Source organism: Kitasatospora sp. NA04385, from assembly GCF_013364235.1.
In the GTDB taxonomy this organism is placed as follows: domain Bacteria; phylum Actinomycetota; class Actinomycetes; order Streptomycetales; family Streptomycetaceae; genus Kitasatospora.
In genome coordinates this window covers 7771459-7827561 of record NZ_CP054919.1, presented here as the reverse complement: position 1 = coordinate 7827561, position 56103 = coordinate 7771459, and the positions used below count along the sequence as shown (strand labels likewise).

The following is a 56103-nucleotide window of genomic DNA, read 5'->3' as shown; positions in this document are numbered from 1 at the left end:
CCACGCTAATTTGCCTAAGTCATTTAGGCAAACGGATAATGCTTCCTGAAAGCTTCCGGGAAGCGGGAAGTGCGGGAACCAGAGAGGAACGGGTGAACACGGTGGCACGTGCAGGTCTGACCCCCGGGGTGCTGGCCCGGGCGGGCGCGGAACTGGCCGACGAGGTGGGCTTCGAGCAGGTGACGGTCACCGAGCTGGCCCGGCGCTTCGACGTCAAGGTCGCCAGCCTGTACTCGCACGTCCGCAGCTCGCACGACCTCAAGGTCCGGATCGCCCTGCTGGCCCTGGAGGAGCTCGCCGACCGGGCCGCCGACGCGATCGCCGGGCGGTCCGGCCGCGACGCCCTCGCCGCCTTCGCCGAGGCCTACCGCGGCTACGCCCGCGAGCACCCGGGCCGCTACGACGCCGCCCGGCTGCGCCTCGACCCGGAGACCGCCGCCGCCGGCGCCGCCCCCCGGCACTCCCAGCTGACCCGGGCCATCCTGCGCGGCTACCACCTCTCCGAGCCCGGCCAGACCCACGCGGTCCGGCTGCTCGGCAGCGTCTTCCACGGCTACATCGGCCTGGAGGCGGCCGGGGGCTTCGCCCACACCCCGGTGGACCCGCAGGAGTCCTGGGACTGGATCGTCGACTCGCTGGACGCCCTGCTCCGCGCCCGCGCCGACGGCTGAACCAACAGGCCCGGCAGGGTGGCAGCCGCCCCCGGACAGCGCCCGGACGCGGCAACGACAGCCCCCCGGACGCGGCGACGGCGGCCGCCGGAGGAACCGGCGGCCGCCGTCGGGCCGTGCCTACGAAGCCTACGAACCGCTCACGCGCCTTCACGCACCGGGAGCTTCCAGCCCGGGCGCGGGTAGTGGCAGGTGTAGCCGTTGGGGTAGTGCTGCAGGTAGTCCTGGTGCTCGGGCTCGGCCTCCCAGAAGTCGCCCAGCGGGGTGACCTCGGTGACCACCTTGCCGGGCCACAGGCCGCTGGCGTCGACGTCCGCGATGGTGTCGAGGGCGGTGGCGCGCTGGGCCTCGTCCGCGTAGAAGACGGCCGAGCGGTAGCTGCTGCCGATGTCGTTGCCCTGCCGGTCGAGGGTGCTCGGGTCGTGGATCTGGAAGAAGTACTCCAGCAGCGTCCGGTAGCTGATCCGCTCCGGGTCGTAGACGATCTCCAGCGCCTCGGCGTGGCCGGGGTGGTTGCGGTAGGTGGCGTGCGCGTTCTGGCCGCCGGTGTAGCCGGTCCGGGTCGACTGGACGCCGGGGAGCTTGCGGATCAGCTCCTGCATTCCCCAGAAGCACCCGCCGGCCAGGACAGCGCGGTCCGTGGTCATCTCGTACTCACTCCTCGCATGGGACGTCGACTCGTCCGCCCGGGGCACCGCCCCTGGGGGACCATCCGGTCCAACCGCCGGACGGCCCGCGGTGTTCCCCGTCCGGCCGACGGAACCTCGGTGACCTGCGGCCTCAGCCGGCCAGCCCCTCCAGCACCTGCGCGCCGGGCAGCGCGGCGGCCACCGCGCCGGGCAGGATCAGCTTCCCGCGCCGCCGGCCGCTGCCGACCAGCACGTACGGGGCGGCGGCGACGGCCGCGTCGACCAGCAGCGGCCAGTGCGCGGGCAGGCCGACGGGGGTGATGCCGCCGTACTCCATGCCGCTCTCGCCGACGGCGGTGTCCATCGGCGCGAACGAGACCTTGCGCGCCCCCAGGTGGCCGCGGACCGCCTTGTTGACGTCGAGCCGGGTGGTGGCCAGCACCAGGCCGGCGGCCAGCGTGGTCTCCCCGCCGCGCTTGGCCGCGACCACCACGCAGTTCGCGGAGGCCTCGACCGGGACGTCGTAGGCGGCGCAGAACACGGCGGTGTCGGCCAGTTCCGGGTCGGTGTCCACGTACAGCACCTGCCGGGCCGAGTCGGCGTCCCACCGCCCCAGCAGTTCGGCGACCGGGGCCGCCAGTTCCCCGACGACGTCCACCGCGCGCCGCACCTGCGGGAAGTTCCCGAACGGCGCCCGCACCGACTGCTCCACCTGCTCGCTCATGCCCCCGACTCTAGCGGGGCCGGACCACTTCTCCGCTCACTCCGCCCGGGCCGCCCGCCACCTCCAGGACGTACGGCGCGGACGGCCCGGAAGCCCGGCCCGCCCGGTGCACCAGAGCAGGACGGGCGCGGGGTCGCCGGCGGGAGCGTCGGGGAAGAGCCGGGCCAGCACGGCGGCGCAGAGCGCCGATGGGGGCGTCCAGTCCAGGGCGAGGCCGGTGGCGATGTCGTGGGTGTGCAGCAGCGTCTCGGCGGTGCCCATCGCGGCGAAGCCGGCCGGATCGGTCGGCCCCCAGTGCCAGGCCCGCCCGTCCGGGTCGGCCGCGGCCAGGGCGAGGGCCAGCAGTTCGCCGCAGGCCAGCGCGGTGGCCAGCACCTCGGCCGGACGGGCGTCCGGACGCACCGTCAGGTCGAAGGGCAGGTAGCCGTCGTCGGGGCGGGCGGCGACCTGCCCGGCGTAGCCGAGCAGGTCGTGGCCGATGTGGGCCAGCGTCTCCCGGCAGCTCCACTCCAGCGGGCCGGCCGGGACGCTCCAGTCCCGGCCGAGGTGCGGGGTCAGGACGCGCCTCGCCTCGGCCAGCGCGGCCCGCACGTCCCGCTCGCCCATCCCCTCGCCCGCACCCGCACCCGTGTTCATGCGCCTATTGACTCACGCGCCCCGCCCGGCTCACAGGTAGGGACGGGTGATCAGTTCCAGGCCGTGGCCGGACGGGTCGAGCAGGTAGACGCCGCGCCCGCCGTGCTCGGTGTTGGTCTCGCCGGGGCGCCGCATCTGCGGATCGGCCCAGTGGTCGATGCCGCGCTCGCGCAGCAGGGCGTGGGCGCGGTCGAACAGTTCGTCGTCGACCAGGAAGGCGTAGTGCTGCATCTGGATCTCCACCGGCGGTTCGGCGAACTGCAGCAGCACGCCGTCGGCGAGCAGCAGGTTGGTGAACGGGCCCCAGGAGGGCGCCTGTTCGGCCTCCAGCAGCTCGCGGTAGAAGCGGGCGGACGCGGGCGCGTCCTTGGCGGCGACGATGGTGTGGTTGAAGGCGGCTGGCATGGCCGGGTGAACCTCGTTCCGGGTGTGGTCGGTCTGGGGACGTGTGCGCGCACTGCTCCCCGGGCCCGGCGGCCCTCGGACGTGCGGACGCCCCGATGGCACCCGGGGCGCGGTCAGCCGCCCACCGGGTCACCGATCCGTACGTGGCCCATGGCCGTTCCGGTGTTCACCCGGCCACCGTACGCAACGGCCGCACCCCCCAGCAAACCCTTTTCCGCCTCCCCGCGACTCCCCTCCGCCTCCTCGCATCGCCCCCTCCCGCCCCGTGGGAAACCGGGTGCGGACGGCCTCCCGCCGACGCTACCGTCGTGCGGATGGCCGACGAATGCTTCACCCTGCCCCGGCTGGCCGCGGTCTACGACGCGCTCGACCCGGACCGCGACGACCTGCTGCCCTACCTGGCCCTGGTCGACGAGCTGGGCGCGTCCGAGGTGCTCGACCTGGGCTGCGGCACCGGGGTGTTCGCCCTGCTGCTGGCCGGGCGCGGCGTGCGCGTGCTGGGCGTCGACCCGGCCGCCGCCTCCGTCGGGGTGGCCCGCCGCAAACCGGGCGCCGAGCGGGTCCGCTGGCTGGTCGGGGACGCGACGGACCTGCCCCCGTTGCGGGTCGACCTGGTCACCATGACGGCCAACGCCGCCCAGGAGATCACCGACCCGGCCCACTGGTCGGCCACCCTGCGGGGCATCCGCGACGCGCTGCGCCCGGGCGGGCACCTGGTGTTCGAGAGCCGCGTCCCGGCCCGCCGCGCCTGGGAGTCCTGGACCCGGGCGGCCTCCCACCGGGTCGACGACCTGCCGAACGTCGGCGCGGTGGAGAACTGGGTGGAACTGCTGGACGTCACCGGCCCGCTGGTGACGTTCCGCCGGCACTACGTGTTCGCCGCGGACGGACGGCACCTCACCTCGGACTCCACCCTGCGCTTCCGCACACGCGCCGAGGTCGAGGCCGACCTGCGCACCGCCGACCTCGACCCCGTCGAGGTCAGGGACGCGCCGGACCGCCCGGGCCGAGAGCACGTCTTCCTGGCCCGCCGCCCCTGAGCCCCGTCCCGAGGCTCCCGACACCACCGGGGCGCAAGAGACGCCGCACACCTGCCGGACATCCGTTGTGCACTTTCTCACCACCTCCAACACTCCTGGAATCAACCCGGAATTCTCATTGACCCCTCATCCGGCGTTGGTTGTGTGACCGGTGTCGATCGGTACGCAACGGACGAGCGAGGAGGTACGCGACGGCTGCCCGAACTTGCCTCCTCGACCACCTGCCTGCGACGGCTCTCGCGATCATTCTGAAACGATCAGTTACAGCAGATCCAGGACGGACGCGCTCCACCCAAGGGCCTCAGGCGTGTGCCAGCGAGGTCGCTCTCCTGTCCCGGCCATGGTTCGACCAGCCACGAATGCTTGCCGGTGGGCCGGCTGATGTTCCTGGACCCGGTCCCACAGCGCCTGCGCCTGTAGGTGATGGCCGGTGCTGACGAGGAACTCGATCAGATCCTGAGCGAACCCCCACGCGGTGAGAAGCGCATCAGGAGCCGTCCGCGCGAGCTGCGCGGGATCGGCGGTACTGGCGAACCACGGGAGCGCGGTGTCGCGAAGGTGAGCTGCGAACTGCTCCAGCCTCGTCAGGCGTTCCTCGGGACGGGTGAGCACCACGGAGTGCTGACCGGGCATGTCGAGGAAGCTGGAGGCGCAGACGATCGACTCGACGGATTCGGGGCGGCGAACGGTCAGCTCCGAATTGGCTCGACGCCACGCGCCGAGGTCCTCGTCGAAGACGGTCAGGCTCGCCACGGTGAACTCGATGAGGTGTCCCGATCGGTTCCGCTTGCTCTTCTCCAGTTGGAGCACCTCACGGCGGACCGACACCCGTCGCTCGAGCGAATGCCGGGACCTGACCCACCCGAATCCGTCGAGCATCCCCGCCAGGCAAGCGGCCCCGACATAGACGACATCGGTCGGCTTGTCGGCCTCAAGAAGACGGACGATCAGGTCATCAGGCTGCGTCAGGTGCACCCGCACATGATGCCGTACGAAGATCCGCCGGACCGGCCCAGCAGCCACCGAGTCGGCCGATCGGCCACTCCCTCCCCTCCGCGCTTCCCGCCTCCGAGGAGAACCATGGCGCACGCCACGAGCAGGCTGTCGGCCGGTGACACCCGCTACATCCAGGCCCGACGGTACGACACCGCCCCGGACAGCGGGCGGGTCCCCGACCGGCCCCACCCGACCAGCGCGCCCCGACCACGGCCGCCCGATGGACTGGCAGGCTGAGGGGCAGCCGGTTGATGCGGGATGCGGGGTTCCCGTGGGCCGCCCACCGGGACTACCGTTCGGTAACATCACCTCCACGTCCGAATGCCCCAGGAGAGCCGATGACCACCGACCGCTCCGCCCGCCTGCTGGGCGGGCTCCTGCTCGCCGCCGGGGCCGCGCACTTCGCCGTCCCGAAGCCGTTCGACGCGATCGTGCCGCGCGGCCTGCCCGGCGCGCCCCGGACCTGGACCAGGGCGAGCGGGCTGGCCGAGCTGGCCGTGGGCGCGGCGGTCCTGCACCCGCGCGGCCGCCGCGTCGGCGCGCTGGCGGCCGCGGGCCTGTTCACCGCCGTGTTCCCGGCCAACGTGCAGATGGCCTACGACTGGCGCCACCGCCCGGCCCCGCTGCGCGCCGCCGCGTTCGCCCGGCTGCCCCTGCAGGCCCCGCTGATCCTCTGGGCACTGCGGGTCTCCCGACACTGACGCCCCCTCGGCCGAGCCGGGCAGCGGGAACCGGGCAGCGGGAACCGGGCACCGGGAGCCGCCCGCGCGGAACTCCGGGGCCGACCGGTCGGACCGGTCGGCCCCGGAGCCCGTGGTCACTGCGAGACGCGGACGTAGTCGACGATCATCTTCTGCGGCAGGACGGTGGTGGCGTCGGGGTTGCCGGGCCAGTCACCGCCGACCGCGTTGTTGAGGATGATGTAGAAGGGGTGGTCGTACACCCAGGGGCCGCGGGTCTGCTCCAGCGTCGAGCGGTCGACGGTGAAGAAGTTGTGGCCGTCCACCGCGAACGTCATGTGGGTGGAGTCCCAGTCGACGGCGTAGGTGTGGAAGTCGGAGGCGAAGTCCGACCCGGCGAGGGTGTACGGCGAGCCGTAGCCGCCTCCGCCGTTGTAGGCCGGGGCGTGCAGGGTGGAGTACACCGAGTCCGCGACCTTGCCGACGTGCTCCATGATGTCGATCTCACCGCAGTACGGCCACGGCGTGCCGGACTTGAAGTTCGAGCCGAGCATCCAGAACGCGGGCCACAGGCCCTGGGTGCCGCTGACCTTGATGCGGGCCTCGACGTGCCCGTAGGTGAAGTCGAGGTGGCCGTGGGTGTTGATCCGGCCGGAGGTGTACTGGCCGTTGGCCTCCTTGCGGGCCTCGATGACGAGGTTGCCGTTGCCGTCCAGGTTGGTGTTGTCGCCGTTGGTGTAGAGCTCCAGCTCGCCGTTCTGGCCGTTGCCCGGGTCCTGGGTCCACTTGGCGGGGTCCGGCTTGGTGTTGGCGGCGCCGTTGAACTCGTCGCTCCACACCAGGCGCGGCGGGTTGGCCGGGTTCGGCGGCAGCGCGGGCGGCGCGGTGGGGTTGCCGCCGGTGCCGTACACGTCGAAGCTCCACAGCGAGTAGCCGTAGCCGTTGCTGCGCGCGGTGCCGTACATCCGCACGTACCGGCCGGTGCCGTCGACGTTGAGGGTCTCCTTGAAGCCCTTGCCGGTGGTGGTGGAGTAGATGCTGGTCCAGTTGGTGCCGTCCGGCGAGACCTGGATCTGGTAGGCGGTCGCGAACGCCGGGTCCCACTGGAGCACGACCTGGGTGACGTGGGCGGTCGCGCCGAGGTCGACCGCGATCCAGCCCGGGTCGACCCAGCCGTTGACGTCACTGGTCGCCCAGCGCGTCGCCGGGTCCTCGTCGAAGGCCTTGGCCGGCGTGCAGCCCGAGCAGTTGCCGCTGTCCTGGAAGGTCGAGGCGGTGGCGGGCTTGCCGTACGAGAGCAGCGTCTTCCCGCCGCCCGGGTTGCCGGTGCCGCCCCCGCCGCCGGTGAAGACCTGGAACTCCCAGAGCGAGTACCCGTACTGGGTGGCGCGCTGGGTGCCGAGGACGCGGACGTAGCGGCCGGTGCCGGCCAGGGTGATCAGCTCGGTCGCGCCGCGGCCGTCGGCCGTCGAGTAGACGGTGCTCCAGGTGGTGCCGTCGGTGGAGGTCTGGATCTGGTACGCCTTGGCGTACGCCGCCTCCCAGGACAGCTGGACGCCGCAGACGTTCTGCGCGGAGCCCAGGTCGACCTGGAGCCACTGCGGGTCGGCGGCGGCGGAGGACCAGCGGGTGCCGGTGTTGCCGTCGACCGCGGCCGAGGCCGGGGTGCCGCCGTTCTCGGTGGAGGAGGCGGTCGCGGCCCGGTTCAGGGCGGCGTTGGTGGTCGAGCAGGCGCCGGTGCCGGTGCCGGTGCCCGCGGTGCCGTAGACCTGGAACTCCCAGAGCGAGTACCCGTACTGGGTGGCCCGCTGGGTGCCGAGGACGCGGACGTAGCGGCCCGTCCCGTTCACGGTCAGGCTCTCGGAGCCGCCCCGCCCGGTCGTGGTCGTGTAGACGTTCGTCCAGGTGGTGCCGTCGGTGGAGGTCTGGATCTGGTACGCCTTGGCGTACGCCGTCTCCCAGGTGAGGGCGACGGAGGTGATGGTGTCCGTGGCGCCGAGGTCGACCTGGAGCCACTGCGGGTCGGCGGCGGCGGAGGACCAGCGGGTGCCGGTGTTGCCGTCGACCGCGGCCGAGGCCGGCGTTCCGGCGTTCTCGGTGGAGGAGGCGGTCGCGGTCTTCCCCTGCGACAGCAGGGTGCCTTCGGCGCGGGCGGGGGCGGCCTGGTTCACCGCGAGCGCGAGGGTCGCGATCAGGACGGCGACGAACGCGAAGACCAGGGGTCGGGGCGGTGCGGCGAGGGTGCGAGGTGGGGGGCTACCTGTCACGGCATCTCTCCTGGGGTGGTCTTGAACGAGAGAGCGCTCTCTCATGCCGAGATGATTACGCCGCTGTTGCGCCCACGTCAATGAAGTGAACAGGGTTCAGAATACTGACCGTCAATCGGTGCACCTCAGACCGATATTCGGGCATCGAAACGGATATTCCTCGCAATACGGCTCACCCGACACTCACTCGCGCTACACAAGATTGACTCAGCCAAAGACCGACACAGCCCGCGGCCGGGGCGCCGGGGCGGAGTTGCACCCGCAGCGGCGGCAGGCCCGCAGCCACGGTCGACCGGCCCGAAAACGGGGTGACCGACGGACGGCCACCCCGATGCGACCAGGGGGTTTTCCGTTCAAGAGTCGAATTGACCTCCGTTCACGAGGACGGCCGTCACAGAACGCGTGGCGAGCTGCGACCATCCTTTTGGGAGAGCGCTCTCCCTATTCTCCCGAGCGGGGCCGCCGAAGCGGCTCGGGGAAGTGGCCTAGGGTGGGCGCAGTTCGCGCCGCTCGCCCGGAGGGTCCCTTGCTCCAGCTCCGCCTGATCGTTCCGGCCGACCTGCGCGAGGAGGTGGTGGCGCGGCTCGACGCCTGCGTGGGGGTCGCCCACGTCGCGCTGCTGCCGGGTGCGGCGGTGCGGCCCGCCGGGGACGTGGTGCTGTGCGACGTGGCGCGCGAGGCGGTGGACGAACTCCTGGGCGAGTTCGAGGCGTTGGGCCTGCCCGAGCGCGGGGCGATCAGCATGGACGAGACCGGGCTGACCCTCTCGGCGGTGGCCGACGCGGCGGAGGAGGCCGCCCCGGGCGAGGGCGTGGACGCGCTGGTGTGGGAGGAGGTGGCGGAGGTCGTCCACGACGAGTCGACGCTCAGCGGGGTCTTCCTCGCCCTGCTGACGGTCGCGACCATGCTGGCGGCCTGCGGCGCCGTCCTGGACAGCGCGATCCTGGTCGTCGGCGCGATGGCGGTGGGCCCCGAGTTCGGGCCGCTGGCCGGGCTGTGCGTCGCGCTCGTCCAGCGGCGGCTCCGGCCGGCGCTGCGCTCGCTGCTGGCGCTGGCGGTCGGCTTCACCCTGGCGATGGCGCTCACCGCGGGCTTCTCGCTGCTGATGGACGCGCTGGGTCTGTTCAGCGACGCGGAGTTCGCGTCGGCCCGCCCCAACACCTCGTTCATCTGGCAGCCGGACGCGATGTCCTTCGTGGTCGCCTTCCTGGCGGGCGTCGCGGGTCTGCTCTCGCTCACCTCGGCCAAGGCCTCCGCCCTGGTCGGGGTGGCGATCTCGGTCACCACCGTCCCCGCCGCCGCGAACGCCGCCGTCGCGGTCGCCTACGGCGAGTACGCCCAGGGCTGGGGCTCGGCCGGCCAACTCGCCCTCAACCTGTCGGGGATCGTGCTGGCCGGCGTCCTCACCCTGCTGGTCCAGCAGGGCGCCTGGCGGCTGGCGCGCCGCGGACGCTGAACCGCGCGCCACCGGAGGAGCCGGGGGCGCGGTGCGCGGCGGGTGCGCGGCGGATTCTCAGAGGATTCCGAGCTTGGCGGGCGGGCTGACCCGGCGTCAGAATTGTCGGCGCTCCATCAAGCCGGACGGCGCCCCCTCCGTCGCCGGAAGCTCCCCGCATCCGTTCGAGGTTCCGTCCCCCACGAGGAGTCGTCATGTCCGAAGAGCTCTCCCGGCTCGCCGAGCGCGCCCGTCCCACCGTGCTCGGCCTGGCCCGCATCGCGGTGTCGTTGCTGTTCGCCTGCCACGGGGCGGCCGCCCTGTTCGGCGTTCTGGGCGGTGCCCACGGCAAGGCGCCGCAGGTCGGCGAGTGGCCGGGCTGGTGGGCGGCGCTGATCCAACTGGTGGGCGGCGTCCTGGTGCTGGTCGGGCTGGCGGTCCGCCCGGCGGCGCTGGTGTGCTCGGGGTCGATGGCGTACGCGTACTTCAGCGTCCACCAGGAGCACGCGCTGTGGCCGATCCAGAACGGGGGCGAGCCGGCCGCCATGTTCTGCTGGGCGTTCCTGCTGATCGCCGCCGCCGGGCCGGGCGGGCTCGCCCTGGGCGGCCTGCTGCGCCGACCGCGGCAGGTGGCACGGCCCTCGGTCGCCTGACCGCCGGACTGAACTGACCGCCGGACTGAACTGACCGCCGAGCTGACCGCCGCGCAGGCGCAGCGTGACGGGTTCCTGGTGGTCCTGGTCGAGGGCGACCGTCACGTTCGGTTCGGCCGTGGGCCCGAACCCGGTCCAGCGCAGGGTCCACGGGCCGGGCATCCGTCGGCCGGAGGGTCGTGGTCCACGGTCCGCCTCCTGTGGTGCGGTTCCGGGCTCCGCCGTACGCCGCGCCGGACGGCCGGAGCGGACCGCTCGGCCCGGACGTCCCGACGGGGGCCGTCGCCCGGAAGCCGCCGTCCGATGGGGCCGGTCGGCCCCGCTCCCGTCCCCGGCAGGCCCATGACCGGCGCCCGGCCCGCGACGAGGCTGGAGGTGGGGCGTCCGCGATCGACACGAGGATGTGAGAGCGATGCTGGCACTGACCTACCACGGGCCCGGCCGCCGCACCTGGGGCGAGGTCCCGTTCCCGGTGCTCCGGGACCAGGAGGACGCGATCGTCCGGGTGGACGCCGTCACGATCTGCGGCACCGACCTGCACATCCTGAAGGGCGACGTCCCCGAGGTCGCCGAGGGCCGGGTGCTGGGCCACGAGGCCGTCGGCACGGTGGTCGAGACCGGCAGCGCGGTGCGCACCGTGACGACCGGCGACCGGGTCCTGGTGTCGTGCATCTCGGCCTGCGGCCGCTGCGCGTACTGCCGGCGCGGCATGTACGGGCAGTGCACGGGCGGCGGCGGGTGGGTCCTCGGGCACCTGGTCGACGGCACCCAGGCCGAGTACGTGCGGACCCCGTTCGCCGACAACTCGCTGCACCGGCTGCCGGACGGCGTCGCGGACGAGACCGCGCTGGTGTTCGCCGACATCCTGCCCACCGCCTTCGAGGTCGGCGTGCGCAACGGCCGGGTGGGCCCCGGCGACACCGTCGCGGTGGTCGGCGCCGGGCCGATCGGCCTGGCCGCGATCATCACCGCCCGGCTGTACGGGCCGCGCCGGATCATCGCCGTCGACCTGGCCGCGAACCGGCTGGAGGCCGCCGAACGGGCCGGGGCCGACGAGGTGCTGCGCGGCGGCGGCGACGCCGACGGCCCGGTGCGCGTGCTGGGCCCGGACGGGCTCGGCGTGGACGTGGCGATCGAGGCGGTCGGCGTCCCCGACACCTTCGAGCTCTGCACCCGGGTGGTGCGGCCCGGCGGCCGGGTGGCCAACGTCGGCGTGCACGGCAGGCCCGCCGTGCTGCACCTGGAAGACCTGTGGATCAAGGACGTCACCATCACCACGGGCCTGGTCGACACCAGCAGCACCCCGCTGCTGCTCGACCTGCTCGCCGCGAAGCGGCTCGACGTGGACGGGCTGGTCACCCACCGGTTCGGCCTCGGCGAGATGCAGGAGGCGTACGACGTGTTCGCCGGCGCCGCCGACACCGGGGCGCTCAAGGTCGCCCTGTTCCGGACCTGACCCCGGGAGGTGGGCCCCGTGCTCGTGCAGCCACAGACCGATCCGAAGACCGCGGACGCGATCGCCCGCCGGATCGCCGACCGCCGGGCCGTGCTCGGCCTCGGCCCCGACGCGCTGGCCCGCGCGGCCGGCATGTCGCGCCCGTACCTGGAGTTCCTCGTCTCGGCCGGGCCCCGCTTCGATCCCAACGGCTTCCTGCGGATCGCCGCCGCCCTCGGCCTGACCTACCGCGAACTCGTCGACGGCCGCCCCGACCGACCGCCGGGGCAGGGCTCCCCCGCGCCCCGGCCGGCGCTGGTCCGCCTCACCGAGCAGGAGTGCTGGGAGGAGGTCGACGCCCGGGGCGTCGGCCGGATCGCCCTGCCCGGCGATCCGGAACCCGCCGTCTTCCCGGTGAACTACACCGTCGACCGCGGCACCGTCGTCTACCGCACCCACGAGCACGGAGCCGCCGCCACCGCTCCCGGCACCGCGGTGTCCTTCGAGGTCGACCGGATCGACGACCACCGCCGCAGCGGTTGGAGCGTCCTGATCACCGGCACCGCCGAATGGATCGAGGACCACGAGACGCTCCAGCGGCTGATGCGCGACCTCGCCGTCCAGCCCTGGGCCGGCGGGCCCCGCAGCCGCTGGATCCGGATCAGGCCCACGCACGTCAGCGGACGCCGGATCACCAGCACGCCGATCGGGGACGCGGACTGAACCGGCACCGGCCGGGCGGCGGGACGACGGCGGTCAGTCGTGCGGGACGACGGCGACGGGGGCGGCGCAGTGGTGGATCGCCGCGTGGGCGACCGCGCCCAGGCGGGGGCCGAGGCGGTGCGCCCGGCGGCCGACCACGACCAGGTCCGCGTCGGCCGAGGCGGCGACCAGCGCGTGCCCGGCGCCCCCGGTCCTGGTCTCGGCGACCGCTTCGACGCCGGGGTGCGCCGAGCGGACGGGGACGAGCGCCTTGACCAGTTCGTCCCTGAGCTCGGCGCCCCGGAGTTCGACGTCCTCCTGCGGCGGCACCCAGCCCGCCGCGGTCCAGAACGGGACCGCCTCCCAACCGTGCACCGCCCGTACCCGGGCACCCCGTCGCTCGGCCTCGGCGAACGCGAACTCCAGGACCGCCGGGGCGGACTCGCCCGCCACGCCGACGACGACCTCGGGGCGGCGGCCGCCGTCGGCGGGGGCGGCGGGCGCGCCGTCGCGGACCAGGACCACCGGGACGGCGCTGCGGGCGGCGACGGCCAGGCCGACGGAGCCCACCAGCAGGCCGGCGAAGCCGCCGAGGCCGCGCGAGCCCAGCACCACGAGCCGGTGGTCGGTGGCGCGGGCGAGCAGCGCGTCGGCGGGGTCGTCGGCCACCGCCTCGGTGACCACGTCCAGCCCGGGGTGGACCTGGCGCAGCCGCTCGGCGAGCTCGTCCAGTTCCGGCAGGGCGCTGTGGCGGGGTGCGACCGCGGCGGGCCGGTCGGCCCGGGCCGTGCCGAGCCAGGGCCAGGCGTGGACGACGCGCAGCGGCACGCCCCGCAGGGCCGCCTCGGCGGCGGCCCAGCCGACCGCGGCCTCCGAGCGCGCCGATCCGTCGAACCCGGTGACGATGGCGTGGGCCATGACCGTTCCCTCCCGTCCGGCGGTGACCCGGTGTCCCGCCCCACTGCCATGCTGCGGCTCCGAACGACCACCCCGGCAGGGCCCGTTGGTCCCCCGCCCCGGCCCGGGAGTCCCGCCCCGGCGGCCGACCGTCCCAGGCCGGGCAACCGGCCGGGCGAGCGGCGCTACCCGGAGATCCAGCCGTAGCACAGCCCGGTGCCGACCGACTCGTCCTCACCACCTTGCCCCAGAAGCCCTCCTGCCGGGCACGGCGCTCCGCCGACCACCCGTCGCAGTGGGACCCGACCACGGGTCAGTACCTGTACCTGCGGTACCGGCAGGGCGAGGGGACTGTCGAGCAGCATCCGAGCGAGGGCGTCACCCCCTGGGACGACGAGGTCCGCACCACACCGCCGATCGCCCCGAATTCCTGACAACGATGCTCACGCCCCCGGCCGCGACTACGCGATCACCGCGATGCACTCCGTGGCCGACGACGCCTGGTACCTGGGACCGGACCTCGTCCGGGAGTTAACGGGCCGTAGTGGCTGCGGTCGTCCCGCTCGACCGGGGCGACCTGACGCTCTCGCAGGAGGTCGCAGCACGGTCGGAGCTGGTGGTAGCAGGTGGGGGCGCCGTCGCGGACTCGCTGTCGGTGGCCGCGGACGACCGCCGCGACGACCCGCTCCGACAAAACCTCGACGGTTGACCTCCCGACCCACGTCGATGGGCGGGGGCCTCCGGTGCGCCGGGCGGGAGGGAACCGGGGTCGGCACCCGGCGTCAAGTCCGCCACCGGCCGAACGAGTTGGGTCCGCCGGGCGGGCCGGAGCCGCCCAGCCTCCTCGCGCGCCCGCGGCCTCCTCCGGCCGAATCCGAGCCAGCCGAATCCGAGCCGGGCGAATCCGAGCCGGGCGAATCCGAGCCGGGCGGGAACGGGCGTCAGGGCGGCGGCGGTCCGGCCGGTGCGAGGAGGGTGTGCAGGGGGCGGTTGTGGCGGCGCAGCCAGGCCCGGTAGGCGGGGTTGGCGCCGGCCAGGTCGAGGTAGGCGTGGCAGAGGTCGGCCCAGAGGCCGTCGAGTGCCGGGCCGCCGACGGTGTCGGGGCGCCAGGTGAGCAGCAGCCGGACGGCGAGCGGGTCGCCGTGGACGGGGCGCAGGACGGTGCCGGGGCCGGGCGGCGAGGTGGGCTGGCAGGGGCGGACGGCTTCGCCGGAGGCGACGAGTTCGGCGGCGGTGGCGTTGTCCCGGACCTGGATGACGCGCGGGTCGAGCCCGGCCTCGGCGAAGACCCGGCGCAGCGCGGCGTACTCGTGGTCGGCGGTCGGGTCGACCATCCAGGTGTCGCGGGCGAGGTCGGCGAGGCTGACGACCGGTCGGCCGGCCGCGGGGTGGGTCGCGGCGAGGGCGACGAACTGGGGTTCGCGGGCGACCAGTACCCGCTGTTCGGTGCCGGCCGGAACGTGCAGCGGGAAGCCCTCGCTCTCGTGGACGAAGGCGGTGTCGAGCTGTTCGGCGGCGACCAGGTGCAGCAGGGCGATCGCCGAGATGTCGATGTGGATGGTGGTGTCGGTCTCCGGGAGCCGGTCGTGGACGCGGCGCAGCCAGGCGGCCACCGCGCGGCTGCCGACGCTGCCGATCCGCAGCCGGCGGCCGGGCCCGGCGGCCTCGGCGCGGGCGGCGGCGACGAGGGCGTCCATCTCGGTGATCACCGGCCGGGCGCGGGAGAGCACCCAGTGGCCGAGGGCGGTGGGGCGGCTGCCGGTGCGTTCGCGGGTGAACAGCCGTCCGCCGATGGTCCGTTCGATGCGGTGCAGCTGGGTGGTGAGCGAGGGCTGGGCCAGGCCGAGCCGACGGGCGGCCTTCCGGACGCTGCCGGTGTCCGCGATGGCGCACAGCACCCGCAGGTGTCGGACGTCGAGCTCCATCACGGGAGCATAACCAGGCACCCCCGATCTGCCAAGAGCATGTCAAGAAAGGCTCACGGTCCGTCAAACCGGATCGTCAACCCGCCTGCTGCGCCCGGGTACCGGACTATCGGACCGGGCTATCGCCGGTTGCCATCTCCGCGCCCCGCCCGCCCTGCCCCAAGCTCGGTGCAACACCTCGTCACCGCGTCCCGGACTGCCTCCCCACGGCTCCGGGACCCGCGAAATGGAGTCCCCACATGAACCGCTCCATGACCGTGCTCGCCGCCGCCCTCGGGCTGGTCCTCGCGGCCGGCACCGCCGCCGTGCCCGCCGCGGCCACCACCGCCCCCGCCGCCACCACCCGGGGCTACACCCCGTCCGCGGGCATCGCCGCCAACTCCGCCGAGGACGCCGGCAACAAGGCGTTCTACGAGGCCGTGATGAAGTCGGCCCGGGCCAAGCAGGCCGCCAACCCCTACCTGCTGACCGTGGCCGTCACCTACGACGCCAGCCAAGCCCCGTCCTTCCGGACCACCATCTCGCAGAGCGCGCAGATCTGGAACTCCTCGGTGAGCAACGTCCAGCTCCGCTCCGGCACCAACGCCGACTTCCGCTACTACGAGGGCAACGACTCCCGCGGCTCCTACGCCTCCACCGACGGCCACGGCCGCGGCTACATCTTCCTCGACTACGCGCAGAACCGGCAGTACAGCTCGCTGCGCGTCATCGCGCACGAGACCGGCCACGTGCTCGGCCTGCCCGACCACTACTCCGGCCCGTGCAGCGAGCTGATGTCCGGCGGCGGGCCCGGCACCTCGTGCACCAACCCGTACCCGAACACCACCGAGCGGAGCCGGGTCAACAGCCTCTGGGCATACGGCCTCGCCGCCGTCGGCTGACCCGCCCGTCCCCGGGACGGCTGACCCTCGCCCGGCTCGGAACGCCCCCGGGCCGGGCCGCCGTCCGGCCACCGCGCCGCGCTTCCCCCGCCGTCCGCCCCCGGTGGCGGGGGAAGCGCGGCGTGGCGCGCTCACCGGGCACCGGGCGCCGGGCACCGGGGCCGGTGTTCAGCGTGCGGTGCCCTGGTACGCGGTGGAGGCGAAGAGGTCGAGGCCGAGGGCGCCGGAGAGGTGGTGGGTGACGCGCTGGCCGCGGACGCTGTTGCCCGCGGCGTCCAGTCGGGGGGAGAACACCGCGATGGAGCCCTTGCCCGGGGCGACGGTGACGATGCCGCCGGAGACGCCGCTCTTGCCGGGCATCCCGACCTCGTAGAGCCAGTCGCCGCTGCGCTCGTACAGGCCGGCGGTGGCCAGGGCGGCGAGGGTGTCGCGGCAGACCCCGGCGCCGACCACCCGCTCGCCGGTGACCGGGTTGACGCCGCCGTTGGCCAGGGTCGCGCCCATCACCGCGAGGTCGCGGACGCAGACCGCCAACGAGCACTGGCGGGTGTAGAGGTCGGTGGTGGCGACCGGGTCGCGGGCGAGGGCGCCGTAACTGTCCAGCAGGCGGGCGATCGACTCGTTGCGCTGGTTGGTGGCCGCCTCCGAGGCGTACACCCGTCCGTCCAGGGCGAGTTCCCGGCCGGCGAAGCGGGAGAGGCCGTCGCGGACGAACTCCCAGCACTCCTCGGGCGAGCCGCCCGGGACGAGCGCCGTGGTGGCGAGGGCCCCGGCGTTGACCATCGGGTTCATCGGGCTGCCGTGGTTGAGCTCGACGGCCAGCACCGAGTTGAACGGTAGGCCGGTGCTGTTGACGCCGACCCGCCGGCGGACGGTGTGGTGGCCGAGCTCCTGGTCGACCAGGGCGAACACGAACGCCTTCGAGACCGACTGGATCGAGAACAGGTGCTCCGCGTCGCCCACCGCGTGGACGCTGCCGCCCACGTGGGCGAGGGCGATGCCGAACAGCTCCGGGTCGGCCTCGGCCAGCACGGGGATGTAGTCGGCCACCCGTCCCCCGCGGTCGTCCTGGAAGCGCCGGTGCACCCGCGCCAGGGTCGACCGCACGGCCTCCTCCGGGGGGAGCCGCCCGGTGGAGACGGCCTGCTGGGCCGTCCGGGCGTCGACGATGTCCCCGGAGTCGTGGATCACGCTCTCCAACCGGTGCCTCCCGCTGCCGCCCCCGGCTGCCCGGGGCCCTCGTGTGCTTCGTGTGGCTCGCGGACTCATCCTGCCCTCGCCGCCCGGCCCCCGCCCGGGGGCGCAGGACGGAGGCGCAGGACGGAGGCGCAGGACGGAGGAGGCGGGCGCGCGTCCCGCCGTCGGACCGCGGACGGAACCGGGAGCACCGGCCGGAGCAGGTGGACGTGGGTGGGGCCGCCGCCTGTCCGGTGTCGCCGTACGAGCTCTCGTCGACCACCACGGCGCGCCCCGCCCGTTCACCGCTCCCGGTTCAGCGGTTCGTCGGCGCCGGGCCCGGCGGGGACGGTGGCCACGGGGCAGGGCGCTCCGCGGATCAGGCCGTGCGGAACGGAGCCGAGCCGCAGGCCGGTGAGACCGCCCCGGCCGTGGCGTCCGACCACGACGGCCAGCGCGTGGGCGGAGATCCGGGTGAGTTCCTCGACCGGGTCGCCCGGGACGACCTCGTGGGTGAGGTCGAGGTCGGGTTCGTCGGCGGCGCAGCCCGCGGTGGACTCGAACAGCCGCCGCCGGACCTCGGCCTCGTCCTCCAGCGGCTCGAACGGCCGCACGGGGGTGCGCCGGACCCACACGGCGCGCAGGGCGGCGCCCCGGCGGGCGGCCAGGTCGGCGGCGAAGCGCACCGCGGGCCCGCAGGCCGGGGAGCCGTCGACACCGGCCACCACGTAGGGCGGCTGCACGGTGGTGTGTTCGGGCTCGCGCACGACGGCCACCGGGCAGTGCGCCTGGGCGCTGACCGGCACGGTCACCGAGTAGCGGCTCAGCACCTCCGCCAGCCGGCCCAGCCGCCGGGTGCCGAGCACCACCAGCGCGGCCCCGGCGGACTCCGCGCACAGCAGCGGGGCGGGGCTGCCGTCGCGCAGGGCCGACTGCGGGTGCAGCCCGGGGTGGCGTTCGCCCACCATGCCCTCGGCCTTCTCCAGCGCGGCCGCCCCGGCCGCGCGCAGGGACTGCAGGTACCCGGCGCCGTCGCCGCGCCGGTCCCGGGGCTCGTCGGGGACGGCGTGCACCAGGCGCAGCGGCAGTCCGCGCCGTTCGGCCTCGTCCGCGGCCCAGCCGACCACCACGGGGCTGACCTGGCGGGCGTCGACGCCCAGCACGATCGGGCGGGGTCCGGTGAGCGGGGTCATGGCGCCTCCACCGCTGCGGCGGCCGTTGTCCGGTGACGGCCGGATCACCTCCCACGGTAGGGGTGCGCGCCGCAACGGGCGAGGGCCGACCGGCCCCGGCGGGACGGGACACCGGGCCCCACCGGCGCCGGCTCGGGCGGCGGCCCGGGCGTCGGCCCGGACGTCGGAGCGGGGTCCGGGGTGCGCACCGCCGCCGTTCCGGTGCCGTGCCGGACGGCCGGGTGGCGGGCAGAATCGGAGGGGACCGGATCCGACGTCCCCCGGGAGTCCGCATGGCCGAGACCGAGTCCGGCGAGGCCGGACCGCCCGTGACGGTGTTCCTGCTCGACGACCACGAGGTGGTCCGGCGCGGGGTGAAGGACCTGCTGGAGGCGGAGCCCGGCATCGAGGTGGTCGGCGAGGCGGACAGCTGCGCGCAGGCCCTGGCCCGCGTCCCCGCCCTGCGCCCCCGGGTCGCGCTGCTGGACGTGCGGCTGCCGGACGGCGACGGCGTGACGGTCTGCCGGGAGCTGCGGGACCGCCTGCCGGAGCTGGCCTGCCTGATGCTGACCTCCTTCGACGATGACGACGCCCTGCTGGACGCGATCATGGCCGGGGCCGCCGGGTACGTGCTCAAGCAGGTCAAGGGCGCCGACCTGGTCACCGCGGTGCGCACGGTGGCCGCCGGGCAGTCGATGCTCGACCCGGCCACCACCCGCAAGCTGATGGAGAGCCTGCGCGGGCACGAGGAGAACGACGCGGAGGCGGCGCTGGCCCGGCTGACCCCGCGCGAGCGGGAGATCCTCGCGCTGATCGGCGAGGGGAAGACCAACCGCGAGATCGGGCACGAGCTGTACCTCTCGGAGAAGACCGTCAAGAACCACATCTCCCGGATGCTCGGCAAGCTCGGCGTGGAACGCCGGCTCCAGGCGGCGGTGCTGGCCGCGCACGCCGAGGACGAGCACCGCGCGGCCCGGCCGCACTGAACCCGACCGGACGGCCGGAGGGGGCCACTCGGCCCAAGCCCGGCGCCGCTCCCCCGGCGCACCGTGGAGGGTGAGGGGCGCCGGACCGGCGCCCACCGGCCCGGGAGGCCGTGATGAGGTACTGGAACGACCACGGTATGAGCGGCTGGGGCGCCGGGCTGATGCTGTTCGCCACCCTGCTGCTCCTGGGCCTGCTGGTCGCCGCGGCCGTGGTGCTGTTCCGCTGCGCGGGACGGTCCGCGGACCGGCACCCGCCCGAATGGCGCGCGCCCGAGCACCGTCCCGGGCCCGAACAGCGGCCCGGTCCCGAGCAGTTGCTCGCCGAGCGCCTGGCCCGCGGCGAGATCGACCCCGACGAGTACCGGCTGCGCCTGCGGACACTGCGCGACGCGGCCCGCCCGGACCAGAACGGGACCGACCGGACCGACGGAACAGGCAGAACGGGCGGAACGGGCGGAACGGGGTGGACGCCGTGACCGCCCCGGTGCTGGACGCGCGGGCCCTGGAGACGCTGGTCTCGGCCGCGGTCGCGGCGCCGTCCCTCCACAACACCCAGCCGTGGCGCTTCCGCCTGGTGCCGGAGACCTCCGTGCTGGAGGTCCGGGCGGCCCCCGAGCGCGCCCTGCCGGCCACCGACCCGCAGGGCCGGGCGCTGCACGTCTCGGTGGGCGCCGCCGTGCTCAACCTGCGCACCGCCGCCCGCCACCTCGGCTGGGCGCCCGAGGTGCGGCTGCTGCCCGACCCGGCCGAGCCCGGGCTGCTGGCCGGCGTCCGGCTCGACGAGGGCGCCGGCTCCCGGCTGCCCGCCGTCGACGCGCTGTACGGCGCGATCTGGCGGCGGCACTCGATCCGCTCGCCGTTCACCGGACCGCCGGTGCCCGAGCGGGTGCTCGCCGACCTGGCGGACGCGGCCCGGGCGGAGGAGGCGGAACTGCTGCTGCCCGACGAGGCGGAGACCGCGCGCCTGCTGCGGCTGACCGCCGAGGCCGAGCGCCGCAACACCGTCGATCCCGCCCAGCGGGCCGAGAGCCGCCGCTGGAGCGGGGAGCGGAACGGGAAACCGTACGGCATCCCGTCCGCCGCGCTGGGACCGCAGGACGCGGACGGCCGCCTGCCGATGCGGGACTTCGGCGCGCTCGCGCCCGAGCGGCACCTCCCGCCGGTGCGGTTCGAGGCGCACCCGCGGATCACCGTCCTGCTGACCCGCGGCGACCGGCCGGAGGACTGGCTGCGGGCCGGCCTGGCCCTGGAGCACGTGCTGCTGGCGGCGACGGTGCACGGCGTGCGGGCCTCGCTGCTGCACCAGGCGATGGAGTGGCGGTTCCTGCGTTGGGAGGCCAGGGACGCCCGGCACGGGCCCGCGTTCGCCCAGATGCTGATCCGGCTCGGCTACGGCCCGGAGGGCGCACCGACGCCGCGCCTGCCCGCCGCCGAGGTGCTCGACGGCTGACCCGCCACGCGCCGCCCGGCGTCCCCCGTCCCTCCCTCAATGCCCTGCCCCGGCTGCCCCTGCTGCCCCTGCTGCCCCGGCGTCCAGCGGGCCCTCCGGTGCTCAGCGGGCCGTCGGCGCTCAGTCGTCCGGCAGCGGGACCTTCCAGACCAGTTCGGTGCCGCCGCCCGGCCGGGTCCGGGCCCGGAACTCGCCGCCGAGCGCGGCGGCCCGCTCGGCCAGGTTCGCCAGCCCGCTGCGCCGACCGCCCTCGGGCAGGCCCACGCCGTCGTCGGAGACCGTGACCGTCAGGTGCTCCTCGTCCGTCTCGACCACCACCTCGACGGTCCCGGCCCGGGCGTGCCTGGCCGCGTTGGACAGCGCCTCCTGGAGGACGGCGGCGGCCTCGTCGGCGAGTTCCGCGGGCACGCCCACGTCGAGCAGGCCGGCCATCCGCAGCGCGGGGGCGAACCCCAGCAGGGCGGTGGCCCGTTCGACGGCCGCCACCACGGCGGCGCGCAGGCCGTGGGCGGCGGGTCCGGCCTCGCGCGCCCGCAGGCCGAAGATGGTGGCGCGGATGGTCTTGGCGGTCTCGTCGAGCTCGTCGATGGCCCGCAGCACCCGGTCTCGGGCCTGCGGGTGGTCGATGAAGCGGGTGGCGCCCTGCAGGGTCATGCCGACCGCGAACAGCCGCTGGATGGCCAGGTCGTGCAGGTCGCGGGCGATCCGGTCGCGTTCCTGGAGCAGGGCGACCCGTTCGGAGTCCCGGCGGCGCTCGGCGAGCTCCATGGCGACGGCGGCCTGTCCGGCGAAGCCCGTCAGCGGGGTCGACTCCTCCGGTTCGAAGAGCGGCGACCCGGCCGCCCTGGCCAGCATCAGCACGCCGCGCACGCCCAGCCCGGCGGTGCCGATGGGTACCGCGACCGCCGGGCCCAGGCCCTCCCAGCGGGGCGGTCCGGCGGTGATCCGCGGGTCGCGGTGGACGTCGGCGCTGATGACCGGGGCACCGGCGCGGGCGGCCGCGCCCATGAAGGTGCCCTCCAGCGGGAGCACCAGCCCGCGGTGCTCGCGCTCTCCCAGGCCGACGGCGATCCGCACCTCCAGTTCGCCGCTGCCGGGCAGCGGCAGGGCGACCACCGCCAGGTCGGCCCGGGCGATCTCGGTGGCGCGGGCCACCAGCAGGTCCAGCACCTCCTGCTCGGCGCTGCCGGACAGCAGGCTGTTGGTCACGGCGGCCCCGGCGGCGAGCCACTGCTCGCGCAGCCGGGCCCGGGCGTACAGCCGGGCGTTCTCGATGGCCACGCCGGCCGCGACGGCGAGCGTCTCCAGCACCGACTCGTCCTCGGCGTCGAACGCGTCGGCGCCGCGCTTCTCGGTCAGGTAGAGGTTGCCGAACACCTTGCCGCGAATCCGGATCGGCACGCCGAGGAAGCTGTTCATCGGCGGGTGGTGCGGCGGGAAGCCGTAGGAGGCGGGGTGGTCGGAGATCCGGGCCAGCCGCAGCGGTTCGGGGTGGGTGATCAGCTCGCCGAGGATGCCGTGGCCCGACGGCAGCGGGCCGATCCGCCGGGCCTGCTCCTCGGTGAGGCCGACCGGGACGAACTGCGACAGCCGCCGGTCGTCGCCGACCACGCCGAGCGCCCCGTACTCGGCGTCGACCAGGGTCACCGCGGCCTCGACGATGTGCCGCAGCACCTGGGTCAGCTCCAGGTCGCGGCCGACCGCCAGGACGGCCTCCAGCAGGCTGTGCACCCGGTCGCGGGTGCCGCGCGCGGCGTCCAGCCGGCTCTGCAGCTCGTCCAACAGCTCGTCCAGCTTGAGCTGCGGCAACGGGGTCGGGCTCTCTTCTACGCTGCCCACCGCGATCCTCCGGGCTGGGTGACGGCGTCTTCCAGCCTAGGCGCGCAGCCCGGGCGCCGCCGTCCGATGGGGTCGCCGCAGCCGGGACGAGGTCTGGTCCCCGGTGCTCGGGAAACGTGCTCGGGGAGGGTGTTCGGGGAGGCGGTGAACACGGTAGGTGCGGTCGTCCGCCGGGGCCCGGTCGGCCGGCCCGGTCAGCTGGGCTGGCGGCGGGTCCACCGGGGCTCGACCTGCCGCCACTCGGCGTCCCAGCGGGCGTAGCGGCGGCGGTCGAGGACGCACAGCGCGCCCTTCCAGGCGAGCGCGGCGGACAGCGGCAGGGCCGTGGCGGTGACCAGGGCGGCGGTCCAGGCCGCCGCGTCGGCCTGGCCGGCGGTGGCGGGCGCGTGGACGACCGCGCCCCGGGCGTCCAGCCAGATCCGCACCGGGGCACCGGCGCCCTGGCCGGTGTCCACCGGGACGGTGGCCCGGTGGACGGCCCCGTCCGCGCTCCACTCGACCACGGCCGGCACGGTCGTGGTGTCGAGTCCGCCCGCCACGTCATCGGTGAGCCGCGCCGTCACGGGGTGGCGGGCGGCGGCCTGGTCCCGGGCGGCCCCGGCCCGGTCGTGCTGGACGGTCAGGCCGACGGCGAGCGCCACCGGCAGGCCGGCGACCGCGAGCGCCAGCAGAATCCGGGCCAGCCACCACTGGACGCGGTCACTGCCCCGCCTGAGCGGGTTCCTCCGTTGCCGCGGGTGCGCGCGCATGACGTCCGCCTCCTCACCGGTCGGCCGGGTGTCCCGTCTCCAGCATCCCGGCCGCGGGGGCGTCGGCGCGTGGTCCGAACGGCCCCTCCCGCCGGACGACCGGCCCGGACCACCCGTACGGATCACCGCACCGGACGTGCCCGCCGCCTACCGCGCCGGTTCGTGCCCGTCGGCCGCCGGAGGGGGCGAACCGGCGCGGTAGGCGGCGGCCTGCGTCTCGAACATCTCGGCGTAGACGCCGCCCCGGCCGATCAGCTCGGAGTGGCTGCCGGCCTCCACGATCCGGCCCTGGTCGAACACGAACACCCGGTCGCAGGCGACGGCGGGGCCGAGGCGGTGGGAGACCAGCACGGTGATCGTGTCGGGGCCGGCGTACTCGTCGAGGACCGCGCGGAACAGCCGGTCCTCGGCGAGCGGGTCCATGCTGGCGGTGGGCTCGTCCATCACCAGCACCGGGGCCTGCTGGTACAGCCCGCGGGCGCAGACGATCTTGGACCAGTTGCCGTCGGAGAGTTCCGCGCCGCCCTCGAACTGCGGGCTCAGCACGGTCTCCCACTGCCGGTCGAGCCCGGCGATCACCCGGTCCGCGCCGGTGGCCCGCACGGCGCGCACCACCCGGTCCGGGTCGGCGGTGGTGATGCTGCCGGAGCCGATCACGACGTTGGCGAGCGCGGACAGCGGCCAGTGCCCGGGGTCCTGGAGGACGAGGGCGACCCGTCCGGTCAGGCTCGCCGCGTCGTACTCCCGCACGTCCGTGCCGTCCCAGCGCACGGTGCCCCCGCTCGCCTCGTACAGCCCCGCCAGGATCCGCGACAGCGTGGACTTCCCGGAGCCGTTCGCGCCGACGAACGCGTACTTCTTCCCGGCCTCCAGCGTCAGGCTGACCCCGTGCAGGGCCTGCTTGCCCTGCGGGTAGGTGAAGCGCACGTCCCGAACGGCGATCTCCCGCACGGCGCCGGGCGCGGGCGCGCCGGTGCGCGGCAGCCGGGCCCGGCAGCTCTCCTCGAACCGGCGCAGGTCCTCCACCCACAGGGCGTTCTCGAACACCTGGTGACCGGCGATCACCAGGCGCAGCAGGGCGCTCTGGCTGGCCTGGATGGCGAGGTAGGCGGCGCCGCCGGTGGCCAGCGGCATCCAGCCCGCGCCGAGCATCCAGGCGAGGGCGGCGTAGGTGGCGAACATGCCGAGGCCGCCGAGAACGCGGCCGACCAGGGCGGCGCGGCTCTGGTGCTCGCCGAGGGCGACCTCCTCGTCGGTGATCCGGGCGGACAGCACGCGGTGCTCGTCCAGCAGGGCCTGCTGGGCGTTGGAGGCCCGCAGTTCGGCGGCGGTGTCGCGCTCGTAGAGGACCCAGGAGAACTGGAGCATCCGGCGGCGCAGGGTGCTCTGCCGCACGGCCGAGAGGTAGCCGGCCCGGATCGAGCGGACGGAGGCGGCGCCCTTGGGGAGCACGGCGGCCAGCAGCAGCACCAGCAGCACCGGGTGCAGGACGCCGAGGACGCCCGCCGCGCCGAGCAGCGCCAGGACGGCGCTGGCCAGCTCGATGGTCTTGTCGATCGAGGCCTTGGCGTAGTACAGGCCTCGGTCGTTGGCGCGGCGGACCTCGTCGGCCCAGGTCGGGTCGTCGACGGCGGCGAGTTCGACCCGGCTGGTCAGGGCGAGGAAGTCGGCCTCCAGTTGCTGGCGCACCCGGGGGCCGAGCCGGGCCTGCCAGTGCGAGATGCCGGCGTCGACCAGGCCGCGGAACATCAGCAGCACCGCGACCACGGCCAGGGCGGGCAGCGCCGCGCGGATGCGCTGCCCGGTCGCACCGCCCGCGAACACCTTCTGCAGCACGCCCAGGCTGGCGATCAGCCCGGCCGACGCCATCGCGGCGGAGACCAGTTGCAGCACGGCCACCAGGACGGCCGCCCGCGCGTCCGCGCGCCACGCGGTGCCCCACACCTGTACGACGATGGCCGGCAGGCGGCGCACGATCGTCACCAGCCCGGTCCGGGACGCCTCGCCCTCGAAGGTCTCCCAGTAGCCCTGGGTGATCTGCCCGCCGAGGTCGCCGTCGGCGGGCGCCGCCCGCACCTGCTCCGGCGGGGGCGGCAGGTCGGGGGTACGGGGGCCGGGCAGGGCAGCGGTGGCGGGGGCGGTGTGGTCGGTCAACCAGGGCTCCGGTGATCGTCACGGACGCGGACACGGAACGGGGAGGGAATCCGATCGGGAGTCGGGGCGGGGCGGGGCGGGGCGACGGTCAGCGGACCACGCGGGCGGGCCCGCCGGTGCGCACGGCGTCCACGGCCGCGGGGGTCGGTCGCTCCCGCCAGGAGCCGCGATCCGGACAGGGTTCAACCCCCCTTCCCCCAGGGCCAGTTGGGAACTCATCCGCCCACCCTAGTGTCGGCGCGGCACCACGGGCGGCGCCTCGGCCGGGATTCGCCCGCCGGGGGGACAGCAACGGCGTGTCGGCTGGCGTACGGCGCCCGTCCCGACCGTCCGGGCCGTCCGGGCCGTCCGGGCCGCCCTGACCCTCCGGGTGTCCGGGTCAGTGCCCGGGGGCGGTCACCTCACCGTTCTCGAACCGCAGGATCTGCTCGCGCAGCAGGCGCTTGGCCCGCGGCAGGAAGGCGCTGCTGGGGCCGCCGACGTGCGGGGTGATCAGGACGCCGGGGGCGTGCCAGAGCGGGTGGTCGGCGGGCAGCGGTTCCGGGTCGGTGACGTCGAGCGCGGCCCGCAGCCGCTGCGCGGAGAGTTCCGCGAGCAGCGCCTCGGTGTCGACCACGGGCCCCCGGGCGACGTTGACCAGCAGCGCGCCGTCCTTCATCCGGGACAGGAACCCGGCGTCGACCAGGTGCCGGCTCTCCGGGGTGAGCGGGGTCAGCAGCACGACGACGTCCGCGTCCGGGAGCAGCTCCGCCAGCTCCGCCGTGCCGTGCACCCCCTCCTCGGGGCGGGCCCGGCGGGCGACCTTGACGATCTCGCACTCGAAGGGCTCCAGGCGGGCGGCGAGCGCGCGGCCGATCGAGCCGTACCCGAGGATGAGCACCGTCCGGTCGGCGAGGGAATCGTGGAACTCCAGGTTCCACCGGCCCTGGTCCTGGAGCCGGGTGAAGCGCGGGATGCCGCGCAGCGAGGCGAGGATCAGCGTCACCGCCAGCTCGGCGGTGCTGGCGTCGTGCAGTCCGCGCGCGTTGTGGGCGACGACGCCGTCCGGCACGTGCGGCAGCACGTCGTCCATCCCGGCCGTGAGGGTCTGGACCACCTTCAGCGACGGCAGGCGTTCGATCAGCGGGAGCGCGACGGCGTGCCGCAGGTAGGGCAGGCAGAAGAACTCCACCTCCCGCAGCGCCTCGTCCGGCGGCACCGGCCCGTCCCCGTCCCAGACGAGGGCGTCGAGGCCGACGGGCAGGCCGCCGATCGCGTCGGGGGCGTACGGGAGGAGGTAGCGAGCGCTCATCCCCCGACCTTAGCCACCCCGCCAACCGCCCCGCCGGTCGGGCCGTCGCCACGGTGGCGGCGACGGTAGTGGCGGTGGCGGCAGCGGTAGTGGCGGTGGCGGCGGGTCAGACTTCCAGCTCCAGCCAGCCGAGGTCGTTGATCTCGGCGGTCAGGCCCTCGGCGCGGCGGCCCCGGTCCTTGAAGTAGTGCTCCTGGAGGGCGGCGGCCAGGATGCGCTGCTGCTCGCCCTCGCCGGCCCCGGCGTCGCGGGCCGCGTAGAGCTCGCGGGCGACGTCGCCGGGCAGGTGTTGGGTGATCAGCCGCTCGCGCGGGTCGTCGGTGGAGCCGCCCGCCGCGCTGTACCCGAACCTGGCCTGGATGTGCAGCATGAAGCCCTGCTCCTCGGCGCGGCGGCGGACCCGGCGGCGCACGCCGGGCTGCCAGGTGGCGCGCACCCGGTCCTCGATCCGGCGGGCGGCGTCCGGCTTGGGGGCGATGGTGCCCTTGAGCCAGCGCTGCACGGTGCGCTGGGAGACGCCGAGTTCGGCGGCGACCGCCCGGGTGGAGCCCTTGGCGCGCTTGACCAGGTACCGGACCCGGGCGGGCACGGTGCGCGGGATCGGCCTGGTCCGCGCGACCCGTTCGAGTCCTTCGTCGATCTCCCCCACGGGGCGTCACTTCCTCGCTGCTGCGCTGGGACGGTTCACTCGTCGGCGGAGACCAGGCCGCCGGTCTTGATGTGGCGGGCCGGGTTGGCGCCGTCGGCGAGCAGCTCGCGGATCTCGGCGATCGGCCGGCTGCCCTCGAACTTGACGTGCCCGGGTGAGACGCCGAGCCGCAGCGCGGTGCTCAGGCCGCCGTCGGGACGGCGCAGCACGTCCGGCGCGGAGGGGCCGGGGGCGGCGAAGACCGCGCAATCGGAGAGCACGGCGAGCGGCGGGGTGCCGAGTTCGGCGTGCAGCCGGGCGAGTTTGCGGTGCAGGTTGACGGTGGCGGTGTCGATCACCAGGGCGCGCACCAGCGGGTCCCAGGTGGGGCGGTCGAGGGCGGCCCAGCGCTGGCCGGGGCGGTAGCCGAGGCCGCGCGGACGTTCGCGGAACTTGCCGATGGTGCCCTTGGCGGTCTGTTTGACCGCCCCGAGCACGGCCAGTTCGGCCGGGTCGCCCTCACCTAGCGCGGCCATCGCCGCCAGGAAGGCCGCCGGGTCCCGGTCGGCGAGGTCGAGCGGGACGCCGAGCGCGGCCATGGTGTCGACGTACGCCTGTCGCAGCCGCTTGTGCCACGGGTCGAGGTAGGGACCCGACTCGTGGCGCAGCCAGCCCTCGCTGGGGCGGACCTCGGCGCCGAGCTCGACGGCGTACGCGAGTTTGGCGGTGCTGTACCAGGCCGGGCCGGTGGGGGCGCTGCCGTCCGCGGTGAACGGGTTGGGCAGCAGCGGGTCGAGGACGAGGCCGCTGAGGTCGGCCCGCCAACTGCCCGGCGTCTTCTTGTCGAAGACCGGGTCCAGTTCGTGGACGGGCTCGGAGAGCGGGACGTTGAGCCGCCCGGCGGCGGCGAGGAAGGCCATGTTGACGTCGAGCCCGACGGCGAACGGCGCGGCCTCCTCCCGTGCGGTGAGCGGGCGGTGCCAGTCCCAGGCCTCGGTGACCAGGACGGCGTCGTCCTCGCGTTCGGCGGCCAGCGGGTGCTCGTCGGGCACCTCGGGCGGCGCGGCGTCGAACGCCCGGGCCCGGGAGCCCTCCACCGGGCCGGACGTCCAGCCGCTGCCGGTGCGCACCGGCCTGGTCGGCGGGCGCAGCGCGGTGACGAGTTCCAGCCCGGAGACGGCGGTGGAGCCGCGCGGGGTGTGCACCCGGCGGGCGTACGTGCCGAGCAGGCGGGCGAGTTCGGGCGCGGCGAGCCCGTCCGGGACCTTCCAGCCGCCGCCGTCCAGCGCGCCCCACGGCAGCACGCACAGCTGCACGCACTGCCGACGACCGGCCTCGGGTTCGCGGTAGATCCGGGCCCAGGGGCCGAAGCCGCGCCGGGTGAGCTGCCAGCCGTCCCTGGCCAGTGCCTTGACCTGCTTGTGGGTGTCGGGCAGTCGGCCGAGCCGGGCGACGTACTGGGTCTTCTCGTCGCGCCCGGCGGGCGGCAGGCCGAGTTCGGCGGCGGCGGTGTCGGTCAGCACCACCAGCGGGTCGCCGTCCTTGCCGTACCGGTGCAGCCGGGGCGAACCGAGCCGCACCGCCAGCGCCCACTCCAGCAGCCCCGCCAGGCCCCGCCCGGCCGGACGCTCCCCGGGCAGCTCCACACCGTCCGCGCCGTACGCGACCAGCCCGAGCCCGTCCGCCGCCACCTCCACCACGGCCAGCGGCCCGGCCGGGAAGCGCGCGGCGGCGGCCTGCTCCCAGTCCTCCGCCTCGGCAGGCCCGCGCGCCCTCCCACCGGCGGGCCCGGCCCTACGGGCGGACGCCGACGGCCGGCCGGACACCAGAGCCTGCGCCACGGCCGGGGCCGGGACCGGGGTCACCGCGGGCGCGGGCGCGAGCACGGGCGCGGGCGCGAGCACGGGCGCGGGCGCGAGCACGGGCGCGGCTACGGGCGCCGGTGCGGCGGCGGCCGTGGGCATCGGCGGACGGCAGAAGCCGCCCAGGTGCATCGGCCGACCCTGCGCGCGGTACACCGACGGCTGCCCGCACTGCACGCACGGCGCGGCATCGGCCATCACCAGCGAACCGTCCGGATGCTGATCGAGCATCACCGCCTGCTGCGGCGGCGCCACGGCCTCCACCGCCGCCGATGCTGCTTCTACTTCTGCTGGTGCCTGTGCCTGTGCCTGTTCCTGTGCTTCTGGTGCGAATTCCGGCCCGGCGGAAGGCTGCTCCTCCGGTCCGAGCTGCGCGGCGATGCCCTCCAGCAGGCGCGCGTACGCGGCCCGGCCCTCGCCCTGCGGGTCGCGGCGGCCCTGCTCCCAGGCGGTGAGCGTGCCGGTGCTGACGCCGAGGGCCTGCGCGGTCTCGGCCTTGCCGAGCCCGTACCGCACCCGCAGGCGTTCGCGTTCGGCCGGTTCGGGCAGCGGGACGGCCCGCCGGGGGCCGGATCCGAGGAGGGCGCCGATGGCGTCCGGGGTGCCGGTCACCTCACGCCTCCTTCACCCGCGGGGCGCCGGTCGGACCGGCTCCGTTCCCGTGCCGCGCTGCCGGGCGGGGGCCACACATCGTGCCGCTGCACCTCTTCTTGCATCCTGCCGAACCGTCGAACTCCCGCCCAACATAGACACGCCCCGAGCAGCGGCACAAGCAAGCCCGCCCCCGAGCCGGTGGAGCCGCGCAGTTGACCGACCGGCCTGCGGCAACGACCGGTCCGCCCCCGCACCGCCCGAACCGCTCGCTCGTCTGTTCATCAGGTGAAATCCGCCGCTCCGACCTGACGCTTCAACACCAACTCGTCACGCTGCGTGCGAAAAGCGGCCGCCCGAGTGACCGTCCGTCATGAAAGGCGGGCCTTCGCGTACCCGGCCCGCCCGGGTCTCGTTGGGTGGGGCATGGAAAAGATGATCACTTGCGCATCGGTCGGGCTCCTGCTCCTGGCCGCCGCCGCAAGCCCCGCGAGCGCGGCCACCGCCCAGCGCTCCAGCACCCACCTGGCGTTCGGACGCGGCGTCGCGGCCTGCCCGGACGACGCGTTCTGCCTCTACGAGCACGAGAACTACAACGACCAGGAGACGGGCCGGATCTGGGTGTTCCAACAGGAGAAGCGCGGCGCCACCACCCCGCGGCTGGACCTGACCCGCGCCGGGGCGCTCGGGTTCGGGCGCTCGGCGGTGGCCAACGACAAGGACTTCGCCACCATCCGGCTCTCCCCGAACGCCTGCTCCACGGTGCACAATCCGGCCCGTGACTGGGAGTACCTGATCTTCCTCCCGGGCAGCGGCTACCCGGAACGCACCGCCCGCGTCCCCGACCTGAGCCGGGCGAAGGGCATCCACCACACTGCGCGGGAGGTGGACGAACAGGGCCGCCAGGTGATCTCCGGGCGCACCCTCGACCTGGACGACCGGGCCCGCTGCCTCCTCTTCGACGAGGCCACCCCCGGGTTGTGACGCCCCACGCTCCGCCCGGCTCCACCCCGGCCCCGCCCCCGCGCCCCCGTCCTCACCCGACGCGGTACTGATCTCGCCCTGATCACCTCCTGGTGCTGCCCCGATACCCCCTGGCCCCGAGCCACCTCTCCCGGACGCGACGAAACGATTCTTCCCGGCCGGGAGAGGTCGGCCGACGGATCAGTGGGTCAGGAGGCAGGGGGGTGCGGGGGCCGGAGGGCGTACGGGCCCGGCACCGGCGCCGGGACGGCCCTCACCGCCCGGGATGGTCGACGAACACGTAGGTCTCCCGGTCGAGTTCGGTGACCTCCACGCAGAACGCGGCCGGCACCCGGACGTACCCGCGCAGCAGGTCGGTCACCCGGGCCGTGAGGGTGCCCCGGGCCCCGGCGCTGCGACCGGCCAGGATCTTGATCTCCACCATCACCACGGCCTCCGTCGAAGCGCCGTCACCGACCAGGTGCCACGCGGCCGGGCGCACCAGGGTCTTGCAGTCGTCCACCCGGGTGTCGATGACCTCGGGGATCAGCTGGTGCACCTCCTTCGCGAAGCCCAGCACGTCGAACTCCAGGCCCGGCGAGTGGTCAATCAGGATCTGCGGCACGACGGTCGCCCTCCCCGGACGGCGGCCCGCACCGGGGCCTTCCCGGGTCGCCGCGTCCGTGATCCAGAACATAGTCCCGCGGCGACACCACCGGCGGGCATACTGGCGCAATGCCCGACCGCCGCCAGCCCGATGCCGTCGAGCCCCCGGACCCGTTCGAGGGGCTCGTCCTGGACGAGGATTTCGTCCGCTCCGCCACCGTGAGCGAACCGTCCGCCCGGGCCCGGATGCTCGCCGAGCGCTGGCGCCGCGAACCCCCGGTCGACCCCGGCGGCCGTCGTTGGGCCATGGACGGCCCGGCGGCGTCCCGCCGCTCCCGCCGGGGGGACTCCGCCGAGCGGTCCGGGCGCTTCCCCCGGCTCCGCGGGCTGCGCCGCCGCCGGGGCGGCGAACCGCTCGGCACCCGGTTCCGCACCCTGAGCCGGGGCGAGCGCTGGACCGCCGTGCTCGGCACCCTGATCGTCCTGCTGGTGGTCGGCGGGCTGCTGTTCGGCCCGAACCGGGCGCACACCCCGCAGCTCGCGTCCTCCACCCGGCCGGACACCCCCCGCCCCGCGGGCGACCGGGCGCTCCCGGGCGGCGGCACGTTCGCCGGCAGCGCGTGCGGGCAGCACGGCTACCACCGCTTCCCGACCGCCGCCACCTCGCTCCCCGACGAGGAGTCCACCGGGCCCTGGCTGCGCTTCGACTCCTACGGCTACCAGTCCACGGGCACCGACCGACCCGGCGAATTCACCTTCGACCTGCGGCTCGGCTCCGGCTCGAACGCCCCGCTGGCGCTCACCGCACCGCTGGGCAGTGCGGGCGTCGCGGTCGAGATCGAGGGCCCGGACGGTGTGGTGGCCGCCGCGTACGGGCTGCCCACCACGGTGCAGGACGCCGAGCACACCCCCGACGGCCACGGCTGGCTGATCACCGAGAACGGCGCGTCCGCCCACGTGGTGCTGCCCGCCGACGCCCTCTGCCCCGGCGTCGACGCACAGGCCCTGGCCACCGGCCTGTTCCCGCGGATCGGCAGCGACCACGCGGTCGCCGGACCGGCGCCCTACACCCTCACGGTGTCGGTGGCCGACGCCGAGGTCGCCGAACTGCGCCGCGCCACGGGCGCGAAGCTCCACGGCGAGGTGCTGGCAGCCACCAACCAGCTGCCGCAGCAGACCGCGAAGCCGGTCTGACCAGCGGCCGCCCCGGCAGGAGGCTGCCCGCCGGGCGGGGGTGGGAGCGAGGCCTGCCGGGCGCCGCCTCCCGATGACGCCAGCGTCCGTCCTGATGGCGTCCGTGCTGATGGTGTCTGTCCTGGTGCTTTCCGTCATGGTTCGCTCCCCCCTGGGCACTTCGACCCGATGGCCCGGCCCGTACCGTGTTCGACCTTTCGTCTCGTCGGCAACCCTAGGGGCCGCCACGACGGGATCCTTGGTATACGGAGGTCAAACCACCCGGTGGAGCGAATATTCGTGCGATTCTTCACTCGCCCGAGCGAGCCGCGATCAAGCGGAGTTGACGTTGCGTCAGGAATTCCGGACCAGGTTCCGGAGCGCGCGGGCGAATCGCCCGGCGGCGAAGCCGGTCAGTCCCACCAGAACGACCACTGCTCCGCCCCGACCAGCCCGGAGGCGTACTCGGTGAGCGTGCCCGCGCCCTGGAAGATGTTGTCGGGGCAGAACGCCAGGTGCTCGGCGGCGATCCGGAGCGCGTTGCACTCGTCGCCGGGCGGGGCGGCCACGCTCAACTCCAGTTCGGCGAAGCCGACCTGGACCAGCCGGGTGCCGTAGCGGCGTTCCCAGTCCAGCAGGACGGCGGACACCTTGGCGATGTCGTCCTCGTGGTTGACCGGGCCGGACCACCCGCAGGCGGTGAGCGCCTCGGCCCCGCTGTCGGCGGCCACCAGGCCGATCCGCAGCCCGGCGTCGCGGGCGAGCAGTTCCCGGGCGAGCGCCCGGGCCGCGCCGTCGGGGTCCCCGGCCCGCTCGGCGGCGGGCGCGGTACCGGGCCAGCCGTCGAGGAACGGGGCGATGGAGCGCCCGAGTTCGGAGGTCTCCTCCGGGTCGAGCGGTTCGCCGTCGGAATCCACCACCGTGGAGTACTCCCAGCCGGTGCGCAGCAGCGCGGCCGGGTCGTACCAGTCGGGTTCGCTGGCGGAGGCGGTGCTGAGCTCGCCCGTCCCCCAGGGCCGGAACTCCTCGTCGGCCGCCCGCAGCGGCGCGAGCAGCAGCGGCCACAACCCGCTGCGCGGGTGCGCGCGGTGGAGTTCCTCCCACAGCCCGATCGGCGCGGGCCCGTCGCTCAGCCAGAGCACGGGGGCCGTGTCCTCCCCATCGTCCAGGGGGTTGATCAGCCGTCCGGCCGGCAGCAACCCGGCCACGGCACTCGGGTCGCCGCTGGGCAGCAGACGGCGCAGATCGTGCTCGGCATCGGTCATGCGAACACGCTAGCGACCGCCGCTGACGATCCCCGCCACCGCACCGCCGCGCCGCACCATGGACACGCTCTCCGGACACGGGCGCCACCCCCTACTCAGTCAACGCCCCCTCAGCGCCCCCTCGGTGCCCCCCTCAGTGATCTTCCGCCGCACCCCGCTGCGCGGCCGCGCCCAACTGCCGGTGTTCGAGGCCGAGCCGCCGGTAGAGCCCGATCGCCGGTTCGTTCCAGGCGTCCACCATCAGTGCGGCGTGCGTCGAGCGCCCGAGGATCCCGGCGAGCACCAGTCGGCAGGCGGCTGCCGCGTGCCCGCGCCCGCGCCCGTGCACGGGGTCGCTGACGACACCGGCGAGCAGGCCGACGCTCGGGGCGGGCCAGGCGTCGGCGGCGAGGGCGGTGAGCCGCCCCTCCTCGTCCCGGACGCCGGCCCAGGCGCGGACGCCCGGCCGGTGCGGGTGGGCGTGCGAGGCGGGGAAGTACCGGTCGATCAGCTCCGCGGCCTCGTCCAGTTCACCGGGCGCGAGCCAGCGGGCGGTCGGCCGCCTGTCGCCCCCGCCGTCACCGCCCCCGCCGCCCCCGCCGTCACCGCCGTCACCGCCGTCACCGTCGAGCAGCGGCAGGCTGGCCGCCGTGCGCTGCATCCATCCGAAGCTTCCGAGCGGTTCCAGGCCGCCCCGGTGGGCGCAGAGTTCGGCGAGCAGCCCGGCGTCGCCGAACGGGCGGTAGCTCGGGCCGACGAGGGCCAGCAGGTCGTCGAGCAGCGGCAGCAGGTCCGCGAGGGGGCCGCGGACGGCGATCCGGTCGCGCCCGGAGAGGGCGGGGGTGGTGACGGCGACGGCCCGACCGCGGGCCCAGGCGCGGGCGCCGCCGGTGAGTCCCTGGGCGGCCCAGAGGAGCACGCTGTCATCATCGGTGGCGGCGCGGAGTCGCTCCTCGGTCGTCAGTTCGAGCACGCACCCATTCTGCGCCCGACCCCGCCCGCCGCCCCGCCCGGGGTGGCCCGAGCCACCCGCACCGCCCCGGCCCCGCACCGCTCCAGCCGGTCGGCGAGCCGGCGCAGGATCGCCGCTTCCCGATCGGGCAGCCCTTCGACCTGCCGCACGAAGAACGGCCCGACCGACGAACGCAGCCCGAGGGCCCGTTCACCCCCGGGCCCGGACACCTGGATCCGGCGCATCCCGGACGTCCAGCCACTACGCACCCGGACGGCTCAGCCGATGCGTTCGCCCTGGTCAAACCGGCCCGGGACCCGTCCGGCGGTCCGCTCGCCGATCAGCCCCGCCACGCGTGACACCTCACCGACCGCGCTTTCCCGACCCCGCCACCCGGCCCGCCCGTCGGCTGACGTACAGTCAGTGGCCACCGTCCGCAGCGCGCTTCGGGGGCGGCGGGAGTGGACGCGGCGCCGGTATTTCATTACGGTCTGGCGTCAAACCTATATTCGGACGATCACTCGAACGAATGTGTCCGACCGGAAGAAGGAGCCGCATGGCCTCCCACCGCCGTCCCAAGCAGCCGAGTCGCGCCCGGGTGGTCGTCCTCACCGGTGCCGCCGCGACCGCGGTCGCCCTGTCGGCTCAGGTCGGTGCGCAGGCGGCGCCGGCCCAGCCGTCCAAGGACGAGGTGAAGGCCCAGGTCGACAAGCTGACCGGGGAGATGGAGCAGGCCACCGAGAAGTACAACGGGGCCAAGGAGCGGGCCGACCAGCTGCGCCAGCAGGCCAACGACCTGCAGGACCAGGTGGCCCGCAGCCAGGAGCAGCTGACCGAACTGGCCTCCGGCCTCGCGGTGGTGGCCGCGGACGAGTACCGGCAGGGCGGCGTCGACCCGTCGATGCAGCTGATGCTCTCCTCCGACCCGGACCAGTACCTGGCCAAGGCGTCCTCCTTCGACCAGGCCGCCAGCACCCAGAGCGACGTGCTCAAGGCGCTGAAGGAGCAGCAGCGCCGCCTGGACCAGCAGAAGCAGGAGACCGCCGAGGTTCTGGCCGAGCTGGACGGCGAGACCCGGACGCTGAACGACACCAAGACCGAGGTGCAGTCCAAGCTCGCCGAGTCGCAGCGCCTGCTGAACCAGCTCAGCGCCGCCGACCGGGCCGCGATCCTGGCCGACAACACGGGCACCGCCTCGCGCGGCTCCGACCGGGTGGACCTCGGCTCCCTGCCGAAGGCGAGCAGCGCCGCCGCGCAGACCGCCATGGGCATCGCGCTCGCCCAGCGGGGCAAGCCGTACGTCTGGGGCGCCCAGGGGCCGAACAGCTTCGACTGCTCCGGGCTGATGGTGTACGCGTACGCGCAGGCCGGCGTGCACCTGCCGCGCACCTCGCAGGAGCAGGCCGGCGTCGGCAGCAGCGTGGGCCGCGACTGGCACAACGCCCAGCCGGGCGACCTGGTGATCTACAACGTGCACGGCGCCCAGGACCACGTCGCCATGTACATCGGCAACGGCACGGTGGTGCACGCGCCGAAGCCCGGCGCGCCGGTCCGCACCATGGCGGTCGACGCCCTGTCGATCAGCACCATCCGCCGGGTCTGACCCGCGGGCGCCGCGGCCGCCCGACCCCGGACGGCCGCAGCCGCGCGGTGCCGAACGACAGCGCGACGAAGCTACGACGACAGCGCGGCAGCTCAGCGGCCGGCGGCCGCGCGCCGTTCGGGCAGTTGGCCGGCCACGATCGACGCCAGCGCCAGCGCGAAGCCCAGCAGTTGCACCGCCCCGAGGGTCTGGTCCAGCAGCAGCGCGCCGAGCACCGCCGCGACCAGCGGCGACAGCAGGCCCAGCACCGCGACGCCGGTGACCGGGAGGCGGCCGATGCCCTGGAACCAGAGCGCGTACGTGAGCAGTCCGCCGACCAGGCCGAGCCACAGGTAGCCGAGCGCGGCCCGGCCGTCGACCGCCGGGGCCGCGCCCTCGAACAGGAAGGTGGCGGGGAGCAGGAACAGCCCGCCGGCGGTGAGCTGCCAGCCGGTCAGCGCGAGCGGGCCGACGCCCTCGGGGCGGCCCCAGCGCTTGGTGAGCGTGACGCCGAGCCCCATGGTGGCGGCGCCGCCCAGTCCGGCGGCCACCCCGACGGCGTCCAGCGCCGCGGCCGGGCCGATCACCACCAGCCCGACGCCGAGCACGCCCACCAGCCCCCAGCCGAGCCGCCGGGCGGACAGCCGCTGCCGGAGCACCGGGACGGCGAGCAGGGCGACGACCATCGGCTGGGCCGCGCCGAGGGTGGCGGCCACGCCGCCGGGGAGGCGTTCGGCGGCGGTGAACAGCAGCGGCAGGAACAGCCCGATGTTCAGCACGCCGAGCACGGCGGCCTTGCCCCACCAACTGCCGCGCGGCAGCGTCCGGGTGAGGGCCAGTGCGATCAGCCCGGCGGGCAGGGCGCGCAGCAGGGCGGCGAACATCGGGTGGCCGGGGGGCAGCAGTTCGGTGGTGACCACGTAGGTGGTGCCCCAGACCATCGGGGCCAGCGCGGTGAGCGCGGTGCGGCGCAGGGTGCCGGTCTCCGGGCCCCCGCCGCTGCCGTCCCGGGGCGGTCCGGCCTGCGGGGGCGGGGTGTCAAGCGGGCTGACGGTCGGAGTGGTGCCGGTGTTCGCTCTCATGTCCAGCAGTCTGGCTCCGGCCCGATCGATGAGTCCAACACATGTTTGTCAGCTCATCGATCTCGTTCCATGATGGATCGCATGGAACTCCAGCAGCTGCGCTACGTGCTCGCGGTCGCCGAGACGCTGAACTTCACCCGGGCCGCCGAGCACTGCCTGGTCGTGCAGTCGGCGCTCAGCCACCAGATCGCCCGGCTCGAACAGGAGCTGGGCGCCCGCCTGTTCGAGCGCACCAGCCGCAGGGTCCGGCTGACCGCCGCCGGGGAGGCGTTCCTGCCGGCCGCCCGGCAGTGCCTGGAGGCGGCCGAGCGGGCGGCCGCCGAGGTCGCGGCGGCGGTCGGCGAGGTGCGCGGGCGGCTCGCGGTGGGGCTGATCTCGACCGTCACCGCGGTGGACATCCCGGCCGGGCTGCGCGAGTTCCGCGGCCGGCACCCGCAGGTGCGGATCAGCCTGCGGGTGGGCGCCAGCAAGGACCTGGTCGAGCAGGTCCGCCAGGGCGCCCTGGACGTGGCCTTTCTCGGGCTGCCCACCACCTTCCGGCCCGAGGGCGTGACGGCCCGCGAGCTCGCCCGCGGGCGGCTGGTGGCCGCCGTCTCCCCGGACCACCCGCTGGCCGCCCGGGAGCGGGTGCCGCTGCGCGAACTGGCCGCCGAGCCCTTCGTCGACCTCCCGGCGGGCAGTGCGGGCCGGGCCCAGACCGACCTGGCATTCGCCGCCGCCGGCCTGGTGCGCGACGTGGCCTTCGAGGTCGACGAGGCCTCGTACATCCCGCGCCTGGTCGGCCCGGGCCTGGCCGTGGCGATGCTGCCCGCCGCGTACGTCCCGCAGCTGGCGGGCATCGCGGTGGTCGAGGTGACCGACGCGCCGACCCGGGTCGAGACGGTGGTCTGGCCGCGCACCGGGCCCACTCCGGCGACCGCGGCGTTCCTCGCCCTGCTCGGCATCCCCGACGAGGCCGGCTGAGGCCGCCGGGCGGCGCGGCGGCCCGGGAAGCGGCGCGGAAACCCGGGAACCGGCCCGCCCGGTCGTCAATTCAGCTGATCAGACAGTCAGATGATGACCCGTCAGGTCTCCGGTGCATTGCGCCCCGTGTCCTCCCGTTTCCGCTTCCGCGATCCGCTGGCGGGGCGTTCGCGGCCTGTGCTTACCTGACGCCGTGACCGTCCGGAGGCGCCGCCGCGCCGCCCGGTACGGAGGGCACCCCGGGCCGCCCGGGCCCGTCGGAGGTGCCCCCTCCCCACCCTCCCGCGCCCGAGCGACGGCTCCGCCGTGCCCGCCCGCGCCCGTGATCCGTACAGGAGCAGCATGTCCGAGCAGAGCCCCGAGGCCGTTCCCGGCTGGTCGTTCGAGACCCGGCAGATCCACGCGGGCGCGCAGCCCGACCCGGCGACCGGGGCGCGGGCGGTGCCGATCTACCAGACCACCTCGTTCTCCTTCCGGGACACCGCGCACGCCGCGGACCTGTTCGCGCTCGCCGAGCCGGGCAACATCTACACCCGCATCCACAACCCGACCACCGACGTGCTGGAGCAGCGCCTGGCCTCGCTGGAGGGCGGCGTGGCGGCGGTCGCGCTGGCCTCCGGGCAGGCGGCCGAGACGCTGGCGCTGCTGACGGTGGCCCAGGCCGGCGATCACCTGGTCTCCTCGGCCTCGCTGTACGGCGGCACGTACAACCTGCTGCGGCACACGCTGCCCCGGTTCGGCATCGAGGTGAGCTTCGTCGAGGACCCGGACGACCTGGAGGCCTGGCGGGCGGCGGTCCGGCCGAACACCAAGGCGCTGTTCGCGGAGTCGCTGGGCAACCCGCGCGGCAACGTGCTGGACGTGCGCGGCGTCGCGGACGTCGCGCACGCCGCCGGGGTGCCGCTGATCGTCGACAACACCGTGCCGACCCCGTACCTGCTCCGGCCGCTGGAGCACGGCGCGGACGTGGTGGTGCACTCGGCGACCAAGTTCCTCGGCGGGCACGGCACCACCATCGGCGGCGTCGTCGTGGACGGCGGCGGCTTCGACTTCGGCGCCCACCCGGAGCGCTTCCCCGGTTTCAACGAGCCCGACCCGAGCTACCACGGCCTGCGCTTCTGGGACGCCCTCGGCCCGGGCGCGTTCGCCGCCAAGCTGCGGGTGCAGCTGCTGCGCGACCTCGGCCCGGCGCTCTCCCCGCACTCGGCGTTCCTGCTGCTGCAGGGCGTGGAGACGCTGTCGCTGCGGCTGGAGCGGCACACCGCGAACGCCCTGGAGCTGGCCCGCTGGCTGGAGCAGCGCGACGAGGTCGCGGCCGTCCACTACCCGGGTCTGCCGTCCAGCCGCTGGTACGCGGCGGCGCAGCACTACCTGCCGCGCGGCGCGGGCGCGGTGCTCTCCTTCGAGCTGCGCGACGGCGTCGAGGCGGGCCGGCGGTTCGTGGACGGGCTGGAGCTGTTCAGCCACCTCGCCAACATCGGGGACGTGCGCAGCCTGGTGATCCACCCGGCCTCGACCACGCACAGCCAGCTGGACGCCGAGCAGCTGGCGGCCACCGGGACGGCGCCGGGCCTGGTGCGGCTGTCGGTCGGGCTGGAGAGCGTCACGGACCTGCGGGCCGACCTGGAGGCGGGTTTCCGTTCGGCGAAGGGCGCGTCGTCCTGAACGGCCCGGCCCGGCACGCCGCCCCGTCGGCTCCCGGGGTGCCCGCTCCCGGAGCCCCGGGAACCGACGGGGTAGCCGCACCACCACCGGCCTCCGGGGCCTGGCGGGACGGCGACCCGGTCGGCGGGCGGCGCTGGTTCGCGCTGCCCGGGCCGCTCGCCCTGGAGGCGGGCGGCTTCCTGCCCGGGGCCCGGCTGGCGTACCAGACCTGGGGCTCGCCGCGCCCGGACGGCTCCAACGCGGTGCTGGTGCTGCACGCGCTGACCGGGGACAGCCACCTCACCGGGCCGGCCGGGCCCGGACACCCGACGGCGGGCTGGTGGACGGAGCTGGTCGGGCCGGGGCGGGCGCTGGACACCGACCGCTGGTTCGTGGTCGCGCCGAACGTGCTCGGCGGCTGCCAGGGCTCCACCGGCCCGGCCTCGGCCGCGCCGGACGGGCGGCCGTGGGGCAGCAGGTTCCCGTTCCTCACCCAGCGCGACCAGGTCGCCGCCGAGGTGCTCCTCGCGGACGTCCTCGGGATCGACCGCTGGGCGCTGGTCGTCGGCGGGTCGATGGGCGGGATGCGCGCCCTGGAGTGGGCGGTGGCGCACCCGGGGCGGGTCGGGGCGCTGCTGGTGCTGGCCAGCACGGCGGCCGCGTCGGCCGAGCAGATCGCGCACGCCTCCGCGCAGTTGCACGCGATCCGCGCGGACCCGGGGTGGCACGGCGGCGACTACCACCACCTGCCGCCGGGCGGCGGCCCGCACCGGGGCCTGGGCCTGGCCCGCCGGCTGGCCCAGATCACCTACCGCAGCGAGCCCGAGCTCGCCGCCCGCTTCGGCCGCGTCCCGCAGTCCGGCGAACACCCGTGGCGGGGCGGGCGGTTCGCCGTCGAGTCGTACCTCGACCACCACGCCGCGAAGCTCGCCCACCGCTTCGACGCGGGCAGCTACGTCGTCCTCAACCAGGCCATGAACGCGCACGACCTCGGCCGGGGCCGGGGCGGCACCGCCGCCGCGCTGCGCCGGGCCGCCGTTCCGGCGCTGGTCGCCGCGATCGACTCGGACCGGCTGTACCCGCCCACCCAGCAGGCCGAACTGGCGGCGCTGCTGCCGGACGCCGACGCGCTGCGGGTGCTCTCCTCGCCGTACGGCCACGACGGGTTCCTGCTGGAGACCGGCCAGGTGGCGCCGCTGCTCGCCGAACTGCTGCCGGCCGCCCGCCGCTGACCGGCCCCTCCGCGCCCCGCGGCCGTCCGACCGCTCAGACTCAGACGTCAGGCTCAGGCTCAGGCTCAGGCGATCGAGGCGGCCACGATCGCGGCCGCGGCAAGGTTGCAACTCGCCGACACCCACACCGCCGGGTGCGGCTCGGTGGAGACCAGGATCGCGCCGAGCCGCCCGGGGGTGAGCAGGTCCAGCAGCCAGAACGCGAGCGCCATCAGCAGCAGGCCCAGGACGCCGAAGCAGAGCGTGGACAGCAGGCCCTTGCCGAAGTCCTCGTAGGTGTACCGGATCGCGGTGTAGACGATGCCGCCGACGCCGAGCAGCGCCGAGCTGAGCAGCACGGCCGCGTTGCGGTTGCCCTCGGCCCAGATCAGCCGGCCCAACTTGCCGGGGGTGAGGACGTCGATCAGCAGGTAGCCGAGCAACAGCAGCACCAGGCCGACCAGGCCGTAGACCGCGGCCGCGCCGAGGCCGTGGAATATGTCGTTCATCTGCGGGGGCTCCCCGGGAGGTCGTCGGCGGCCGGGCGGCCGGACCGTGGTCAAGGATCGGCAAAAGATATCCCATGCCACTGGCGTCCCGTCAGTTTCCGGGGGCACCTCCCTTAGCATCCGGCGGCCCGCGTACGATGATCCGCCATGACACCGCCGCCCTCCCCCGCCACCGGACCGGACCGGCCGATACCCGGCGCCCGCCGCCGCTCGGGCTTCGTCGCCCTGGGAATGGTCGGCACCCTCGCGCTGACCCTCTCCGGCTGCTCCTCGTCGACCAAGACGCCCAGCCGCTGCGTGGACCCGTCCACCCTCAAGGTCCTCGACTCGCACTCCTGCTCGGCGGGCGGTTCGGGCGCGGGCCAGTGGTACTACTGCGGCTACGGCACCACCACCGCGAGCGGCGGCACCTTCAACAAGTCGGCCGCCAAGCGCGGCGGCTTCGGCTGCCCCAAGGGGAGCAGCGGCAGCAGCGGTTCGGGCGGGGGCTGATCCGGGTGCGCCGCTACACCATCACCCCGCGCCCCGACTGGCTGGCCACCGTCGAGTCCCAGGGCCTCGTGTACGCGATGTGCTCCGACCCCTGCAACCAGGGCGGCCCGCACGCCTACTGGGACGAGAGCGCCTACTACGAGTTCTCGCTGCCCGAGGTGGAGGCCCTGGAGGAGGTGGTCGAGGAGCTCCACGCGCTCTCCCTGGCCGCCGCCGAGCACGTGGTGCGCACCGGCCGCTTCGCCGACTTCGGCATCACCGACCCGCGGCTGGCCGCCGTCGTCGCCGAGTCCTGGCGCCGCCGCGACGAGCAGCCCAGCGTGTACGGCCGCTTCGACCTCGCCTACGACGGCACCGGCCCGGCCAAGCTCTTCGAGTACAACGCCGACACCCCCACCTCGCTGATCGAGGCCGCCGGGCCGCAGTGGTTCTGGATGGAGGAGCGCTTCCCCGAGGCCGACCAGTGGAACTCCCTGCACGAGCGGCTGGTCGAGTCCTGGGCGAGCCAGAAGCACCTGCTGCCGCCCGGGCCGGTCCACTTCGCGCACTCCCGCGGCGACACCGAGGGCGAGGACTGGCTCACCACCCTCTACCTGCAGGAGTGCGCCGAGCAGGCCGGGCTGCGAACGGTCGGCATCGCGATGGAGGACATCGGCTGGGACGAGCTGTCCGGCCGTTTCGTCGACCTGGAGCACCGGTTCATCCGCTCCGCGTTCAAGCTGTACCCGTGGGAGTGGCTGGTCGACGACGAGTTCGCCGACCAGCTGCTGAAGGTCATCGACCTCGGCGGCGGCACCGGCTCCACCCTGTGGATCGAGCCCGCCTGGAAGATGCTGCTCTCCAACAAGGCCCTGCTCGCCGTCCTGTGGGAGCTCAACCCCGGCCACCCCAACCTGCTGCCCGCCTACCTCGACGGCCCGCGCGAGCTCGCCGACCCGGGCGGCCCCGGGTACGCCGCCAAGCCGCTGCTCGGCCGGGAGGGCGCCGGCATCCGGATCGTCGAACCCGACGGCAGCCAGACCCGGCTCGCCGACTGGGCCGGCGACCCCGACCGCTACGGCGCCGAGGGCTACTGCTACCAGCAGTACCACCCGCTGCCCGACTTCGACGGCAACCGCCCCGTCCTCGGGACCTGGGTCGTCGACGGCGAGTCCGCCGGACTGGGCATCCGCGAGACGGACGACAGCCCCATCACCCACCAGGGCGCCCGTTTCCTCCCCCACCTGATTCGTTGATCCGCTGGTCCGCTGATCCTCCGCCCACCCCCTGACCGCCCGTCAGGGGGCGGTCCGCGCTCCCCCGTTCCCGCGCGCTCCCCGCGCTCGGGCTCAGCCGCCCGAGGCGGCGGGACGGCCCGCGGACGACCGCTGCGCCGGAATCCGCACGGCCCGGACCCCCTCGGTCGACGGCTCCGCGCCCCCGCGTCGGCCGGGCAGCGCGCCACCCGCCGTCGGCACCGGGTACCGGGGGGCGATCCGCGCCAGCGAGGCCAGCCGGGCGCGGCTGGTCTGCCGCTCCACCGTCCCCCGGCAGCGGGCCCGGCCGGCGGCGGACACGTCCGGGGCGGTGAAGTGCTCGGCGGCGTAACGTCGGAAGAGTTCACGGCGGGTCATCGCAACCTCCTGGGCGGCCGGGGCCTGGCTTCGCTCGGGCGTTCCCGACCGGCGGCCGCCATCGGGAACACTCCAAGCAAAGCCCGACTCCCGAGGGCCGAACAATGCGTATCCCCTACCCAACATCCGCCCCGAACCCTGGGTACCCCCGTCCCGACCGGGCCACTACCCACCCTTCGCCCGCCGCGATGGGTACCGCTACGCATTGATCACCGCACCCACCGACCGCTTAGCTGGTGGCCGTTCCCCTCCCACCCCCGACGCACACCCTCGACCCGGAGGTCCGGATGACCCGCCGCGAGCGCTTCCGCCTGTACGCCAGCGAGCACTTCACCGCCCTCACCGACCCGCCCGCGGCCGACCGCCGCGGCACCGTCGAACGCCAGACCCGCCGCGCCACCCTCACCCGTCTCGCCCGGCTCGCCCACCACCCCCGCCCCTGAACCCGGTCACCGCCATGACGATCACCGCCACCATCCCGGCCCCCGCGCCCGCACCGCGGCACCTCACCGCGGCGGACCTCCCGCTCTGGCTGGTCACCATGCCCACCACCAGCCCCACCGGCGCGCGCGGCGAACAGACCTTCGCCGTCCGCGCCCTCACCTACGACGAGGCCCTCGGCGCGGCCGCCACCACCGCGTACGCGCATCCCGCCCTCCGGCACCGCCGCGGCGCCCGCATCGACACCGCCGCCGCCCGCGCCACGCTCCACCACTGACCGGGCCTCAGCCCCTGACCGGGCGTCAGCCACGGGCCACCGCCCGCACCTGAGCCACCGTCACCACCCGTGACCTGGGCGCGCCGACCGGAGCGACCTGCCGGAGATCCTGCCGAAGGGCCCGGCGAAGGGCCCGCGCCCTGTACGAAGCCGCACCACCGGTTCAGCCCGCCCGACCGCCACCCCACTGCGAACCGGTGGGGTCGGCCCGGCCCGCCACTCGTGGTCCGCAGCACCTGCCCCGTGGCCCCCGGCCCGGGGCCGTCCCGTGTCCACACCGCCGACAGCGACGCCGCGCCCCCATCCGTGTCGCGCCCGCACCGCACCCGTGCCGTCCCGTGGCCCCGTGCCCGACGGCCGTTCCCGGCTCCGGGCGCCTCCGCCGGCTCAGCCCTCGCTCTCGGCCAGCGCCTCCGCCACGTCCTTCCGTCCCACGCCCAGCTTCCGCAGCACGCTGGCCACGTGGTGCTCGACCGTGCGCGGGGACAGGAACAGGGCCTGCGCGATGTCCTGGTTGCTGACGCCCTGCCCCACCAGCTCCGCGACCTGCCGCTCGCGCGGCGAGAGCGACTCGCCGTAACCACGCCGCCCCGGCGAGGCCATCCGCCCCAGGCCCAGGTCGCGCCGGACGTGCTGGCAGCGGGCCGCGTCGGAGGCCGCCCCGAGGGTGTTGTAGGCGGCTTCGGCGGCGGCCAGCCGCTCGGCCGCGGTCTGCGCGTCCCGGTCGGCGAGCGCCCGCGCGAGCCGCTCCTCCGCCTTCGCGGCCTCGTAGGGGCGGCCGATGTTCCGCCAGGCGTCCCGGGCCCGGCGGTAGGACTCGATCGCGCCGCCCGGATCGACGCCCTCCAGCAGGACGCCCCGCGCCTGGTGCAGCCCCGCGTGCGCGGCGGGCGCGTCCACCCCGTCGAGCGCCTCTGCCGCCTCCTCGGTGAGGTGCCGGGCCGCGCCCTCGTCGCCGACGCCCCGGGAGACCTCGACGGCGATCGGCAGCACCTCCCCGCCGCGGGCCCAGGCCCCGGCCTGCCGCAGCATCGCGACGGCGGGCCCGAGCACCACGGCGGCGGCCTCCGCACCGTGCTCCACCAGTTCCACCCCGCCCAGCCCGGCGGCGGCCCGGATCGCCGCGGTGACCTGCGACTCGCGTTCGCCGTACCTGGCGGCGGACTCGAACTCGGCCCGCGCGGCCGCCAGCCGCCCCCGGGAGGCGGCGATCCGGCCGAACAGCATGGCGCGCTCGGCCTTGGCCATCGCCACGTCCGGGTACTCGGTGCCGAGCGCCTCGAACCGCTCCTCCAGCCCCTGCCAGTGCCCGGCCAGGCCGTCGAGGCGCAGCAGGGCGATCCGGCTGTAGCACTCCAGGTAGGAGATCGCGGCCCGCCGGGCCAGGGCGCGGCTCTCGGTGAGCAGCCGTCCGGCCCGCCGGTCGTGGCCGGTCTCCATGGCGATGTCGCCGACGTTGAACAGGGCCCGGGTGGTCTGCCGGACGAGTTCGGGGCTGGAGGCGCCGCGCGGCAGCCGGTCGAGTTCGGGCCACAGCTCCGGGTCGCCCTCGCGGGCCTGGAAGGTGAGCCGGGTGGCGCGGTAGGCGGCGGCCACCTCCTCGTCGGGCTCGGTCTCCAGTGCGGCGGCGGCCTTGGCCATCCGTTCCCAGGCCACGGAGCTGCCGCCGTCGCGTTCGTTCATGGCGAGCGCGATCAGGGCCCGGGCGGCACGGGCGGGCCGTTCGGCGATGAGTTCGTCGGCGGCCTGTTCGATCAGGGTGAAGCCGTCCCGGTCGCCGCCCTGGACGGCGATCCGCAGGCCGAGGGTCAGCCGGACTTCGCCACGGTCGGCGATCGGCAGCCGGGGATCGGCGATGATGCCGGCCAGGGCCTCGGTGCTGGCGGCGTCGTAGGCGGCGTTCGCGGCGAGGCCGGCCAGCGCCCGGGCGGCTCGACCCCGGCGCTCGGGGGTGAGGTCGGCCTCGGCGAGCAGTTCGCGCAGCAGCGAACCGGCCGCGGCGGTGTCGCCCCGTTCCACGGCCTGTTCGGCCGCGGCTTCGGCGGCGGGCGGCCAGGCGTCCCGGTCGCCGAGGGCGCGGGTGTGCACGGCGATCCGGGCGAGCGGACGCGGTTCTACGGTGCGCAGCGCCTCGACGGCCCGGCGGTGGAGCGCGGAGCGGACCGGGCCGGGTATCCGCCGGTACGCCACCTGCCGGGCCGGCTCCTGGCGGAACGCGTACCTGGCCGGGGCGGGCTCGTCCAGCACCGCCGCGTGCAGGGCCTCCACCAGGCCGGAGGAGACCTGTTCGGCGGGCAGCGCGGAGACCTCGGCGATCAGTTCCTCGCTCGCGGGCTCGTCCAGCACGGCGGCGGCCTCGACAACCCGGCGAGCCGCCTCGCCGAGGCGGGCCAGCCGCTCGGTGACCGCGTCGCGCAGGCCGCGGGCCGGCTCCGCGCCGGTCAGGGCGGCGACGGGGTCCGTCCGGCGGCCGTCCTCCTGCAGGGCCGCCAGGTCTTCCAGGATCGCGGCGGGGAGCCCGCCGGACCGTTCGTGCAGCAGGGCGGCGAGCGCGGTCGCGATGCCGGCCCCGGTACCGGCCCCGATGCTGACCGCGCCGCCGGGGCCAGCGGCGGAGCCGGTACCCGCAGCGGAGCCGGTACCCGCAGCGGGGCCGGTCGCGCTGCCGCCGAGCGCGGCACGGGCGAGCTCCAGCACCTCCGCCCGCTCCAGCGGCTCGACCCGGAGCAGCCCTCCGGAGACTCCCGGCGGGCGACGGTAGGCCGTTCCCAGCACGGGCGACCCGTCCGGCCGTTCCTCCGGCCGGTAGGTCACCACCAGCGAGAGGCCGGGGTGCGGGTCCCTGGCCAGCAGCAGCAACAGCTCCCTGGTCGCCCGATCGGCCCACTGCGCGTCCTCGACCAGCAGCACCACCTCGCCCAGCGCGTCGAGCAGGGCCCGCAGGCCCTGGGTCAGCCGGTAGCGCTCGTCGCCCCCGGCACCGGGGACGTCCGGCGGCAGCAGGTCGGCCAGGTCCGGCAGCCTGCTGCGGAGCGCGCCGGTGCTCGGCGGCAGCTGGGCGGCTTCCGCCAGCACCGGACGGCTGCGCCGCAGCGCGTCCAGCAGCGGACCGTAGGGGGCCGGCCCGGCCACCGGGTGGCACCGGCCGGTCAGCACCCGCTCCCCCGGTGCCCCGGACTCGGCCAGTGCCCGCCCGACCAGTGCGGACTTCCCGACCCCGGCATCGCCCTCCACCAGCACCACGGCGGGCGCGGCCCGCAGCGCCTGGACCAGCCACGCCACTTCGCGCCGCCGCCCGACGAAACCCGGCGCTCCGCCGTCCTGCCGCGTCACCGCGCACCCCACCCGTACACCCGGCCCGACCGCACAAACCGGCGAGAGCACGTACGTTCCATATGCCCCATCATGCCGTGCCGCCCCGACGCCCCGGACTCCGACCGCCACCCTCCCCACCCCCGGAACAGCCGGGCCCACCAGCCGCCGGACCCTTCGTCCTCCCACCACCTCCCGGCCGGAACCAGCCGCGTGCGCGCCGCCACGATCGGTCGACCGCCTACTCGACCCACCAGCCCAGCCCGTGGCGGCAGCGAACGGCCGCGCCCTGCCCAGCTCCGCCCTCACCCGTACCCTCCCCGCCCTCGTCCTCGCATTCCACCCGCTCCGCCGTCCCTCCGGTGCTCCGCGACCCGGGCCACGGCCCGACCAGCACCTGCCCGCAGCCAACCGGTGTCCGCTCACCGACCGTGTCCGCCATCTCCGCCACCGTCACCGTCTCCCTGTCCTCCCGACCTGCCCGACACCTCTCAGCCCACCTCAGCCGCCCCGGTCCCCGCCCCCTTCTTGACGCACCCGCTACGCCACCAGCGCCGCCGCTGACGCGTTCTTGACCACCACCCACCCCAAAACACCCCGCCCCGACCACCCGACGAGCAGACCACCATCAAGCCCCCCACCTGCGCAGCAACCGCCCTCCCACCACCCCGCACCCCTACCAGAAGCCATCCACCCCGGCACCAGACCCGGGCTCTCGGCGCACCCGCTACGCCACCGACACCACCGCTGACACGTTCCTGACCACCAGCCCCCCCCCGAACACCCCCCCCCCACCACCCGACGAGCAGACCACCATCAAGCCCCCCACCTGCGCAGCAACCGTCCCCCCGCCACCCCGCACCCCTACCGGAAGCCATCCACCCCGACACCGGACCCGGGCTCTCGGCGCACCCGCTACGCCACCGACACCACCGCTGACACGTTCCTGACCACCAGCCCACCCCGGAACACCCCGCCCCGGCCACCCGACAAGCAGACCACCATCAAGCCCCCCACCTGCGCAGCAACCGCCCTCCCACCACCCCGCACCCCTACCAGAAGCCATCCACCCCGACACCGGACCCGGGCTCTCGGCGCCGCGCCGTGTTGCGGGCGGGGTGGCTCCCTGGCGAGCATGAAGGAACTGCGTGTGACCTCACACCCCGAGTGACGAGGACAGGTGCTGTCATGACCGACTGGGACGCCCAGGACCCGGAACCCGCCGAGGACGACGGCGTTCTCGAACCGGCCGACTCCCTGCTCACCGACCGGCTGGACGACGACCCGCTCGACACCGGGGTCATCCCGCCGGACGGCTACCGGGGCGCCACCGCGTACGGCACCACCCCCGAGGAGGCCGAGCAGGGCGAGTCCCTGGACCAGCTGCTGGCGGAGGAGGAACCCGACGACAGCCCCGAGGCGGTCGACGACCGCTGGGCCGACGGGCCTTCGCCACGGGCCGGCCGCCTGGTCGAGGACGGCATCGACACCGAGGGCACCGACGTCGGCCCGGACGCCGGTGCCGCGACCGCGGAGGAGGCCGCCGTGCACCTGGTGTACCCGGACGAGGACAGCGAGGCCGAGTTCGACGACGCCGAGCCGGACGAGCCGCTGCGCGAGGCGGTCCGGTTCACCGTGCTCGACGACCTGGCCGACCGCGTGCCCGACGACGACTACCGCTGAGCCCCGGCCCGGCGGACCGGGCTCCCCGTTCTCAGTCGCGCACCTCCACCTCCAGGTCGGCCACCAGCAGCCGGGGCCCGCTCTCATCGGCCTCGATCACCACGGCTCCGTCCGGTGCCCATGCGGCGCTGCCTCCGCAGCCCGTCCACGCCCCGGCGGGGCCGACGTGGTTCGCGAGCACCACGTACATGCCGGTGGCCCGGGCGATCGCCGGGTGGACGGCGCCGCGCTCCTCGCGTCCGCTTCCCGTCCCGTACAGCGAACTCGCGAGGTGGACCTGGCAGCCCAGGGCGGCGTTCCGCGCGGGCACCTCGGGGAAGTGGTTGTCGAAGCAGGTGCCCAGCGAGTAGCCGACGCCGCCCGCCCAGAAGCGCCCGCCGCCACTACCCGGCTCGAACACCTCCCGCTCGTTCTCGTACAGGTGCTCCTTCGCATACACCGCCGCCAGGGCGCCGTCCGGCGCGTACACCGTGCTGACGATCTGTGGCCGACCGCCCGGCCCCGCCGCGGCCCCGTTGACCACCACCGTGATCCCCGTGACCCGCAGCGGGTCGAGGCGCACGTCCTCCGCCTCGGTCCACAGCGTCCGGTCCGCGCCGATCAGCTCGGGCGCGTACCCGGTGAGCGCCAGCTCCGGACAGACCATGACCGTGCTGCCCGTCTCCCTCGCCTCCGCCGCCAGGTCGGCGATCCGCCGCACGTTGGCCCGCACGTCCCCCTCGACGCACTCGAACTGGGCCGCCGCCACTCGTACCCGCACCCATCTGCTCCCTTCTCCGTCACTCGACCGCTCCAACCACTCGAACGCTATCGGCCGTCCCCACGCCGCACCGCTCCCCGTCCGGCCGCTGCGACCGCTGCGACCGGCCAGCCCGGACGCCTCGGGGATCAAGAAGGCGTCAGGGCGCGGTACCTCGCCGGGACTTCCGGCGTAGCGTCGGTGCCATGAGGTCGCCGCGCCGGATGGACGCCCGGCACGTTCTCGCGACCACCGTCCACGTGGAGGCATCCCATGCAGCAGTGCCACGACGCCGCGGATCCAGAGCCTGCGGACCCGGAACCCGCGGACCCGGAGCCTGCGGAACACGCCCCGGCCGGCCTTCTCCTGATACCCGTCAGGCCTGGGCCGCTGGGCCGCACCGCGCTGGTCTTCCGCACCCCGCTCGGTGACCGGACCGCTGTCGCTTTCACCTCCAGGACCCTCCTGGCCCGCGTGTGCGGGCCCGCCCAGCCTTGGGCGGAACTCTCCGAACCCGCCCTGCGAGCGCTGGTCACGCCCCTGGGCATCACCGTCCTCACCGTCGACCCGCAGCTCGTGGCCGCCGCCCCGCGAAACCGTCCGCGACTCGACGCCGCTTTCACCTCCGTCCTCGAACCTCCTGTCGCCTCCCGCCCGGCCCGGGGCTCCGCCCCCTCGCGGACCGTGGCCCTCCGTTCCGACTGACTGCCGACGGAGACCGCCACGGCCCCGGAAACCGCTTGGCCGGATACCGAATTCAGTGCTCGCGGTAGTGGTTCGTTCTCAATGGAGACCGATTTCCGCACCCGCTAGAGTGAGCGGCCACGGGCGCCACCGCAGCCTGTGGACTCAGGAGCGACAGGCTGTCCGCCGGCAATTCGCGATCCGGGCGTGTGCGGGAATTCCGCACACCAAGGCGTACCGAAGACGCTCCACCCTCCCTTCGCCATCCGACCAGGAGCCCCCCGTGCCGCCGATATTTCCCGAAACCGTCCTGCGCACCGATCGGTTGCTGCTCCGTCCCTTCACCTCGGCGGACGTGGAGGAGACCAGGGCCGCCTGCTCGGACGAACTGACTCAGCAGTGGCTGCCGCTGCCCCAGCCGTACACCACCGAGCACGCGGCGTCCTGGTGCACCGAGGTCTCGCACCGCCTTCGCACGTCCGGCGACGGCATCCACTTCGCCGTCACCGATGCCGGGTCCGGTCAACTGCTGGGCACGGTGGGACTCAAGAAGACCGACTGGCCGGCCCGAGTGAGCGAGGTCGGCTACTGGGCCGCGCCGTGGGCCCGCGGCCGTGGCGTGATGACGGAGGCGACACGCGCGCTCGGCGAGTGGCTGTTGGGCGAACAGGGCTTCCAGCGGCTGCAGTTGTTCGCCGCCACCGACAACACCGCTTCCCAGCGGGTGGCCGAGAAGGCCGGTTTCCACCGGGAGGGCGTGCTCCGGAACGCGGGCTACGTCCACACCGGCCGAGTCGACCTGGTGGTCTTCTCGCTCGTGCCCGACGACCTGGCGGCCGTCTGACGCACCAGGGTCGGCGCCACCGGAACGCGTCCCGCCCCGGACACCCGGAGGGAATCCGCCGCGGCCTACCCGCCTCCGCTCCCGGCCCCGGTCCGAAAGCGGCACCCGCGGTGGCGTCGGCCCGCCGTCGTCCCGCCGTCCCTCTTGGCACGCCGTCATCCACCTCCACCCGTCACCGGCGCAGGACCAAGAAGCGCACGCTGAACCAGAGTGTGACGAATCCGAGGACGTTGCCCGCCGCCATCAGTCGAGCCAGGTCTCCCGCGTCGACGGGCCCGGGTATGAGGAACGCGGCGGTCAGCATCAGTGCGAAGTACGCGACGTTCAGCAGGAACGCCGTCCCCGCCCGGCCGATCTGCTCCAGGTAGCCGAGCAGTGCGAGCGTCCCGCCGAAGAGCACCAGGGTGGGGCCGACCCAGGCGAAGTATCCGGCCGCCACCGAGGCCGCGGCCCGGTCGGTGGTCAGGGCGCGGGTGATCGGCCCCCGGAACAGGAACGCCACCGCGCCGAGCAGCAGGTACGGGGGAATGGACAGCCGCAGGGCGGTGACCAGACCCGCGTAGTTGAGCTCCCTCCGGTTCTCGCCCGGCCGCAGGGTGACGGCGATCGCCGTACCGGAACCCACTGCCATCGCGATCACCATCAGCAGCCCGACCGCCATCTGCCCGAGCGAGAATCCGGCGACCTCGGTCGACCCGGCCTCGCGCAGCACCCGCAGGTAGCCGAAGGTCACGGTGGACAGCAGTAGGAACGTGCCCGCCACCGGCGCACCGAGGCCCAGGAGTTCACGCACCGCGACCTGGTCGCCGGTCAGCGGAGGCTTGGCCACCTGCTTGCGCCGGAGGACGACCGCGACGGCCACTCCGATGATCAGCGTGGCGGGCAGGCCACCGATCGGCACCGCCAGCACGCCGAGCCCCGTGACCGCGTGGAGCACGAGCGTTCCGACGATGGACAGCGCGGTGAACAGCACACCGAGCCAGGCCGCCGGCCCGGTGTGTCCCAAACCGCGCAGGACACCCCCGCCGAGATAGGGGACCAACCCGGCCGTGCTGGTCAGGGCGAGGGTCACGACGAAGACCAACACCGAGTGCCGTGCGCCCGGGGCGACCCCGAGGGCGGCCAGGATCGGACCGGACGCCACCAGCATGACGAGGGCCTGCAGTGCCAGCAGCGCCGCGCCGACCGCGAAGAACGTCGGTACGGACTTGAGCGCTTCCCGGCTCCTGCCGTTCCGGGCGGCGATGCCGGCGGAGACCTGGGTGGCCACCACCAGCCCCTCCGTGACCGCGAGCACGAGGTAGCCGATCGGCGTGTACACCGACCTGACGTAGAGCGCCTCGGGGCCCAACCGGCCCAGGAAGGCCACTGTCCAGGCCTGTAGCACGAGTCCGGCCACCAGGCCGAGCAGGATGGAGACGGCGAACCGTCCGGCCGAGGCGTCCAGTGCTACGAGTGCGGGTTCTCGCTTCTCCACCTTTGTCGTTGTCTGCCCCATCGTTCCCCCTCCTCATTGTGTCGACGGCCGCCCGGCGGGCGTCGGCGATATCGACGCGGCCGACCGTAGCGGGACATTTTTAAGAATTCAACAAATAAATTCACCGCACCCTCGGCAGGGCCGACCGGAAATTCCGGCGGGCGACCGGCCGAGGGCGTGCCCGGTCGACGGCCCGGCCGCCCTTCGGCCCCTACCGCACCCGATGCCCGGACCCGGCGGACCATCCGGCCGCCGGCCCGTGGCGAACTCCCATTCAGGGCACCACTCGTTGGGGGCACCCACCGGCGTGTCCCGATACCCAGCCCCGACCGGGTGCGTTGTGCTGTACGGCGTCCTTCCGCCCTGCGGGGCCGCCCCGAATCCTGACCGCCCAACGGAGGCCATCCATGTCCACCACCACCGCCGTCTTCACCGTCGAGGGAATGAGCTGCGGCCACTGCGAGCGGACCGTTACCGCCGGACTGACCGCACTGAACGGCGTCACCAACGTCACCGCCGACGCGAAGTCCGGTCAGGTGACCGTCGAATCCGCCGAACCGCTCCAGGACGAGCAGATCCGCTCGGCCGTCACCGATGCCGGGTTCGCCCTGATCGGTCGGATCTGAACCACTGTCGGACCGGCACCTCCTCACACCCCTCGCCGCCGTCCATTCAGTTACCGCCGCTCGATTCCACTCAATCCCCTCTCCGGGGAAAAATCCCCGCATTCACTCTTACGGGTAATTCTGCGTAACCACCTCCGGATCCCGGAGAGTCGCCCGGGCGGCCGCCGTTATTCCACCGTCGGCCGCCCGGGCATCTGCTTTACCAGTCGGTGCAGCGGTGAATCATCCCGCCGCCGACCCGTGCCGGACGGCCATGGAATCCCGGCCTCGAATAATAATTTGCAGGCGATCCGCCGGCCCTCCTACTCTTGGCCACCACTGACAGCGCATCAGGTCTCGCCGTCGTCCCGTCGGGCTGTCCCGCCAGGTTCCGAGGCCAGGTAGCGCCCCGTCCCGAGAGGAGTTCCGTGATGGTTCCGATAATCCACAGCCGCCCCACGGCGCTCCCGGTCGTCGTCCTTTCCGGCAGGTCCGTCCCCGCGCAGTAACTACGACGGATCGCCACGATCGGGTTCCGCGCCTCCTTCTTCCTTCTCCGGAGGCACTGTGATCTTCCGTCCGATCGTCCCGCAGGAACTCAACGCCGTACTGGCCCAGGTACGGCCCGATCCGTCCACCGCGGTCTCGGCGGACACGGTCCGCGCGCGCCTGGCCGACGGCGAGTACCGCCACCGCTGGATCTGGGTGGCCGAGCCCTGCCCCGGCCGGGCCCCACTGGCCGTCGCCATCTGGTGGGGCAGCCCCGCCGACGCCCACCCGAGCAACTTGGACGCCCTGTTCGCCCGGTCCGATCCGATGTGGGCCTTCGCCGACCTACGCCGGCGCACGTCCTCGGCGCCCCGGCCGACCACGGATCCGCGCAGCGCGGTCGCCGCCGCGCTGCTCGTCGCCGCCCACCGGGTGTTCGCCGTCGACGGGCTGGTCCCGGCACCCGACTACCACCTCCTGCTGCCGTCGGGTTGGCGCGACCGCCCCGAGACCGCCGCTTCCGTCGCGTGGCGCCGCAGAGCGGCCGAGGGGGCCGGTCTGCGCCTCACCGCCGAACAGCTCCGCTTCGAACGGGCGGCGGACCGTCCCGTTCCCTCCCTGTCCAACCGGCTGTCCTTCACCCCGGAACCCGACGACGAGATCTTCGTGGACCTTTTCCGCCGGTGCCTGTCGAAGAGCCTGGACACCACGTCCACCCGGAAGGCGCTGCGCATCGGCGCAGAGGAACACGCCCGGGACGAGATCGCGTTCTACCGGCACGGAACGCGCGGCCGGCGCTCCTGGTGGCGGATAGCCCGGACGACGGCGGGGCAGGTGGTCGGCTTCGCCATACCCTCGCACAACTCCGTCGTCCCGGTGGTGGGCTACCTCGGGGTACTGCCCGAGTTCCGGGGCCGCGGCTTCGCTGCGGAGATCCTCGCCGAGGCCACCCGGGTCCTGGCCGCCGAAACCCGGGGCGGGGTGATCCGCGCGGAAACCAACCTCTCCAACCACCCCGTGGTCGCCGCGCTCGAACTGGTCGGGTACCGCGACCGCACCCGCAGGCTGGTCTTCTCCGCCACCTGACCGGCCACGCACCGCTTCTTCCGAACCGTCCGACCGCACCCGCGCCCGCCCCGGCTCCACACCCGCCGTCGCCCCACCGCCGCTCCGGGCCGCCTGACGTCCGACGTTCCGTCACCGAGAGGAGAACCTCCCATCAGGTACGACTTCCAGCACAGCGCTCCACCGCCCCGCCGAGTCGGCTCAGCCCAGCGAGAACGCCCCGCTGGGAGGAGGCGGCGAGTCCGTGGCCGTCGCGTCCGTGACCGGCTCTGCCGCCTGCTCCGGCGTCTCCGTCAGCCTGGCGGGGAACGGGTCGGCGGCGAGCAACCGGGTCAACTCGCCAGCGGGGAGGGGAGCGTCGGAGCCGATCAACAGCACGTTCCCGTAGCGCCGTCCCCGCAGCACCGCGGGCTCGGCCACCAGGCAGACGTGGGCGAACACGGCCGCGACCGTGGCGGCCTGGGCCTTGGCGAACGCGAGCGGCGGGCCGTCCGCCAGGTTCGCCGCGTAGCAGCCACCGGGCCGGAGCGCGGCGGCGGCCAGCCGCACGAACTCCACGCTGGTGAGGTGCGCCGGCGT

Annotated in this window: 53 protein-coding genes (1 of these 53 only partly in view); 27 read left to right on the top strand and 26 right to left on the bottom strand. The window is 74.8% G+C overall.

The annotated features are described in order from the left end of the window. The first annotated feature begins 101 nt into the window (after window positions 1-101). Window positions 102-671, top strand: a complete 570-nt coding sequence (locus HUT16_RS34630; protein ID WP_176191954.1) for a TetR/AcrR family transcriptional regulator — start codon at window positions 102-104, stop codon at window positions 669-671. 140 nt (window positions 672-811) lie between these two features. Here the strand turns inward: HUT16_RS34630 and msrA are convergent, their stop codons facing one another. The 4 genes from msrA to HUT16_RS34610 form a co-directional block, all read right to left on the bottom strand. After that, the gene (gene msrA, locus HUT16_RS34625; RefSeq protein WP_033222870.1) at window positions 812-1318 is read right to left on the bottom strand and encodes a peptide-methionine (S)-S-oxide reductase MsrA; all 507 of its coding nucleotides are present in this window, start codon (window positions 1316-1318) and stop codon (window positions 812-814) included. A gap of 133 nt (window positions 1319-1451) precedes the next feature. Beyond that, on the bottom strand, window positions 1452-2024 hold the full coding sequence (locus tag HUT16_RS34620) for a YbaK/EbsC family protein (protein ID WP_254898136.1): 573 nt from the start codon (window positions 2022-2024) through the stop codon (window positions 1452-1454). A gap of 36 nt (window positions 2025-2060) precedes the next feature. Then, complete coding sequence (locus HUT16_RS34615; protein WP_254898135.1) at window positions 2061-2660, bottom strand: maleylpyruvate isomerase N-terminal domain-containing protein; 600 nt, start codon at window positions 2658-2660, stop codon at window positions 2061-2063. Between the two features lie 30 nt (window positions 2661-2690). Next, entirely contained in the window at window positions 2691-3065 is a 375-nt protein-coding gene (locus tag HUT16_RS34610; protein WP_176191953.1) for a VOC family protein, read from the bottom strand. Window positions 3066-3379: 314 nt separating this feature from the next. Here HUT16_RS34610 and HUT16_RS34605 point away from each other — a divergent pair, with 314 nt between their 5' ends. After that, a complete protein-coding gene (locus tag HUT16_RS34605; RefSeq protein WP_176191952.1) occupies window positions 3380-4105 on the top strand; it encodes a bifunctional 2-polyprenyl-6-hydroxyphenol methylase/3-demethylubiquinol 3-O-methyltransferase UbiG in 726 nt (241 codons plus the stop codon). 261 nt (window positions 4106-4366) lie between these two features. Here the strand turns inward: HUT16_RS34605 and HUT16_RS34600 are convergent, their stop codons facing one another. Then, on the bottom strand, window positions 4367-5080 hold the full coding sequence (locus tag HUT16_RS34600; protein ID WP_176191951.1) for a hypothetical protein: 714 nt from the start codon (window positions 5078-5080) through the stop codon (window positions 4367-4369). A gap of 359 nt (window positions 5081-5439) precedes the next feature. Here HUT16_RS34600 and HUT16_RS34595 point away from each other — a divergent pair, with 359 nt between their 5' ends. After that, window positions 5440-5802 (top strand): MauE/DoxX family redox-associated membrane protein, encoded by a 363-nt coding sequence (locus HUT16_RS34595; protein ID WP_176191950.1) that lies wholly within the window; start codon window positions 5440-5442, stop codon window positions 5800-5802. A 116-nt stretch (window positions 5803-5918) separates the two neighbouring features. Here HUT16_RS34595 and HUT16_RS34590 read toward each other — a convergent pair whose 3' ends face one another. Beyond that, window positions 5919-7973 carry a discoidin domain-containing protein gene (locus tag HUT16_RS34590; protein ID WP_254898418.1) on the bottom strand — a complete coding sequence of 685 codons (2055 nt, stop codon included), beginning with the start codon at window positions 7971-7973 and terminating at the stop codon, window positions 5919-5921. Window positions 7974-8574: 601 nt separating this feature from the next. On the opposite strand from HUT16_RS34590, the gene HUT16_RS34585 reads away from it, so the two are divergent. The 4 genes from HUT16_RS34585 to HUT16_RS34570 all read left to right on the top strand — a co-directional run bounded on the left by HUT16_RS34585 (window position 8575) and on the right by HUT16_RS34570 (window position 12294). Continuing rightward, window positions 8575-9504 (top strand): DUF389 domain-containing protein, encoded by a 930-nt coding sequence (locus tag HUT16_RS34585; protein ID WP_176191948.1) that lies wholly within the window; start codon window positions 8575-8577, stop codon window positions 9502-9504. A 194-nt stretch (window positions 9505-9698) separates the two neighbouring features. Further along, window positions 9699-10136: a DoxX family protein gene (locus tag HUT16_RS34580; RefSeq protein ID WP_176191947.1), complete on the top strand. Its 438-nt coding sequence runs from the start codon at window positions 9699-9701 to the stop codon at window positions 10134-10136. Between the two features lie 412 nt (window positions 10137-10548). After that, complete coding sequence (locus tag HUT16_RS34575) at window positions 10549-11592, top strand: zinc-dependent alcohol dehydrogenase family protein (RefSeq protein WP_176191946.1); 1044 nt, start codon at window positions 10549-10551, stop codon at window positions 11590-11592. 18 nt (window positions 11593-11610) lie between these two features. Continuing rightward, entirely contained in the window at window positions 11611-12294 is a 684-nt protein-coding gene (locus tag HUT16_RS34570; RefSeq protein ID WP_176191945.1) for a pyridoxamine 5'-phosphate oxidase family protein, read from the top strand. A 33-nt stretch (window positions 12295-12327) separates the two neighbouring features. Here HUT16_RS34570 and HUT16_RS34565 read toward each other — a convergent pair whose 3' ends face one another. Continuing rightward, the gene (locus HUT16_RS34565) at window positions 12328-13191 is read right to left on the bottom strand and encodes a universal stress protein (protein ID WP_176191944.1); all 864 of its coding nucleotides are present in this window, start codon (window positions 13189-13191) and stop codon (window positions 12328-12330) included. A gap of 221 nt (window positions 13192-13412) precedes the next feature. On the opposite strand from HUT16_RS34565, the gene HUT16_RS34560 reads away from it, so the two are divergent. Continuing rightward, the gene (locus HUT16_RS34560; RefSeq protein ID WP_176184186.1) at window positions 13413-13604 is read left to right on the top strand and encodes a hypothetical protein; all 192 of its coding nucleotides are present in this window, start codon (window positions 13413-13415) and stop codon (window positions 13602-13604) included. Window positions 13605-14111: 507 nt separating this feature from the next. Here HUT16_RS34560 and HUT16_RS34555 read toward each other — a convergent pair. Further along, on the bottom strand, window positions 14112-15095 hold the full coding sequence (locus HUT16_RS34555; RefSeq protein WP_176191943.1) for a LysR family transcriptional regulator: 984 nt from the start codon (window positions 15093-15095) through the stop codon (window positions 14112-14114). Between the two features lie 239 nt (window positions 15096-15334). On the opposite strand from HUT16_RS34555, the gene snpA reads away from it, so the two are divergent. After that, entirely contained in the window at window positions 15335-15976 is a 642-nt protein-coding gene (gene snpA, locus HUT16_RS34550; protein WP_176191942.1) for a snapalysin, read from the top strand. A gap of 168 nt (window positions 15977-16144) precedes the next feature. On the opposite strand, the gene glsA is transcribed toward snpA, so the two are convergent. Both glsA and HUT16_RS34540 read right to left on the bottom strand, forming a co-directional pair. Next, window positions 16145-17167 carry a glutaminase A gene (gene glsA / locus HUT16_RS34545; RefSeq protein WP_254898417.1) on the bottom strand — a complete coding sequence of 341 codons (1023 nt, stop codon included), beginning with the start codon at window positions 17165-17167 and terminating at the stop codon, window positions 16145-16147. Between the two features lie 287 nt (window positions 17168-17454). Then, entirely contained in the window at window positions 17455-18345 is an 891-nt protein-coding gene (locus HUT16_RS34540) for a universal stress protein (RefSeq protein ID WP_176191940.1), read from the bottom strand. Window positions 18346-18617: 272 nt separating this feature from the next. On the opposite strand from HUT16_RS34540, the gene HUT16_RS34535 reads away from it, so the two are divergent. The 3 genes from HUT16_RS34535 (at window position 18618) to HUT16_RS34525 (ending at window position 20760) form a co-directional block, all read left to right on the top strand. Continuing rightward, window positions 18618-19310 carry a response regulator transcription factor gene (locus tag HUT16_RS34535; RefSeq protein WP_176191939.1) on the top strand — a complete coding sequence of 231 codons (693 nt, stop codon included), beginning with the start codon at window positions 18618-18620 and terminating at the stop codon, window positions 19308-19310. A 113-nt stretch (window positions 19311-19423) separates the two neighbouring features. Then, entirely contained in the window at window positions 19424-19786 is a 363-nt protein-coding gene (locus tag HUT16_RS34530) for a hypothetical protein (protein WP_176191938.1), read from the top strand. Then, window positions 19783-20760: a hypothetical protein gene (locus tag HUT16_RS34525; protein ID WP_176193021.1), complete on the top strand. Its 978-nt coding sequence runs from the start codon at window positions 19783-19785 to the stop codon at window positions 20758-20760. Before HUT16_RS34530 ends, HUT16_RS34525 begins: the two co-directional genes overlap by 4 nt. A 120-nt stretch (window positions 20761-20880) precedes the next feature. On the opposite strand, the gene HUT16_RS34520 is transcribed toward HUT16_RS34525, so the two are convergent. From HUT16_RS34520 to HUT16_RS34495, 6 genes are all read right to left on the bottom strand, one after another. Continuing rightward, a complete protein-coding gene (locus tag HUT16_RS34520) occupies window positions 20881-22599 on the bottom strand; it encodes a GAF domain-containing protein (protein WP_176191937.1) in 1719 nt (572 codons plus the stop codon). Between the two features lie 194 nt (window positions 22600-22793). Continuing rightward, the gene (locus HUT16_RS34515) at window positions 22794-23348 is read right to left on the bottom strand and encodes a hypothetical protein (RefSeq protein WP_176191936.1); all 555 of its coding nucleotides are present in this window, start codon (window positions 23346-23348) and stop codon (window positions 22794-22796) included. 147 nt (window positions 23349-23495) lie between these two features. Then, entirely contained in the window at window positions 23496-25502 is a 2007-nt protein-coding gene (locus HUT16_RS34510) for an ABC transporter ATP-binding protein (protein WP_176191935.1), read from the bottom strand. Between the two features lie 379 nt (window positions 25503-25881). Beyond that, window positions 25882-26793: a 2-hydroxyacid dehydrogenase gene (locus HUT16_RS34505; protein ID WP_176191934.1), complete on the bottom strand. Its 912-nt coding sequence runs from the start codon at window positions 26791-26793 to the stop codon at window positions 25882-25884. A 106-nt stretch (window positions 26794-26899) separates the two neighbouring features. Beyond that, on the bottom strand, window positions 26900-27442 hold the full coding sequence (locus tag HUT16_RS34500; protein ID WP_176191933.1) for a helix-turn-helix transcriptional regulator: 543 nt from the start codon (window positions 27440-27442) through the stop codon (window positions 26900-26902). Between the two features lie 35 nt (window positions 27443-27477). Then, window positions 27478-29895 (bottom strand): helix-turn-helix domain-containing protein, encoded by a 2418-nt coding sequence (locus tag HUT16_RS34495; RefSeq protein ID WP_254898134.1) that lies wholly within the window; start codon window positions 29893-29895, stop codon window positions 27478-27480. 414 nt (window positions 29896-30309) lie between these two features. Here HUT16_RS34495 and HUT16_RS34490 point away from each other — a divergent pair, with 414 nt between their 5' ends. Beyond that, on the top strand, window positions 30310-30858 hold the full coding sequence (locus HUT16_RS34490) for a hypothetical protein (protein WP_176191932.1): 549 nt from the start codon (window positions 30310-30312) through the stop codon (window positions 30856-30858). A 253-nt stretch (window positions 30859-31111) separates the two neighbouring features. Here HUT16_RS34490 and HUT16_RS34485 read toward each other — a convergent pair whose 3' ends face one another. Then, entirely contained in the window at window positions 31112-31462 is a 351-nt protein-coding gene (locus HUT16_RS34485) for a 5-carboxymethyl-2-hydroxymuconate Delta-isomerase (protein ID WP_176191931.1), read from the bottom strand. Between the two features lie 110 nt (window positions 31463-31572). Here HUT16_RS34485 and HUT16_RS34480 point away from each other — a divergent pair, with 110 nt between their 5' ends. Continuing rightward, a complete protein-coding gene (locus HUT16_RS34480; RefSeq protein ID WP_176184184.1) occupies window positions 31573-32637 on the top strand; it encodes a hypothetical protein in 1065 nt (354 codons plus the stop codon). 392 nt (window positions 32638-33029) lie between these two features. On the opposite strand, the gene HUT16_RS34475 is transcribed toward HUT16_RS34480, so the two are convergent. Together HUT16_RS34475 and HUT16_RS34470 are read right to left on the bottom strand one after the other, a co-directional pair. Further along, on the bottom strand, window positions 33030-33881 hold the full coding sequence (locus HUT16_RS34475) for a DUF4253 domain-containing protein (RefSeq protein ID WP_176191930.1): 852 nt from the start codon (window positions 33879-33881) through the stop codon (window positions 33030-33032). Between the two features lie 133 nt (window positions 33882-34014). Further along, window positions 34015-34833: a GNAT family N-acetyltransferase gene (locus HUT16_RS34470; protein WP_176191929.1), complete on the bottom strand. Its 819-nt coding sequence runs from the start codon at window positions 34831-34833 to the stop codon at window positions 34015-34017. Window positions 34834-35368: 535 nt separating this feature from the next. Here HUT16_RS34470 and HUT16_RS34465 point away from each other — a divergent pair. Next, on the top strand, window positions 35369-36415 hold the full coding sequence (locus tag HUT16_RS34465; RefSeq protein ID WP_176191928.1) for a C40 family peptidase: 1047 nt from the start codon (window positions 35369-35371) through the stop codon (window positions 36413-36415). A 92-nt stretch (window positions 36416-36507) separates the two neighbouring features. On the opposite strand, the gene HUT16_RS34460 is transcribed toward HUT16_RS34465, so the two are convergent. Then, a complete protein-coding gene (locus tag HUT16_RS34460) occupies window positions 36508-37476 on the bottom strand; it encodes an EamA family transporter (RefSeq protein WP_303392121.1) in 969 nt (322 codons plus the stop codon). Between the two features lie 81 nt (window positions 37477-37557). Here HUT16_RS34460 and HUT16_RS34455 point away from each other — a divergent pair, with 81 nt between their 5' ends. From HUT16_RS34455 to HUT16_RS34445, 3 genes are all read left to right on the top strand, one after another. Beyond that, the gene (locus HUT16_RS34455) at window positions 37558-38439 is read left to right on the top strand and encodes a LysR family transcriptional regulator (protein ID WP_176191927.1); all 882 of its coding nucleotides are present in this window, start codon (window positions 37558-37560) and stop codon (window positions 38437-38439) included. Between the two features lie 342 nt (window positions 38440-38781). Further along, window positions 38782-40104: a bifunctional o-acetylhomoserine/o-acetylserine sulfhydrylase gene (locus HUT16_RS34450; protein ID WP_176191926.1), complete on the top strand. Its 1323-nt coding sequence runs from the start codon at window positions 38782-38784 to the stop codon at window positions 40102-40104. Between the two features lie 38 nt (window positions 40105-40142). Further along, complete coding sequence (locus HUT16_RS34445; RefSeq protein ID WP_176191925.1) at window positions 40143-41315, top strand: homoserine O-acetyltransferase; 1173 nt, start codon at window positions 40143-40145, stop codon at window positions 41313-41315. 65 nt (window positions 41316-41380) lie between these two features. Here HUT16_RS34445 and HUT16_RS34440 read toward each other — a convergent pair whose 3' ends face one another. Further along, window positions 41381-41803: a DUF350 domain-containing protein gene (locus tag HUT16_RS34440; RefSeq protein ID WP_176191924.1), complete on the bottom strand. Its 423-nt coding sequence runs from the start codon at window positions 41801-41803 to the stop codon at window positions 41381-41383. A 147-nt stretch (window positions 41804-41950) separates the two neighbouring features. Between HUT16_RS34440 and HUT16_RS34435 the strand changes: the two genes are divergently transcribed. Next, complete coding sequence (locus HUT16_RS34435) at window positions 41951-42295, top strand: hypothetical protein (protein WP_254898133.1); 345 nt, start codon at window positions 41951-41953, stop codon at window positions 42293-42295. Between the two features lie 5 nt (window positions 42296-42300). Continuing rightward, complete coding sequence (locus HUT16_RS34430) at window positions 42301-43530, top strand: glutathionylspermidine synthase family protein (protein WP_176191923.1); 1230 nt, start codon at window positions 42301-42303, stop codon at window positions 43528-43530. A 93-nt stretch (window positions 43531-43623) separates the two neighbouring features. Here the strand turns inward: HUT16_RS34430 and HUT16_RS34425 are convergent, their stop codons facing one another. Continuing rightward, window positions 43624-43851, bottom strand: coding sequence for a hypothetical protein (locus HUT16_RS34425; protein WP_176191922.1), 228 nt, complete (start codon window positions 43849-43851; stop codon window positions 43624-43626). A gap of 293 nt (window positions 43852-44144) precedes the next feature. Between HUT16_RS34425 and HUT16_RS34420 the strand changes: the two genes are divergently transcribed. Both HUT16_RS34420 and HUT16_RS34415 read left to right on the top strand, forming a co-directional pair. Then, window positions 44145-44351 carry a hypothetical protein gene (locus tag HUT16_RS34420; protein ID WP_176191921.1) on the top strand — a complete coding sequence of 69 codons (207 nt, stop codon included), beginning with the start codon at window positions 44145-44147 and terminating at the stop codon, window positions 44349-44351. A gap of 14 nt (window positions 44352-44365) precedes the next feature. After that, window positions 44366-44626 carry a hypothetical protein gene (locus HUT16_RS34415; protein ID WP_176191920.1) on the top strand — a complete coding sequence of 87 codons (261 nt, stop codon included), beginning with the start codon at window positions 44366-44368 and terminating at the stop codon, window positions 44624-44626. A gap of 387 nt (window positions 44627-45013) precedes the next feature. On the opposite strand, the gene HUT16_RS34410 is transcribed toward HUT16_RS34415, so the two are convergent. After that, window positions 45014-47959: a LuxR family transcriptional regulator gene (locus tag HUT16_RS34410; protein ID WP_176191919.1), complete on the bottom strand. Its 2946-nt coding sequence runs from the start codon at window positions 47957-47959 to the stop codon at window positions 45014-45016. 1167 nt (window positions 47960-49126) lie between these two features. Here HUT16_RS34410 and HUT16_RS34405 point away from each other — a divergent pair. Continuing rightward, entirely contained in the window at window positions 49127-49621 is a 495-nt protein-coding gene (locus HUT16_RS34405; protein ID WP_176191918.1) for a DUF5709 domain-containing protein, read from the top strand. A gap of 31 nt (window positions 49622-49652) precedes the next feature. On the opposite strand, the gene HUT16_RS34400 is transcribed toward HUT16_RS34405, so the two are convergent. Further along, window positions 49653-50381, bottom strand: a complete 729-nt coding sequence (locus HUT16_RS34400; protein ID WP_254898132.1) for a carbon-nitrogen hydrolase family protein — start codon at window positions 50379-50381, stop codon at window positions 49653-49655. Between the two features lie 252 nt (window positions 50382-50633). Here HUT16_RS34400 and HUT16_RS38920 point away from each other — a divergent pair, with 252 nt between their 5' ends. Together HUT16_RS38920 and HUT16_RS34395 are read left to right on the top strand one after the other, a co-directional pair. Continuing rightward, entirely contained in the window at window positions 50634-51065 is a 432-nt protein-coding gene (locus HUT16_RS38920) for an SAV_915 family protein (protein WP_254898131.1), read from the top strand. 262 nt (window positions 51066-51327) lie between these two features. Then, complete coding sequence (locus tag HUT16_RS34395) at window positions 51328-51888, top strand: GNAT family N-acetyltransferase (protein ID WP_176191917.1); 561 nt, start codon at window positions 51328-51330, stop codon at window positions 51886-51888. Between the two features lie 172 nt (window positions 51889-52060). Here the strand turns inward: HUT16_RS34395 and HUT16_RS34390 are convergent, their stop codons facing one another. Then, on the bottom strand, window positions 52061-53365 hold the full coding sequence (locus tag HUT16_RS34390) for an MATE family efflux transporter (protein ID WP_176191916.1): 1305 nt from the start codon (window positions 53363-53365) through the stop codon (window positions 52061-52063). Between the two features lie 407 nt (window positions 53366-53772). Between HUT16_RS34390 and HUT16_RS34385 the strand changes: the two genes are divergently transcribed. Together HUT16_RS34385 and HUT16_RS34380 are read left to right on the top strand one after the other, a co-directional pair. Continuing rightward, the gene (locus tag HUT16_RS34385; protein ID WP_176191915.1) at window positions 53773-53991 is read left to right on the top strand and encodes a heavy-metal-associated domain-containing protein; all 219 of its coding nucleotides are present in this window, start codon (window positions 53773-53775) and stop codon (window positions 53989-53991) included. Between the two features lie 546 nt (window positions 53992-54537). Beyond that, complete coding sequence (locus HUT16_RS34380) at window positions 54538-55545, top strand: GNAT family N-acetyltransferase (RefSeq protein ID WP_176191914.1); 1008 nt, start codon at window positions 54538-54540, stop codon at window positions 55543-55545. Window positions 55546-55725: 180 nt separating this feature from the next. Here HUT16_RS34380 and HUT16_RS34375 read toward each other — a convergent pair whose 3' ends face one another. Continuing rightward, window positions 55726-56103, bottom strand: partial view of a spermidine synthase gene (locus HUT16_RS34375; RefSeq protein ID WP_176191913.1) — the 3' portion only. The gene runs 468 nt beyond the window's last position; only the last 378 of its 846 coding nucleotides appear in the window; its start codon lies beyond the right edge, outside the window — the gene reads right to left on this strand; it ends in the stop codon at window positions 55726-55728.

Bases quoted from the DNA above. Each gene is read 5' to 3' on its own strand.
- HUT16_RS34595 (WP_176191950.1), top strand. From the start codon at position 5,440: ATGACCACCGACCGCTCCGCCCGCCTGCTGGGCGGGCTCCTGCTCGCC.
- HUT16_RS34480 (WP_176184184.1), top strand. From the start codon at position 31,573: ATGCCCGACCGCCGCCAGCCCGATGCCGTCGAGCCCCCGGACCCGTTC.
- HUT16_RS34540 (WP_176191940.1), bottom strand. From the start codon at position 18,345: ATGACCCCGCTCACCGGACCCCGCCCGATCGTGCTGGGCGTCGACGCC.
- HUT16_RS34490 (WP_176191932.1), top strand. From the start codon at position 30,310: ATGATCACTTGCGCATCGGTCGGGCTCCTGCTCCTGGCCGCCGCCGCA.
- HUT16_RS34620 (WP_254898136.1), bottom strand. From the start codon at position 2,024: ATGAGCGAGCAGGTGGAGCAGTCGGTGCGGGCGCCGTTCGGGAACTTC.
- snpA (WP_176191942.1), top strand. From the start codon at position 15,335: ATGAACCGCTCCATGACCGTGCTCGCCGCCGCCCTCGGGCTGGTCCTC.
- HUT16_RS34405 (WP_176191918.1), top strand. From the start codon at position 49,127: ATGACCGACTGGGACGCCCAGGACCCGGAACCCGCCGAGGACGACGGC.
- msrA (WP_033222870.1), bottom strand. From the start codon at position 1,318: ATGACCACGGACCGCGCTGTCCTGGCCGGCGGGTGCTTCTGGGGAATG.
- HUT16_RS34450 (WP_176191926.1), top strand. From the start codon at position 38,782: ATGTCCGAGCAGAGCCCCGAGGCCGTTCCCGGCTGGTCGTTCGAGACC.
- HUT16_RS34460 (WP_303392121.1), bottom strand. From the start codon at position 37,476: ATGAGAGCGAACACCGGCACCACTCCGACCGTCAGCCCGCTTGACACC.
- HUT16_RS34580 (WP_176191947.1), top strand. From the start codon at position 9,699: ATGTCCGAAGAGCTCTCCCGGCTCGCCGAGCGCGCCCGTCCCACCGTG.
- HUT16_RS34610 (WP_176191953.1), bottom strand. From the start codon at position 3,065: ATGCCAGCCGCCTTCAACCACACCATCGTCGCCGCCAAGGACGCGCCC.
- HUT16_RS34530 (WP_176191938.1), top strand. From the start codon at position 19,424: ATGAGGTACTGGAACGACCACGGTATGAGCGGCTGGGGCGCCGGGCTG.
- HUT16_RS34385 (WP_176191915.1), top strand. From the start codon at position 53,773: ATGTCCACCACCACCGCCGTCTTCACCGTCGAGGGAATGAGCTGCGGC.
- HUT16_RS34575 (WP_176191946.1), top strand. From the start codon at position 10,549: ATGCTGGCACTGACCTACCACGGGCCCGGCCGCCGCACCTGGGGCGAG.
- HUT16_RS34605 (WP_176191952.1), top strand. From the start codon at position 3,380: ATGGCCGACGAATGCTTCACCCTGCCCCGGCTGGCCGCGGTCTACGAC.
- HUT16_RS34465 (WP_176191928.1), top strand. From the start codon at position 35,369: ATGGCCTCCCACCGCCGTCCCAAGCAGCCGAGTCGCGCCCGGGTGGTC.
- HUT16_RS34555 (WP_176191943.1), bottom strand. From the start codon at position 15,095: ATGGAGCTCGACGTCCGACACCTGCGGGTGCTGTGCGCCATCGCGGAC.
- HUT16_RS34615 (WP_254898135.1), bottom strand. From the start codon at position 2,660: ATGAACACGGGTGCGGGTGCGGGCGAGGGGATGGGCGAGCGGGACGTG.
- HUT16_RS34415 (WP_176191920.1), top strand. From the start codon at position 44,366: ATGACGATCACCGCCACCATCCCGGCCCCCGCGCCCGCACCGCGGCAC.
- HUT16_RS34505 (WP_176191934.1), bottom strand. From the start codon at position 26,793: ATGAGCGCTCGCTACCTCCTCCCGTACGCCCCCGACGCGATCGGCGGC.
- HUT16_RS34455 (WP_176191927.1), top strand. From the start codon at position 37,558: ATGGAACTCCAGCAGCTGCGCTACGTGCTCGCGGTCGCCGAGACGCTG.
- HUT16_RS38920 (WP_254898131.1), top strand. From the start codon at position 50,634: ATGCAGCAGTGCCACGACGCCGCGGATCCAGAGCCTGCGGACCCGGAA.
- HUT16_RS34565 (WP_176191944.1), bottom strand. From the start codon at position 13,191: ATGGCCCACGCCATCGTCACCGGGTTCGACGGATCGGCGCGCTCGGAG.
- HUT16_RS34475 (WP_176191930.1), bottom strand. From the start codon at position 33,881: ATGACCGATGCCGAGCACGATCTGCGCCGTCTGCTGCCCAGCGGCGAC.
- HUT16_RS34435 (WP_254898133.1), top strand. From the start codon at position 41,951: ATGACACCGCCGCCCTCCCCCGCCACCGGACCGGACCGGCCGATACCC.
- HUT16_RS34515 (WP_176191936.1), bottom strand. From the start codon at position 23,348: ATGCGCGCGCACCCGCGGCAACGGAGGAACCCGCTCAGGCGGGGCAGT.
- HUT16_RS34535 (WP_176191939.1), top strand. From the start codon at position 18,618: ATGGCCGAGACCGAGTCCGGCGAGGCCGGACCGCCCGTGACGGTGTTC.
- HUT16_RS34440 (WP_176191924.1), bottom strand. From the start codon at position 41,803: ATGAACGACATATTCCACGGCCTCGGCGCGGCCGCGGTCTACGGCCTG.